The sequence below is a fragment of the Campylobacter sp. CFSAN093249 genome, from assembly GCF_011067895.1.
Classification (GTDB): Bacteria; Campylobacterota; Campylobacteria; order Campylobacterales; family Campylobacteraceae; genus Campylobacter_D; species Campylobacter_D jejuni.
Map to the genome: position 1 here is coordinate 115,343 of NZ_JAAMWM010000005.1, position 57,671 is coordinate 173,013.

Consider the following 57,671-nt stretch of genomic DNA (forward strand, 5'->3'; position numbering starts at 1 on the left):
CTAGTCTTTGCCATAAGGGTGAGTTTAAATTCCAGTTTAAAGCATCTCTTTCTGTGCCTATATCCAGTTGTTCTCTATAATCCTTAGTTCCTGCTGTGTATTCAAAACCTTCGCTAGTATAACCTCTAAATTGAGGAGAATGTACCATAGAAATAAGCTCTTTCGAACTTCTAGAAAGATTAAAAAATTCTTTGCCAAGTTTGAATAATTTCTCGTTTAAATTTTTATCTATACTGGTATTGATAAGATAAAAAAAACCTATTTTAGAAGCAATTTCTCTTAAATTTTTAAGAAAAGTGCTTTTATCTTTTTCATAAGCTTGTAAATCAAGTATAGGTAAATTCATTTTTGCTCCTTAAATTAAAATTAAGGATAAGAAGATATTTTGAATTAAATTTTATTAGAGAAATTTTTGTAAGTTAAGATTTTAAATGAGTATTTTGAAAAAATAAACTTTTTTGACTTTCTTACACATTATATCTCCTTATCCACTTTTTGGACCTTTGGAAACATAATGTTAAGCCAAAGGACGCACTAGATACTACACATCTCGCACATCAGTTTCATTTTTTCTCCTTTTAAAATAATAAAATTTCAAAATCATATATAAAAATATATTAATTAAAGCTTAATCGTTTAAAAAATAAAGATTCTTTTTAAGCATTCTCGAGTTTTAATTCTTTGTTATTCATTATGCTAATACCTAGATTTAAAACCTTTTGGGCAATTTGTTTGGCTTCATCTAAAGAATGCATTGCGCAAGTTCCGCATTGATAGATATTAAGTTCAGGAATTTTGCTTTGATCGCTTACGCTTAAAACATCTTTCATAGCTGCTTTCCAAGCTTTAGCAACACTTTTTTCATCTGGTGTTCCAATTAAACTCATATAAAAACCCGTGCGACAACCCATAGGTGAAATATCAATAATTTCAACTGAATTTGAATTTAAATGATCTCTCATAAATCCTGCAAATAAATGTTCTAAGGTATGAGTACCTTTTTCGCTCATAATGTCTTTATTTGGTATGCAAAAACGCAAATCAAACACGCTAATATCATCGCCCTTAGGTGTTTTCATAACTTTAGCTAAACGCACAGCAGGAGCTGGCATTTTAGTATGGTCAACTTTAAAGCTGTCTAATAATGGCATTTTAACTCCTTAAATATAAATTGTCTAAGAATTATAGCATTTAAAGTTAATATTTAAAGCCTTTCTAAAAGAAAAAAAGATAAAATAAAACATTTAAAAATTCAAGGAAATTTTATGTTTGAAGTAGTTATAGGTCTTGAAGTTCATACTCAGTTAAATACAAAAACAAAAATCTTTTGCTCATGTGCAACTTCTTTTGGAGAAGCTCCAAATACCAATGTTTGTCCCACTTGTTTGGCCTTACCAGGAGCTTTGCCTGTTTTAAATGAAGAGGCTGTAAAAAAAGCTATAGCTTTTGGAAAAGCTGTCAATGCAACAATTAATAAAAAAAGTGTTTTTAATCGTAAGAATTATTTTTATCCAGATTTACCTAAAGCCTATCAAATTTCACAATTTGATATCCCTATAGTAGAAAAGGGTGAGCTTTTTATCAATGTAAAGGGTGAAAATAAACGCATAGGTATTACAAGAGCACACTTAGAAGAAGATGCAGGTAAAAATATCCACGAAAATAATTTTTCTAAAGTGGACTTAAATCGTGCAGGAACTCCTTTGCTTGAGATTGTCAGCGAACCTGAGCTTAGAAGTAGCGATGAGGCAGTAGCTTATCTTAAAAAACTTCATTCTATTATACGCTTTTTAGACATTTCAGATGCAAATATGCAAGAAGGAAGTTTTAGATGCGATGCAAATGTTAGTATAAGACCTAAGGGCGATACAAAACTTTATACTAGAGTAGAGATTAAAAATCTTAATTCTTTTCGTTTTATCCAAAAAGCTATAGAATATGAGGTAAAAAGACAAAGTGAGGCTTGGGAAGATGGAACTTACGAACAAGAAGTAGTTCAAGAAACTAGACTTTTTGATACGACAAATTTAGTTACAAGAAGTATGCGTGGCAAAGAAGAAGCGGCAGAATATCGCTATTTTCCTGATCCTGATTTATTGCCTGTTTTATTAAAAGATGAGTTTTTGGATATTAAAATCCCTGAACTTCCTGATGAGAAGAAAGCACGCTTTATAGACGAGCTTGGTATAAAAGAAAGTGATGCTGAGGTTTTAATCAGTTCTTTAGAAATGAGTCGTTTTTTTGAAAGTCTTATTTCTCAAAATTTAAATCCTAAACTTTGTGTAAATTGGTTAAATACTGAACTTATGGGACTTTTAAAAGGAGAATTGACTATAGAAAATTCTCCCGTAGATGCTCAAAAGCTTGGAGTTTTAATTAAACGCATAGAAGATGGCACTATCAGTGCAAAAGCGGCTAAAGATGTTTTGGCTTTTGTATTTGAAAATACTAGCGTGGAAATTGATGAAGCTATAGAAAAGCTAGGACTTAAACAAGTAAGTGATGACTCAGCCATAGAAGCGGTGATTGAACAAATTTTAAATGCAAATGCCGATAAGGTTGCAGAGTATAAAAGTGGTAAAGAGAAGCTTTTTGGATTCTTTGTAGGTCAAACCATGAAAGAAGGCAAAGGAGCTTTTAATCCTGCAAAAGTAAATGAAATTTTAAAAACAAAGCTTGGTTGATGCGTATAGCGGTTATTGGTGCGGGAAAATGGGGCAGTGCTTTACATCTAGCCTTAAAAGAAAATCACAATTGTTTTATCAGTTCTTTGCATCAGCGTGATTTAGAAGATTTTGTTAGCATAAAAGAAGCTTTAGAATGTGAATATCTTGTTTTTGCTTTAAGTTCTCAAGGGATGCGTGCTTGGCTTAAAGAAAATTTCATCAACAAGGGACAAAAAATTTTAATTGCTTCAAAAGGCATAGAAGATCAAAGTTGTCAATTTTTAGATGAAATTTTTTTAGATTTTGTACCAAAAGAAAATTTTTGTGTTTTAAGCGGTCCTTCTTTTGCTGCTGAAGTGATGCAAAAACTTCCTACTGCTTTGATGATTAGTGGGATAAATCAAGAGCTTTGTAAAAAATTTGCAAGTTTTTTCCCTGATTTTATTAAAACTTATATTGATAATGATGTTCGTGGTGCTGAAATTTGTGGTGCTTATAAGAATGTTTTAGCAATTGCAAGTGGGATTAGTGATGGGTTAAAACTTGGTAATAATGCAAGAGCAGCACTGATTTCAAGAGGACTTATAGAAATGCATCGTTTTGGTAAATTTTTTGGCACTAAAGAAGAAACTTTTTTAGGATTGAGTGGGGCAGGGGATTTGTTTTTAACTGCAACGAGTGTTTTATCAAGAAATTATAGAGTGGGTTTAAAACTGGCGCAAAATCAAAAATTAGATAGTATTTTAGCCGAACTTAATGAAGTAGCAGAAGGTGTAAAAACTGCTTATGCTATAGAAAAACTAGCAAAAATGAAAGGAATTTATACACCTATTGTAAATGAAGTAGTGGCAATTTTTAAGGGTAAAAGCGTGCAAGAAGCAACGCAGAATTTATTAAAGCAAAATGATTAAGGAAAAATCATGATAATTAAAAATGCAAAAATTTATGGAGATTCTTTACAAGATATAGAGGTTAAAGAAGGAAAAATTACCAATATTGGTTCTAATTTACAAGGTGAAGAAATTTTAGATGCTAAAGGTATGACTTTACTTCCATCTTTTGTGGATTTGTGTGTGAGTTTAAAAAACGATAAATTTTCTTTAGCTAATTTAGAGCTTTTGGAAAATGAGTGTCTAAAAGGAGGAATTTCTAGTATAGTTTTGCGTGATTGCATGGATTTTGATGAAGAAAGTTTTGCTTTATTTTTACAAAATTTAGCTCAAAGAAAGATGCAATTTTTTTCAAGTGTGCGGGTTAAGGATACAAACGGTAAACTTAAAAATTTAGCTACTCTTTTAAATAAAGGTGCTTGTGCTTTAGAGCTTGATAGTTCTTTGGATGCAAATACTTTAAAAGTAAGCTCGCAATATGCTTTTATGAAAGACTCTCCAATTTTTGTGCGTTGTTATGATAAGGATTTTGATGATAATGGAGTGATGAATGATTGTGAAATGAGTTTTGAGCTAGGGCTTATAGGCATGAGTAAAATCGCTGAAACTAGCCAGATAGCTAAAATGAAAGAATTGGCTAAATTTTATAAAAATAAAGTTATTTTTGATCTTTTAAGTTTGAAAGATTCTTTAGTATTATTAGATGAAAAGGATTTAAAACTTGTAAGCATTCATCATCTTATCAAAGATGATAGTGCTTGTGAAGATTTTAATACGGCTGCGAAACTTATGCCGCCTTTAAGAAGCAAAGAAGATGTTTTGGCTTTAAGAGAGGCTTTAAAAGAAGGAAAGATTAGGTTTTTAACTTCCCTACATAGTGCAAAATCAATTTCTTTAAAAGATTTAGCTTTTGATGAAGCGGCTTTTGGAATTCATAGCGTATGCGAATTTATAAGTCTTTGTTATACTTTTTTAATCAAAGAAGGATTTTTAAATTGGCAAGAGCTTTGTCAATTTACAAGTAAAAATCCTAGTGAATTTTTAGGTTTAAATAGTGGAGTTATAGAAGTTGGCAAAGAAGCTAATCTAGTTCTTTTTGATGAGAATGAAGAAATTTTTGCTCCAAAAAGTTCTCTTTATTCTGAGGATAAACTTTTTGGAAAGATTAAAATGCATATAATTAAAGGAAAAAATATTTTAGAAAAATAAGCTTTACTTAAATTCCTAAAGATAGTTTAAATCCTAAAAATACAAGTGCTGCCATAATACCAGCGGCTGGTAAAGTGATAATCCAAGCCAATCCTATAGGCTTCATCATAATCCAATTTGCGTTTTTATTATACACTCCTATACCCAAGATAGCACCTATGAGTATATGGGTGGAGCTAACAGGAATTCCAAATTGTGTAGCTAAGAGTATAACTATGCTTGCACCAAGTTCTGCAGAAAATCCAGTAGTAGGCCGTATGGTTGCAAGTTTTGAACCCACTGTAGTAATCACTTCTTTACCTAAAAACCAAAGTCCTACAACTAGAGCAACTCCAAACATAGCTAAAGCAGCAAAAGGTACAGGAGAAGTCGCGTTAATTGTGCCGTTTTTTAAGACATCTAAAATCGCTGCAAAAGGACCTATAGCATTGGCTATATCATTGGCTCCGTGTGAAAATGCAAAACTAGAGGCTGTAAATATTTGAAACCATGAGAAAATTCTATCAGTAGTTTTATTAAGTTCTGTTTTTTTAACGATTTTGACTATAGCAAATGTTACAACATAACTTATAGTTCCTATAATTCCGATAATCCAAAAGTTTTGTAAAATATCCAAAGTGCTAACATTATTTAAACCTTTAAATAAAAACATTGCCGAAATGATAGCAGCAGCAATACAAGCAATGATTGGCATATGAGTTTTTAAAATAGAGTAAATATCTATATCTTTTTCTTGATCCTTAAATTCCTTCATTTTATTTCTATAGAAATTATTTTCTTGTTCTTCTTCATCCAAAGCTATAGCGGAAAGTTCTTTGATTTGTTCTTCTTGGGATTTTGTTTTTAAATTTAAAAAATATTCTTCTTTGAATTTTTTTCTTTCTTTTTTGATATTTTTCAAATCATCATTTAGTTTTTCTGATGGTTTTAAAATTTTCTTATCAATATATGAATAAATAATATAAGCTACAATACCCCCTAAAAGAGGCGAAGCTACCCAAGAAATAGCTATTCTTAAAATTTCACTCCATTTAACCATAGAGAGTGTTTGGATTCCATCAAATTTTAAAAGCCCCATCATAATGCTAGCACCTACAATCCCACCAACTATACTGTGTGTGGTTGATACAGGTAAGCCTTTCTTGGTTGCAATAAAAATCCAAACCCCAGAGCTTAAAAGTGCAGCAAGCATAATGATAACAAAAAGCATAGGATCTAAAGAATTTGGAAAAATAACAATACCGCTGCGTATGGTCTTAGTAACTTCTGCGCCTGCGAAGATTGCCCCGCTTAGCTCAAAAACAGCTGCTATAATTAAAGCTTGTTTAATGGTTACTGTTTTTGCGCCAACGCTTGTTCCAAAAGAATTGGCTACATCATTTCCACCTATATTAAATGCCATAAAAATGCCAAATATAGAAGCAAGAATAAAAAGAATCAATTGATGTTGCGAAATATAACCAAATCCCCAAATAACAAATGCGATAGTACTGATAATAAAAATAACAAAAGCTATGAGGTTGTCTTTTTGCATTAATAACCCTTTTTTATTTTAATTATACACTTATTTACTTTAAATTTGCTAATTTTATTTTTTAGTCTTTGTGGAATTTTTATTTATATTATTTTTTTATAATAAATACTCAAACAAGAAATAATAAGGAATATAAGAATAATGAGGGGTATTTTTTATATAATAGCATTGTTTTCTTTACTCAATGCCGATGAACTTACAGAGGCTTTAGCAAAAAATAATAATCAAAATTCTTGGGAGCACTTTGATTATAAAAATACCAAAGAAGCTCCAAAAATTCAAGAAGAGAATGTGGATTTTAAAAGCACTTTTGATAGCTTACTTTCAAAAACTTTAGAAAATAATAATGGTATAGATAAAACAGATGGGAATTTAGATTTTCAAAACGAAAACGCGCAGGTTAAAAATTTAAGTTCTCTTTATGAGGGGGAGAATAATTCTTTGCTTTTTCAAAAAGAACTTTTTGTGGCTCAAGATAATTATAATTACTCAGGGGGTTTAATCAATCGTTATGAAAAAGATGATTTTTTATTTGGAGTTAATGGTTTTATTGATAAACAAAAAGAACAAAAAGATACTAAAAGCTTTGGTACAGAGTTTGGTTATAGTAAATTTATAAAGGCTTATAGTAATTATTATATACCCAATGAAGCAGAAAAAAATTTACAGCTTGGAATGAGTTTTGTAATTCCAACTTATACCGCTTTTGCTTTTGATATAAGTAAGGATAATGATAAAACTAATTATCAAGTATCTTACTCTCCTTATAGTGTATTTAGTTTAAATTTATTGCGTCGTGATTATAGTGCAAGAGAGACTGTTGATGATACTGTTGTTCAAGTTGGATTTAGTTTTAATTTCAATGAAAGTTTTTTAAAACAATTTAGGAAAAAAGATAATACTTTAGAGGAGGTTAATCGATATGATTTCCTCCAAAGAACTCACTAGTTCATTCCAGCATTATGAAATTTTTCTGGATTATCCATAGCATAGCGGAATTTTTCCCAATCAATTTGTTTATCCCAGATGGCAACGATTAAGGCTGCTACTGAATTTCCACAAAGATTTCCAACCGCTCTCATTTCAGACATAAATTTGTCAACACCTAAAAGAACACCTATAGCAGCTACTGGTAGAACTTGTGCTAAGGTTGCATTTGCTTCAGAAATTTCCATATTTCCTAAAGCTGCAAGCGTACTTCCAAGCACTATAAAACCTGATCCAGTTACACCCACTGCACCTTTTGAAGCTATCATTAATACTATTAAAATGCTGATTTCGTGTGCTAAACTTAAATTTACATTGAAGGCTTGTGCTAGAAAGATTAAGCTCATAGCTAGATAAATATTTGTACAATCAAGATTAAAACTATATCCCGTTGGTAAAACAAGTCCGACTGTTGCTTTAGAAAGCCCTGCTTTTTCTAGTTTTCTCATTAAAGGAGCAAGTGCAGACTCGCTTGAACTGGTTGCAAAAACGATCAATACTTCTCTTGAGATAAATCTCATAAATTTGAAGATATTTACTTTTGCAAAATAACAAATCAGACCTAAGATTCCAAATATAAAAACAAGACATGAAATCAGCATTACTAAAAGTAAATATGCTAAGTTGATCAAAGAGCCAATTCCGTATTGAGCTATGAGTACAGCCATTGCTGAAAAGGCGGCAATAGGACTAAAATACATAATGATTTGTAGAATTTTAAAAACAAAATTTTGTACCACTTCAAAAACTCTTTGAATTGCCTGTTTGTCTTCTATTCTCATTAAAGAAATAATCAAAGCAGTAATTATAGCAATAACTAAAACTTGTATGGTTTTTCCTTCTGTAAAAGGTGTGATAATATCAGTAGGCATAGCATCTTTTAAAATATGCATAATCTCAGAGCTCGCACTTACTTCTGTGGTTTGAGAAATGTATTTTTGAACGCTTTTTGTATCAAGTTGACTTGGATCAAGATTCATTCCATGGCCTGGTTGCATAACATTTGCCATAAAAATACCTATAGCAAGTGCTAAAGTACTTACAACTTCAAAGTAAATAACCGCTTTAGCACCAATGCTACCTACTTTTTTTAAACTTTCAAGACTAATGATGCCCAAAACCAAAGTAACAAAAATAATAGGGCCTATAAGAACCTTTAAAGCACCTATAAAATAATCAACTCCTGGTTTGCTAGCAATGGCTAATTCTTTATCTGTATAGCCAAGTACAATACCTGTAATAATGCCTATAATCACCCAAAATCCAAGACTTTTGATAATACATTTATATAAAGGCGGTTTTCTTTCAGCTAAAGTTTGACTTAAAGTTTCCAAGTTTATTCACTCCTTTTGATCTTTGTAAAATATAATTTTAACAATGTGTATCGTAAATTTTAACAAAAAAACAAATCTAGAAATACTTTCTTTTATATGATATGATAATTTTTTATATAAACGTTACAAAATTTCTCATTATTTGCATTATAAAATTTAAAATATTTTTGAAAATTTTATAATTTTGTAATTCAGTTTGCTTTTTGTTATTTATTATTGGTAATAATTCTATTTTTGATTTATTTGTTTTATTGGGATGTTTTAAATTATGAAAGAAATAGTTTTGTCTGAAAATGCTTTAATTACTTCTAAAACAGATCTTAAGGGGAATATCATTTATGCCAATAATGACTTTTTAAAATACGCAGGTTATAAAGTCGATGAGCTTTTATATAAATCTCATAATATAGTAAGACATGAAGATATGCCACGCACTGTATTTAAATGTCTTTGGGATTATATTCAAAAAGGAGATGAAATTTTTGCATTTGTGAAAAATAAATCCAAAGATGGTAATTTTTACTGGGTTTTTGCAAATGTAAGTGCTTCATTTGATGCTAATGGAGATATCATCAATTATTATTCTGTTCGTCGTGCACCCAATAGAAAATCTCTTTCTATAATTGAAGAAGTTTATAAAATTTTACTTGAAAAAGAGCAAAAATCAGGCATTAATGCTGGAGTTTCAGCTTTAATGGATATTGTAAGTTCTTATAAAATGACTTATAATGAACTTATTTTTAACTTACAAGAAAATAACTAAATAAGATATATTTAATCTTTTTTATTGTATAATTTTCGCCTAAAAATTAAAGTAATATATTATTAAAGTATTGTTTTGATTTATGATTTCAAAAAATTTTCAATAAAAGGGGTAAATTTATGGTGAAAAATGGATTATTATCAACTATTTTTCTAAGTGTTATCGGTGTTTTAGGTGTCATTTTTATTCATATTTTTGTTGGAGCGATAATTTTTGTTTTAATCGCTGTTTTAATGATTTATTTGCTTAGACAACACAAAGATGAGCAAATAATGATAGATAAACTTTTGGTTCTTTGTAGAGAGTTAAAAGAAGGAAATTTTGACAATAGAATTATCTATGTAAAAACAAAAAGCAAAAAATTAGCCGAAATAGCAGATAATCTTAACAATACTATTGATGGGCTAGAAGCTTACTTAAGGGAAATTAATACTTCTATTTCTTGTTCTCAAAAAGGTGAATTTTATCGCAAGGCTTTGCCTGAAGGTTTAAAAGGAATTTTTGCTCATAATATCGAATTTATAAATAAAGCTTTAGCAAACATAGAAGTGACAGCAAGATCTACTTTTAAAAATGCTTTATCAAGAACTTTAATGGATTTAAGCCTTGGAAATCAAAATAAAGACATGTCTCAAATTTCTAGCTCATTAAATCAAGATATTAGCATGATGAAAAATGTATATGATACAGTGGATGCCATTTCTCATACAGCTACAGAAAATGGTTCAGAGGTGGATTCTCTTCAAAGTGCTATGGGTTCCTTAATGGATGTTGTAAATTCGAGCAAGGAGACAGTACAAACTTTTGTGGCTAATTCACAAAATATCACTTCAGTGGTTGAAGTAATACGCGATATAGCCGATCAAACCAATCTTCTAGCTTTAAATGCTGCTATTGAAGCTGCGCGTGCAGGAGAGCATGGTAGGGGCTTTGCGGTTGTGGCTGATGAAGTTAGAAAGTTAGCAGAAAGAACTCAAAGATCTACAAGCGAAATTTCTATTGCAATTCAGACTATGCAACAAGATTTTGTAAATATCCAAAGTGGCAGTGAGCAAGTTTTTAACATTGTTAGTGAATCTGAAGAAAGAATTAATAAATTTTCTCAAGCTTTTAAACGTCTAGAAGAAAATAGTAGTGCTCTTGGTGTTAATTTTGGATCCTTTGCAAAGAGATTGATTTTGTCTGTGGTTAAAATCGATCATATTCTTTATAAATCAAATATATATTTAAATTTAAATGGGGCTCAAAATTTCAATCTTGAAAGTGTAGATCCAATTTCTAATCTTTGTCAAGATGAGAGAGCTCAAGGTGTTATTAATGAGCTTAGTTCTGAAACTGAGTTAAAATTAGCTAAAGAATTTATAAAAGATAACGCTAAAAAAGCAATAGAAGAATCAAGTCAAGATTATATCGATCAAAAAGCTTATGATGCGATTGTAAATGATATTAAATCACTAGAGCAAAGAAGTGCTGAAATCTTAGCAAAATTAAAAATATAAATTAAGAGGGTGGGAAAATGTCAAGAGAAATTTTTTTACAAGAAGATAGTTTAATTACTTCTAAAACAGATTTAAAAGGTAAAATAGTTTATGCAAATGATGATTTTTTAAAGTATGCAGGTTATACCATGGGTGAAGTTTTAAATAAACCTCATAACATAGTAAGACATGAAGAGATGCCAAAAACTGTTTTTAAATATTTATGGGATTATATGAAAGAAGGCAAAGAAATTTTTGCTTACGTAAAAAATAAAACCAAAGATAACAATTACTATTGGGTTTTTGCAAATGTAACCCCATCAATAGATGTTAATAATAATATCATAGGCTATTATTCCGTTCGTCGTATGCCAAATAAAAGCGCTATTTCTACAATAGAAAGTCTTTATAGCGATCTTTTAAGAGCAGAACAGCAACAAGGCTTAAATAAGGGTGTTGAGATGCTTAAAAATTTCTGCAAAGATGCAGATAAAACTTATAATGAGCTAATCTTTTCTCTTCAAGAAGCTAAATAAATTTTTGTTAGACTTAAAACGAGTTTGTTTTAAGTCTAAATATTATATAATCTTTCTTTTAAAAATTCACATTTTTCAAGGCAAAATATGTTTGATGTCATTGTTATAGGTGGTGGACATGCAGGTGTTGAAGCAAGTGCTGCTGCTGCTAGAATGGGTAAAAAAACCTTACTTTTAACTACATTGATTGAGCAAATAGGAGCGGCAAGTTGTAATCCAGCCATAGGTGGACTTGCTAAAGGGCATTTGGTAAAAGAACTTGATGCCATGGGTGGTCTTATGGGTGAAATCACCGATGAAGCAGGGATACAATTTCGCATTTTAAATGAAAGTAAGGGTGTAGCCGTTCAAGGAAGTAGGGCGCAAATTGATATGGATAAATACCGTATCATTGCACGTAATAAACTTTTAAAACTTCCAAATTTAGAAATTTCTCAAGAACAAGCGAGTGTTTTAATCGTAGAAAATGATGAAGTTAAAGGCGTAAAAACAAATTTAGAAAATATATATTTTGCCAAAAAAGTCATCCTAACAACAGGAACTTTTTTAAATGGACTTATTCATGTAGGTGAAAATAAACTTCAAGCAGGAAGGGTAGGGGAGCTTGCTTCGGTAAATTTAGGAAATTATCTGCAAACTTTGGGTTTAAAAATGGGACGTTTAAAAACAGGAACTTGCCCAAGAGTGGATGCAAAAAGCATTGATTTTAGCGTGCTTGAAATTCAAGATGGTGATATAAATCCTAAAGCTTTTAGTTTTCGTTCAAGAAATTTCAATCCTACTCAACTTCCTTGTTATATCGCACGCACTAATACAACTACACATGAGATTATTAAGAATAATTTTTATCGTGCTCCGCTTTTTACAGGACAGATTGAAGGTGTGGGGCCAAGGTATTGTCCTTCTATAGAAGATAAGATCAATCGTTTTAGCGACAAAGAAAGCCATCATCTTTTTATAGAGCCTCAAACTATCGATGCGACGGAGTATTATATCAATGGTTTTTCTACTTCTTTACCTTATGAAGTACAAACTCAAATGTTGCGTTCTGTAAAGGGTTTTGAAAATGCTAAAATAACCCGTTTTGGTTATGCTATAGAATATGACTATATAGAGCCAACTGAACTTAAGCATACTTTAGAACTTAAAAAGATTAAAAATCTTTATTGTGCAGGACAGATTAATGGAACTACAGGTTATGAAGAGGCTGCAGCACAAGGCTTTATGGCGGGAATCAATGCAAGCTTAAGCATAGATATGAAAGAGCCTTTGATTTTAAGGCGTGATGAAGCTTATATAGGAGTTTTAATCGATGATTTGGTAGTAAAAGGCACAAAAGAACCTTATAGAATGTTTACTTCAAGAGCGGAATTTAGACTGCTTTTAAGGGAAGAAAATGCTATACTTAGACTTGGAAAATATGGCTATGATTTAGGGTTTTTAAGCGAGCAAGATTTTACTTATATACAAAATATCGCAAACAATCTTCAAAAAGGACTTGAATTTTTACTTTCTAAAGAATTTACGCCTAACAACCAAAATAATGCTTTTTTAGAGAGTTTAGGAGAAGATAAAATTTCTTCTATAGTCAATCTTCAAAAAATTGTTGCAAGAGCAAGTTTTGATATAGAAAAATTAAAAAAACTTGACCCTGTATTTGAAACCATGGATCATTACTCCTTAAGAGAGATTTTAAATGAGGCAAAGTATTATCATTACATTAGTATGCAAAAAGCTCAAGTAGAAAAAATGAAAAATCTTAGTGAGCTTAAAATTCCTGAAAATTTTGATTTTAAAAGTGTAAGTGGTTTGAGTAATGAGGTTGTAGAAAAGCTTAATCATCATAAACCTCCAACCATTTTTGCTGCAAGTCAAATCAGTGGAATCACTCCTGCAGCGTTGGATATTTTGCAAATTTATATCAAAATGCAAAAGAAAAAAGCTTAAATGCTTGCTTTTTTTATTTTTTTATCTACTTTAGTTTTACTTTTTTGGCGTCCATGGAATTTACCTATTTGGGTATTTTCTAGCTTGGGGGCTTTTTTTGTTTTTATTTTTCAATTGGTAGATTTTAAAGATGCTTGTTTTGTTTTTTCTTTGGTTTGGGATAGTTCTTTAACTTTGGTTGGGTTGATTATCCTTTCTTTTAGCTTGGAAGCTTTGGGATTTTTTGATTTTATTGCGAGTAAAATTTTGTATTTTTCTAGAGAGAAAAATCAAGAAAAAATTTATATCAGTACAAAAAAAATGATGTTATTTTTGTTGATTTTTGTATTTTTTCTTTCTGCATTTTTTGCTAACGATGGAGCGATTTTAATCATTACACCTATTATTATAGCTTTATTTTCAACTCTTAAAGATTGTAAAAATCATGCTTTTATTTTAAGTTCTTTTTTACTTAGCCTTTCTTTTTTATGTGATGCAAGTTCAAACGCTTTGGTTATTTCAAATTTAACCAATATCATCACAGCAAATTATTTTAAGATAGAATTTTTAGAATTTGCTAAAAATATGTTTTTGCCAAATTTTTTTGTTTTGCTTTCTACTATAGTTACGGTTTTTGTGCTTTATGTGAGAGTTTTACCTAAAAGGCTTGAATTTAAATTAATCAAAAAAGAGCAAATTTCATTGAAATTGTTTTTTCTTTGCATAGTATTTTTATTTCTTTTTGTTATCAGTTTTTTTATAGGTGAAATTTTTAATATTAAAATAAGTTTTTTTGCTTTGCTTTGGGCGGGAATTTTTTGGCTTATTATTTTAAAAATTCAAGGTAAAAAAAGTATTAAAATTCTTTTTGAAGCACCTTATGGAGTTTTGCTTTTTAGTTTTGGGCTTTATATGGTGGTTTTTGCTTTACATAAAATAGGTGTGAGTGAAATTTTGGTTAAAAGCTATGCTTTTTTGATGCAAGATAAGAGTGGAATTTTTGGTGTGGCTTTGATTTCAGCTTTTGGATCTTCTGTGTTTAATAATTTGCCTATGGTTTTAATCGGAGATTTGGCATTAAAAGAATATTTTGAGAATTTTTCTTTTGATTCTTTGATGATTTATGCACATCTTTTAGGTGTAAATATAGGTCCAAAACTTACGCCAATAGGTTCTTTAGCAACTTTGCTTTGGCTTGGAGTTTTGGCTAGAAAAGGCATTAATATTTCTTTTTGGCAATATTGTAAATTTGGCTTTTTGATAACTTTACCTGTGCTTGTTTTTTCTCTTTTTGCTCTTATTGTCTAAATATCAAAACTTGTTAAACAAAGAAAAAATTTATTTTAATTTCGATAAACTTTTAACTTGGTTAAAAAATAAAATCGAAAGGAGCAAGTTATGGCTACATCTGAGAGTAGACGAAGCTTTATGGGCTTTGCATTTGGAAGCGTAGCTGCTGTAGGCGGTGTTTTCTCACTTGTTGCGATGAAAAAAACTTGGGATCCGCTTCCAAGTGTTAAAGCTGCAGGTTTTACTACAGTAGATTTATCAGGAATGCAAGATGGAGAGCTTAGAACTATAGAATGGCGTAAAAAGCCTATTTTTATATTAAAAAAAGATGCGAGTATGCCAAAAGATGAAAAACGTGATGTTGTGGTAGATAACGCAGCTTATACTGTGGTTATAGGACTTTGTACACATTTGGGTTGTATACCTGCTTACCAACCAAGTGAGCAATTGTTTAAATGCGCCTGTCATGGTGGAGAATTTGACACAAGTGGAAAAAATGTCTTTGGACCTCCTCCAAAGCCTCTTGAAATTCCTCCTTTTAAAATTGATGGAACCAAGCTTGTTTTAGGTGAAGAGGGTTCTGAATATAAAAAAATGATAGCGGAGGCTTAAGATGGCACAAATTAGAAAAGCTAATGGTCTTGTAGATTGGCTTGATCAAAGACTTGCGGTACATAAACTGCTTGATGTTTTAATGGTAAAGTATTGGATACCAAAGCAAATTAACTTTCTTTGGGCAATGGGGGTTATTTTAACCACTCTTTTTGCAGTGCTTTTTGTTACAGGACTTTTACTTGTGATGTATTATAAACCAGATACTGCACTTGCTTTTGATAGTGTGAATAAGACTATTATGCAAGAGGTGGACTATGGATGGCTTTGGCGTCACATGCATGGTGTTGCCGCTTCTGTTGTATTTTTGATTATATACATACATATGCTAACAGGAATTTATTACGGTTCTTATAAAAAAGGTCGTGAGATGATTTGGGTTAGCGGTATGCTTTTGTTTGTTGTATTTTCTGCTGAAGCTTTTAGTGGGTATATGCTTCCTTGGGGACAAATGAGTTATTGGGCAGCTCAAGTAATCACTAATCTTTTTGGAGGGATACCATTTATTGGCCCTGAACTTGTGATTTGGATTCGTGGAGATTATGCGGTTTCTGATCCAACTTTAACAAGATTTTTTATGCTTCATGTGTGCTTGCTTCCTATAGTTATCATTGCTATTATAGCATTTCACTTCTATTCTTTAAGAATTCCTCATGTTAATAATGAAATTTCTGAAGAACTTGACTTTGATTTAGAGGCTGAAAAATACATGGCAGGTGACACAAAGGGTTCTAAAGTGATTCCTTTTTGGCCAGGATTTTTATCAAAAGATTTTATGTATATAAGCTTTTTTATGATTTTCTTCTTTTATTTGGTCTGTTTTAAATTTGAATTTGCAATGGATCCAATTAATTTTGATCCAGCTAATGCGCTTAAAACACCAGCTCATATTTATCCTGAGTGGTATTTCTTATGGAGTTATGAAGTTTTAAGAGGATTTTTCTTTGATATTGCAGGTATTAAAGCTTTTGATATAGGTTTGGCTGCATTTGGTATTGCTCAAGTGATTTTCTTCTTACTTCCTTGGCTTGATAGAAGTGATGTGGTAAAACCAGCTCATGAAAGACCTTTATTTTTCATTTGGTTTTGGATATTGCTTATTGATTTAATTGTTTTAACTGTTTATGGAAAATTACCTCCAACAGGTGTAAATGCTTGGGTAGGATTTTACGCTTCTATAGTATTTTTACTTTTACTTATTGTAGTTTTACCGGTTATTACTATTATGGAGAGAAAAGGAGCTAAACAATGAGAGAAATAAAAATATTTTTAGTTGTAGTAGTTTTTACTGCACTTGTATATTGGGGGGTAGAGCCTTATGCTCATTCAGTGATGAAGCCTCATGTTGCTCCTGCAAATTTTGATTTTGCTGTTGAAGATACTACTTTTGCAAAAGGTATAGTTGAAGCTAAAGAATTAGCTCTAAAAGATGCACAAGCTTCAGGAGATGCTAAAAGAATAGAGAGTGCAAACAAAGAACTTGAAAAAGCAAAAGAAGAATTAAGCAAGGTTGAAACACTTTGGGCAGATGTTGCAAAGATCGATTTTGCTAAGGGTGATGCAAAAAAAGGTAAAGAATTTTTTGAAAATAACTGTTTTGCATGTCATGGTGTAAAAGAAGATGGAATAGCAGCTAATATTACTGATTCTTCTATGGGAGTAATACCGCCTGATCTCAGTGCAGCTGGTGCTATTTTTGATGAAAAATTTTTAGCAGCTTTGATTATGCATCCTGCGCTTGCTTTAAAAGTAGATCATAAATTTGGTGATGCTTTTATTATGACAGCTTACAATAAAGATACTTCAGGAGAAAGTGAAGAAGCTACAAATGCAAATATAGCCAATGTAATTGCTTATCTTAAAGATGTGAGTGTTAAATTTGAAGCCAATGAAGATGCTACTATTAAGAAAGATGTTGAGGCAAAATATGCTAAAATGGAAAATAGTGCTCAAAAAGCAGCTTTAATGGAAAAAGATATAAAATTTGCTAAAGATAAAGCAACTTTTATTGAGGCTTGCGGACGTTGTCATGATATGAAATACGATAGCTTTTTTACTCCATCAAATCAAAATGATTTAAAAACTTATTTAGGTTCTGTTCCACCTGATCTTTCTATGATGATAAGATCTCGTGGTGAGCAATATTTACATGATTTTATTAATAATACTCAAAAACTTCTTCCAGGAACCGCTATGCCAAGAGTAGGTTTAACAGAAGCTGCACAGGCTAAGGTTGTATCTTATATTGATCAAGTGGGTGATAGCAAAAAAGAAGAAAGAAAAACTACAGGAATTTATGTAATGATATTCTTTGTAATTTTAAGTATTTTTGCTATAGGTTGGAAGCGTTCTGTTTGGTCTAAATTACATTAGTATTATAAAATTTTTGCCACTATTTTATATCTGTGGCAAAAATTCTATCTTTTCTTCAATTTTATCAAATTTTAAACATAATTAAGAGATACTATCAAATAATAATTTTTATTAGTTGGAGTATGTTATGCTTGAAAAACAAATGATTAAATTTATTCTTTCAAAATGGAATTATGGAAATTTTAGAATTGTATTTTGGGATCAAGAAGAATTTCATGTGGGTAATCAGCCTGCTAAATTTTCTTTAATTTTCAAAGAAAAAATACCTTTTTTAAAATTATTTAGTGATACGAGTTTAGTTTTTGCAAAACATTATATGGAGTCTAAACTAGAAATAGAAGGTGATTATGATGAAATAGCTAAAGTTTTGTATTATTTTTCAAATAAGCGTTTTTTAAAAAATACAGAGGATATCTTGAGTAAAATAGCCCAAAAACAGGAAAGTAAAAATATCAAAAGTCATTATGATATAGGTAATGATTTTTATAAGCTTTGGCTTGATGATACTATGAGCTATTCTTGCGCTTATTTTAAAGAGCCTAATAATACTCTTTATGAAGCTCAAATTAACAAAATAGAACATACTCTTAAAAAACTTGATTTAAAAGAAGGAGAAAAGCTTTTAGATATAGGTTGTGGCTGGGGTTGGCTTTCTATTATGGCGGCTCAAAAGTATGGAGTTAAGGTTGTTGGAATTACTATTTCAGAGGAGCAGTGTAAAAAAGCTAAGGAAAGAGTAAAAGAACTTGGTCTTGAAGATAAAATAGAAATAAGACTTCAAAATTATCAAGATTTAGAATTTGAAAATTATTTTGATAAAGTTGTTTCTGTGGGTATGTTTGAACATGTAGGCAAAGAGAATTTAGGACTTTATTTCATGAAAGTAAAACAAGTGTTAAAACCTGGAGGTTCTATGCTTTTACATTCTATTTTAGCCATGTTTGAAGGAAAAACAAATGCTTGGATAGATAAATATATTTTTCCAGGAGGATATTTACCTTCTTTAAGAGAGGTTGTAAGTGCTATGAGTGAGTGGGATTTTCATCTTCTTTTAGCAGAAAGTTTAAGAATGCACTATGCAAAAACTTTAGATTTATGGGATGAAAATTTTAACAAAGTATTGGACAAGGTAAGGGAAAAATATGATGAAGAATTTATAAGAATGTGGGATTTATACCTTCGTTCTTGTGCCTCTGCTTTTCGTGTTGGAAGCGTGGATTTGTTTCAATTTTTAATCACAAAAGAAATCAATAATAATCTAAGCCTTACCAAGGACTACATATATAAGTAAAAACTAAACTTAAATTTGATAAAATATTAGCTTCATTTCACACGCATCAATCCTTTTTAGCTTGTGTAAATTAAGGGATGTGGAGGAATAAAGCTAAATTTATAAGGAGAAACTCATGGTTAGTATGAGAGATTTATTAGAATGCGGTGTGCATTTTGGACACCAAACAAGACGCTGGAATCCAAAGATGAAAAAATTCATTTTTGGCGAGAGAAAAGGTATTTATGTAATTGATTTACAAAAAACTTTAAGATATTTTAGATATACCTATAATATCGTTCGTGACGCTGCTGCCGAAGGAAAAACTATACTTTTTGTCGGGACAAAAAAACAAGCAGGTGGAGCGATTAAAGAATACGCTGAAAAATGTGGTATGCCTTATGTAAATCATAGATGGCTTGGCGGTATGATGACAAATTTTGGTACCATTCGCCAATCAATTAGAAAATTAGAAGTAATTGAAAAAATGGAAGAAGATGGAAGTATTAAACTTTTAACTAAAAAAGAAGCTTTAATGCTTACAAGAAAAAAAGAAAAATTATTAGCTTATTTAGGTGGAATTCGTTATATGAAAACTCAACCTGATATGATTTTTGTTATTGACACAGTAAAAGAAAAAATTGCTGTTCAAGAAGCAAATAGATTAAGAATTCCTGTTGTAGCTCCACTAGATACAAACTGCGATCCTGACTTGGTAACTTATCCTATTCCAGGAAATGATGATGCAATTCGTTCAGTGCAACTTTTCTGCCAAGAAATGGCTGAAGCGATTAATGAAGGAAAAGCTTTAAGAGAACAAGATGGCGAAGCTTTAGCAAATGAAGAAAAAGAAATCACCGATGAAGAGAAAAAAGAAGTTTTAGATGAAGCGATGAGCGAAGAAGACTTCGGTGAGGAGCAAGAATAATGGCTGAAATTACTGCTGCAATGGTAAAAGAACTCCGCGAAAGTACAGGCGCGGGGATGATGGATTGTAAAAATGCTTTGAGTGAAACTAATGGAGATTTTGATAAAGCAGTACAACTTTTAAGAGAAAAAGGTTTAGGTAAGGCTGCTAAAAAAGCAGATAGACTTGCTGCAGAAGGTTTAGTAAGTGTAAAAGTAAGTGATGATTTTACAAGCGCAACTGTAAGTGAGATTAATTCCGAAACAGATTTTGTGGCAAAAAATGATCAGTTTATCGCTTTAACAAAAGATACTACAGCTCATATTCAAAGCAATAGCTTGCAAAGTGTGGAAGAGCTTCACTCAAGTACGATTAATGGTGTAAAATTTGAAGAATATTTAAAAAGTCAAATTGCAACTATAGGAGAAAACTTAGTTGTAAGAAGATTTGCAACTTTAAAAGCAGGTGCTAACGGCGTTGTAAATGGTTATATCCATACAAATGGCCGTGTGGGCGTTGTGATCGCTGCAGCTTGTGATAGCACTGAAGTGGCTTCAAAATCAAGAGATTTGTTAAGACAAATTTGTATGCATATTGCAGCAATGAGACCAAGTTATTTAAGTTATGAAGATTTGGATATGACTTTTGTTGAAAATGAATACAAAGCTTTGGTTGCTGAACTTGAAAAAGAAAATGAAGAAAGACGCAGACTGAAAGATCCAAATAAACCTGAACATAAAATTCCTCAATTTGCAAGTCGCAAACAATTAAGCGATGCAATTTTAAAAGAAGCTGAAGAAAAAATCAAAGAAGAACTTAAAGCTCAAGGTAAACCTGAAAAAATTTGGGATAATATCATTCCAGGTAAAATGAATAGCTTTATAGCCGATAATTCTCAACTCGATAGCAAACTTACTTTAATGGGTCAGTTTTATGTACTGGATGACAAAAAAACTGTAGAACAAGTAATTGCCGAAAAAGAAAAAGAATTTGGTGGAAAAATTAAAATTGTAGAATTTATTTGCTTTGAAGTTGGTGAAGGTTTAGAAAAGAAAACTGAAGATTTTGCGGCTGAAGTTGCTGCACAACTTTAAAAACGGTTAAAAATGGAACTCTTAAGAGCGGAAAATTTAAGCCATAGTTTTGATTATCCGCTTTTTGAGGGTTTAAATCTTACTTTAAATACTAAAGATTGCATTGCTATTCAAGGGAGTAGCGGTTGTGGTAAATCTACTCTTTTGCATATACTTTCTTCTTTATTAATTCCAAAAAAAGGTGAAGTTTTTTTTAAAGGTTCTAATCTTTATCAGATGGATGAAAACGAAAGATTAAAAATTCGCCGCTATGATTTTGGTATTATTTTTCAGACACATTATCTTTTTAAAGGTTTTTCAGCTTTAGAAAATATCGAACTTGCTAGTGTTTTATCGGGTCAAGATTTAGATGAGAAAATTTTAAAAAGGTTAGGTATTGATACACTTTTGCATCAAAAAATAGGAAAGCTTAGCGGCGGACAACAACAGCGTGTGAGTATCGCACGTGTGCTTTGTAAAAAACCAAAGATTATTTTTGCTGATGAAGCAACTGGAAATTTGGATTTTGATAATGCTAAAAATGTTATCGAACTTTTAATTTCTTATGTTAAAGAAAATGATGCGGCTTTATTTTTTGTAACTCACGATAGTAAGCTCGCAAGTTTTTGTGATAAAATTTATACTATAAACGTCAATGGAATTTGTTAATTATTTAGGCGATAAAAATGTTGTAACTTTTATGTTGCTTCTTGCTAGAATGAGTGGTCTTATAGTTTTTTTTCCTTTTTTTTCACATAATTCTATTCCTATGGTAATAAAAAGTACTATAGTTTTATTTTTGACTATGTATTTATATCCTTTGGCTAGATTAGAATCTTTGCATTTAGATAGTTTTTTTGTTTTACAGCTTATTAGTGAAGTGATTTTTGGAATGATAGCAGGATTAATGCTTCAAATTATTTTTGCTATTATTATGATGGCAGGTGAGCAGATTGCTTTTACTATGGGATTTACTATGGCAAGTATATTAGATCCAAGTTCTGGAACGAGTATGCCTATTACGGCACAAATTTTAAATTTACTTGCTTTGATGTTTTTTCTTGCTTTTGATGGCCATCATTTAATGCTTTTGTTTTTAAGTCATTCTTTGGGTTATATTAGTTTAGGTGGATTTTATCCGCATGAGAATTTAATGCATTATTTAAATATGGGTATGTTTAATATTTTCATCATAGGTTTTACCATGAGCTTTCCTATACTTGGAATTTCACTTTTAGCCGATGTTATTTTTGGACTTTTGATGAAAACAATGCCACAATTTAATCTTTTAGTTATTGGCTATCCTATAAAGATAGCTCTAGGTTTTGTAGTTTTGATTGCTATTTTACTAGTTATGATGCAATATTTTAAAAATTTAATTTTAGAACTTTTTACTCATATGCAAACTCTTTTTTTCTCCTAAGGAAAGGATAAATGAAATTATCGTAAAATAGCGATTATTTTTTAAGGATTAAAGTGATGAAAATTTTACTTTTAAATGAAAACCCTGTAGTTTCAAGACTTGTAAGCCTTAGTGCTAAAAAAATGTCTTATGATTTTGAAGAACTTAATGCTTATAGTGAAAATTTGGGTAATTATGATGTGATTGTTGTAGATAGTGATACTCCAGCACCTTTAAAAATTCTTAAAGAAAAATGCGATAGATTGATTTTTTTAGCCCCGCGAAATCAAAATGTAGAAGATATAGATGCGCAAATTTTACAAAAACCTTTTTTACCTACAGATTTTTTAAATTTGCTTAATAATAAAGATGCGAACAAGCATACATCTATTGATTTGCCAATGTTAAGCAATGATGAAAATCCTTATGCTGATATAAGCTTGGATTTAGATAATTTAAATTTAGATGATTTGCCTGATGAAAATTCTTTAGATATAAATTCAGAGGGAATGGAAGATTTGAGTTTTGATGATGATGCTCAAGATGATAATGCAAACAAAACTTTAGAAACTCAAAATTTAGAACAAGAAACAATTAAAGAACAGACTCAAGAAGACACTCAAACTGATTTAGATTTAACTTTAGAAGATGGTGAAAGCGAAAAAGAAGACTTAAGCCAAGAACATACAGCTTTGGATACTGAGCCTAGTTTAGATGAGCTAGATGATAAAAATGATGAAGATTTAGAAATCAAAGAAGATGATAAAAATGAAGAAATAGAAAAGCAAGAATTATTAGACGATTCTAAAACAAATACATTAGAAATGCAAGAAGAGCTTAGCGAATCTCAAGATGATAATGCAAACAAAACTTTAGAAACTCAAAATTTAGAACAAGAAACAATTAAAGAACAGACTCAAGAAGACACTCAAACTGATTTAGATTTAACTTTAGAAGATGGTGAAAGCGAAAAAGAAGACTTAAGCCAAGAACATACAGCTTTGGATACTGAGCCTAGTTTAGATGAGCTAGATGATAAAAATGATGAAGATTTAGAAGATAACAAAGAATTACAAGCTAATATAAGCGACTTTGATGATCTTCCTGTGGTTGAAGAGCAAGAAAAAGAAATGGATTTTGATGATCTTCCTGAGGATGCTGAATTTTTAGGTCAAGCAAAAGATAATGAAGAATCAGAGGAAGTTTTAGAGGAGTTTGCTCCTGTTGTGGAAGAAGATGTTCAAGATGAAATGGATGATTTTACTTCAAATTTGAGTACTCAAGATCAAATCAAAGAAGAACTAGCTCAACTTGATGAGCTTGATTATGGTATTGATAGTGACAATAGTAGCAAGGTCTTAGAAGATTTTAAAGATGAACCAATTTTAGACGATAAAGAATTAGGAACAAATGAAGAGGAAGTGGTTGTGCCAAATTTAAATATAAGTGATTTTGATACATTGAAAGAAAGTGATATACAAGAAGCTCTTGGAGAGGAAATCTTAGAAAAAAATGAAGAGCCTATAGTAAGTGATGTAACTAAAGATGATAATAGCGAAGAGATAGTTAATGAGCTTAGCCAAAGCATAGCAGGAGCGATCACTTCAAGTATTAAAGATGATACCTTAAAAGCTGCTCTTAAGGGTATGAATATGAATATAAATATAAACATTAGTTTTAAAGAGGATTGAAATTGCAAGGTTTTGTTTTGTTGATTTCAGGTCCTAGTGGTGCTGGAAAATCAACTCTTTTAAAAAAACTTTTTGATGAATTTAAAGATGAGCTTTATTTTTCTATTTCTTCAACAACTCGCAAGCCAAGAGAGGGTGAAAAAAATGGAGTGCATTATCATTTTATATCTCATGAAGAATTTCAAAAGGGTATAGATAGTGATCATTTTCTAGAATGGGCTAGAGTGCATGAAAATTTTTATGGTACTTCTTTAAAGCACACCCAAGATGCTTTAGATAATGGAAAAATAGTTGTTTTTGATATTGATGTGCAAGGATTTAAAATAGCCAGAAAAAAAATGACTGATAAGATTGTTTCTGTTTTTATTACTACAAAAAATAAAGATGAGCTAAAAAAAAGACTTATTAAGCGAAATACTGATACAATAATACAACTAGAAAAAAGATTACAAAACGCTAGCGATGAAATGAAAGAGCTTAGCGAGTATGATTATCTTATCATTAACGATGAGTTAAAGCAAAGTTATGAAGCATTGCGAGCGATTTTAATCGCCCATAAATTTAGAACCAAAGGGCAGAATCTAGGGCAAATTCAAAATATTTGGAATGAAGGAGAATAAAATGGGTGGTTGGTCAAGTCCAAGTCATTGGTTGATTATTTTATTGATTGTTGTATTGCTTTTTGGAGCAAAAAAAATTCCAGAACTTGCAAAGGGTTTAGGTAAAGGTATTAAAACTTTTAAAGATGAAATGAATAATGATGATGAAGTAGCAAAAAATACTCAAAAAATAGAAGAAAATAAAAACACAACTAATAATACAAATGCTGATGCAAGTATAGACGAAACAAAAAAAGCTTAAGGTTTAGTCTTTTGAAAAGTATTATTTTTAATGAAATTAAAAAGATTTTAGAGTGTGATTTTGCGCTTGAAAATCCAAAGGATAAAAATTTAGCACATTTTGCTACCCCTTTGGCTTTTTCACTGGCTAAGGAATTAAAAAAATCCCCTATGTTGATCGCTAGCGACTTAGCGAGCAAATTTCAAAATCATGATTGTTTTGAATCAGTTGAAGCTGTAAATGGGTATTTAAATTTTAGAATTTCCAAAACTTTTTTAAATGAACTTGCAAATCAGGCTTTAACAAATCCAAATGATTTTACTAAAGGAGAAAAAAAACAAGAAAGTTTTTTGCTTGAATATGTGAGTGCAAATCCTACTGGGCCTTTACACATAGGACATGCAAGAGGCGCTGTTTTTGGAGACACCTTAACAAGACTTGCAAGACATTTGGGCTATAAATTTAATACAGAATACTATGTCAATGATGCGGGTAATCAAATTTATTTACTAGGGCTTTCTATTTTACTAAGTGTGAAAGAAAGTATACTTCATGAAAATGTTGAATATCCAGAGCAATATTACAAAGGCGAGTATATAGCGGATTTAGCAAAAGAAGCTTTTGAAAAATTTGGTAAAGAATTTTTTAGCGAAGAAAATATCCCTAGTTTGGCTGATTGGGCAAAAGATAAAATGCTTGTTTTGATTAAACAAAATTTAGAACAAGCAAAGATTAAAATTGACAGCTATGTAAGCGAAAGATCGTATTATGATGCTTTAAATGCAACTTTAGAATCTTTAAAAGAGCATAAAGGAATTTACGAGCAAGAAGGTAAAATTTGGCTTGCTTCTTCGCAAAAAGGCGATGAAAAAGATAGGGTAATTATCCGTGAAGATGGACGCGGGACTTATTTGGCAGCAGATATTGTTTATCATAAAGATAAAATGAGTCGTGGTTATGGAAAGTGTATTAATATTTGGGGAGCAGATCATCATGGTTATATCCCTAGAATGAAAGCTGCGATGGAATTTTTGGGATTTGACTCTAATAATCTTGAGATTATTTTAGCACAAATGGTTTCCCTACTTAAAGATGGAGAACCTTATAAAATGAGTAAAAGAGCAGGAAATTTTATCTTGATGAGCGATGTGGTTGATGAGATAGGAAGTGATGCTTTGCGTTATATCTTTTTGAGCAAAAAATGCGATACGCATTTGGAATTTGATATCAGTGATTTGCAAAAAGAAGATAGTTCTAATCCTGTGTATTATATCAACTATGCACACGCTAGAATTCATCAAGTGTTTGCTAAAGCTGGTAAAAAAATCGATGATGTAATGAAAGCTGATTTACAAAGTTTAAATCAAGATGGCGTAAATTTGCTTTTTGAAGCTTTGAATTTAAAGGCTGTTTTAAACGATGCTTTTGAAGCTAGAGCTTTGCAAAAAATTCCTGATTATCTTAAAAATTTAGCTGCAAATTTTCATAAATTCTACAATGAAAATAAAGTTGTAGGCTCTGCAAATGAAAATGATTTGCTTAAATTATTTTCTTTGGTTGCTCTTAGTATTAAAACCGCATTTTCTTTAATGGGTATTGAAGCAAAAAACAAAATGGAACATTAAAACAGCATTTTGCTGTTTTAATAGTTTAGTAAAAATACTGCTATTATCACGATAATGATACCTAAAATTCCTATTTTGTTTAATTTTTCTTTATATAAAATCCATCCACCAAGACAAGTTCCTATGATGCCTATAGCACCCCAAGTTGAGTAAGCTATGCTTAAAGGAACATATTTTAAAGAAAAAGAAAGTAGAAAAAAAGCAAGTATAGCATTGACAATCGCAGCTAAGCCCCAAATTTTATTCTTAAAACCATCTGATTTTTTTAGCAATAAATTTGCTACGATATCTAACAATGCCGATAGAACAATAATAAAAATATACATTATTCTTTAACCTCGCCTATATTAATCATGATAATTCCAACGATAGAAAGAACAATGCCTAGAATTTGAGTTAAGGTTAAACTCTCTTTAAAAACTATAAAAGAAACTAAAAGTATAAGAATAATCCCTAAAAGTTCCCATACAGCATAGGCTATGCCTACTTGAATTTTTTTAATCGCCTTGCCCATAAAAAAATAAGAAAAAGCTATAAATAAAGCCATAAATATATAGCCTAAAATTTGATTTTCCATTTTTAAAAAACTAGTACCTAAAACTTCAAATACAATAGCAGCAATCAAGAAAAACCAAGCAACAAAAAGTTCTTTTTTTGCGATATTCAAAAAGCTTCTCCCCAAAAATAAATGGTAAAATCATACCATTTAAAGCTTTAATTAGCCTTTTTAGTTTATACTTTTAAGTTTAAAAATCTTTAAAGAAAGTGAGAATTTATGGGACGAGCGTTTGAATACCGAAGAGCTTCTAAGGAGGCTAGATGGGATAAAATGAGTAAGCTTTTTCCTAAGCTTGCTAAAGCCATACAAGTAGCTGCTAAAGAAGGTGGCACTGATCCTGATATGAATCCAAAATTAAGAAGTGCTATAGCTACAGCAAAAGCAAATAATATGCCAAAAGATAATATAGATGCGGCTATTAAGCGTGCGAGTGGAAAGGATAGCGCAGATATTAAAAACATTCATTATGAAGGAAAAGCTGCACATGGAGCTTTGGTTATAGTTGAATGTATGAGCGATAACCCTACACGCACCGTGGCTAATGTAAAAGCTATTTTTAGTAAAAATGGTGGAGAAGTTTTGCAAAATGGATCTTTAGGCTTTATGTTTACTAGAAAAGCGGTTTTTCATCTTGAAAAATTTGCAGGAGATTTAGAAGAATTAGAACTTGATTTGATCGATGCAGGGCTTGAAGAATTAGAACAAAATGAAGAAGAGTTAGTAATTAGCGGTGATTATACTGCCTTTGGTGAGCTAAGTTCTGCTATAGAAGCTAAGGGTTTAGTTCTTAAAAAAGCAGGGCTTGAGTATATACCAAACAATCCTGTAAGCTTTAGCGAAGAACAGCTTAGCGATATAGAAAAACTTTTAGATAAGTTAGAAGACGATGATGATGTTCAAGCTGTTTATACAAATATAGATTAAGGAGAAATAATGATAAAAACAATTGACACAAGCAAAGTAAACGAATATAAATTTGCTCTTATAGAAACTGAAAAAGGCACAATGAAACTAAAACTTTTTGGCGATGAGGCTCCACAAACGGTTTGTAATTTTGCTACTTTGGCTAATGAAGGATTTTATAAAGATTTAAATTTCCATCGTGTGATCCCAAATTTTGTCATACAAGGGGGTTGTCCACACGGCAATGGTATAGGTGGGCCTGGATATGAAATCATTTGCGAATGTGATGATCAAGAACATAAACATGAGCGTGGAACCTTATCTATGGCACACGCAGGACGCGATACGGGTGGCTCTCAATTTTTTATTTGTCACAGCCCTCAAGCTCATTTAGATGGAGTTCATACTGTTTTTGGGCAAATTGATCCAAAAGATGAAGAAAGTTTAGAAGTTTTAGACTCTATACGCCAAGGAGATAAAATTTTAGACATAAAAATTTGTGATAAAATTTAAAAATTTAAAATTTTAAAACTTTTTTAAAACTGCAATATTTACAAAGCTAGTCATAAGTTTGACTAGCTAAAAATGATTAATGTATAATTTTTTTTTAAACTTTTTTTTCTATAATCACAATTTTAATTTGCTAAATGTAACAAAATTACAAGGAGTTATGATTATGAAAACTAAGTTTTCACTTATTTTAAGTGCTTGTCTTCTTTCATCTTCACTTTTTGCTAAAAATACAGATGATGAGATAACCAAGCTTCAAAAACAGCTTGCACAAATTCAAGCTGAACTTGCACAAATCAGAAAAGAAAGGGAAGCTCAAGCTAAGCAAAATGAAGCTGTAAAAGCTGAACTTGCTGATCTTAATGATAGAGCCGATGAAACAGAATTCCAAGCTGCTTTGAGCAAGGTTAAATTTGGACTTGAGTTTTCAACAGCAGTTTCAAATACAAACTATAAAGTTAGCGGACAAGATTATAGTGCTAATAACAAATGGATGAATGAGCTTCATTTAAATATGAATGCTGATATTAATGATAAAACCAAATTCTATGGTCGTTTATCTATGGCTAAAAATTGGTCTCAAATGGGTTGGAGTGGAAGCCCTTATGACTTAGATGCAGGAAGAAACACAAGATCAAGCGGGCCTGTACTTTATGTAGATAGAGCTTATCTTGACTACTACATCACACCTGAATGGATTGCGACTGTAGGAAGACAACCAGGAACCGATGGCCCAGGAAGTAATCTTAGAAACAATGCTTTAAGACAATCAACTTATCCAGCCTTAGCGATTAATGCTCTAGGTGATGCAGCAGTGATCACTTATAAACCTGAAAGTTTGCAAGATCATAAAGTAGCTATCCGTGCAGCTTATGGTAAAACTTATCAATGGGATGAAGAAGGCAAGGTAAGAGACTGGATGAGCGATCAAAAAGATGCTGATGCAAATCTTTACTATGCTGCAGTAGAAGGAGAGCTTCCTATAGAAGGTATGGGAAATAATCTTATTATCTTCAATGTGGCTCATATGACTGATTTTGCATTGCCATTGCCTAGTATTCCTTCTATTCTAAATCAAGGTGTTTATAATCTTGGGGATTTAACTTTAGCAAATATTCATTTTGAAAACTATAATGCTTTTGGAACAAATTTTAATTATTTTGTATCTTTAGGGTATTCTAACGGAGCAAATGCACATACTCTAAGTGTAATTCCTACCATACAATCTCAATTGGAATTTAATGAAAAAGATGGTTATGCTGTGCATGTAGGCGGACGCTATGATTTTACCAAGGCTTTAAAAGTAGGGTATGAGTTTTTCTGGGGAAGTAGATACTGGTATACTATGAGCCGTCCAAGTATCAACGATCCGCTTAATATAAGAATGACAAGAGGAACAGCACATGATTTTTATGTGATTTATCAACTTGATAGATATCAATTCTTACGCTTAAGTTATACTAATATCCAAAATATTTGGGGTAATCGTGGCTTACCATTTGGTGGAGCGAAAAAAGATAAAGCAAGAGCTGATAATATCATGTTAATGTATAATGTAAAATTCTAAGGAGCAAAAGATGAGAAAAATACTTTTTGCAAGTTTATTACCTATCATTGCTTTGGCTGATTGTGCAAGTTTGATGGCAAAATACGAAGCTCCAGAGCCAGAGTCAAAAACAATGAAACAAGTTGAACGCTGGATTAATAAAAAAGTTAGCGATCCAGCTGATGCTGCTGTTTTAAAAGAGTGTATGATCGCTCGTGCAGCGGACAATCCAAATCAAGTTTCAGTTGCAGGTAAATAAAAAAAGCGGTGTAAAACCGCTTTTTACTGTTTAATTTTTTAAGCTACAATTTTTTAAAATTTTCTTCAAATAAGGCTAACATGCAAGAAATCATTTCTTTTATTGTTGAGACGGCTAGTGCTTGGGGGTATTTGGGTATTATTATCTTAATGACCTTAGAGAGTTGTTTTATACCTTTTCCAAGTGAAGTTGTTATGATACCTGCTGGATATTTGGCACATAAAGGCGAACTTGATATCACTCTTTGTATACTTAGTGGGACTTTAGGTTCTGTTTTAGGGGCTTTGATTAATTATTATATTTGCTTTTTTTGGGGTAAAAATTTTGTATTAAAATGGGGTAAGTATTTTGGTATAAACGAAGCCAAATTTGCTAAATTTGAAGAATTTTTCAACAAACACGGGGAATTTTCAACCTTTACTTGTCGTCTTTTACCAGGGATTCGTCAGTACATCTCTATGCCTGCAGGTTTGGTAAAAATGAAACTTGTAAATTTTATACTTTTTACTGCACTTGGTAGTGCTATTTGGGTGGCTATACTTGTATTTTTGGGTTATTATATAGGACAAAATGAAGAGTTGATTAAAACTTATTTAACTCAAATTTTAATCATTATAATTGTTTTTGTGATTTTAGCAAGTTTAATTTATATCAAAATCAAAAAGCCTTTTAAAAAGGCTTAAATTTTATCTTTTACGCTTTGTATGGCGTTTTTGATTTGTTGTTTTGAATTTTCTAATTTTATTTTTTCTTTTTCATTGAATTTTAATTCAAAAACCTTTTCTATACCATCTTTTCCTATGATAGCGGGCATTGAAAAAGCTATATCATCAAAAACCACACTTACAGGATGTAAACTTTTTCTATCTTCTAGGATGGCTTTGGCCAAATTTACACAAGAAGTTCCTATGCCAAATTCTGTTCTTCCTTTGCGTTCATAGATGAAATATCCCTCGCTAATCACGGCTTTTTCGAGTTCTTGTATGTCTAAATCTTTGCCTAATTTTTGCTTATAAAAATCTAATAAATTTTGTCCTAAAACGCTTGCATTAGAAAGTGCTGCAAACTGAGAATCTCCATGTTCACCAATCATACAAGCAAAAATATCTTTTGAATTTATGTTTAAATCTTTGGCTAAAAATTTCTTAAGTCTTGAACTATCTAAATTTGTTCCACTACCAAAAACATGATTTTTAGGTAATTGGCTTAATACTTGAGTGTAGTAAGTTATGGTGTCATTTGGATTTGTTGCGACAATGTATTTGCCTTTAAAATTAGCATTTTTTAAGGTTAAGACAATGTCTTTAAGTTCGAGGATATTGTTTTGAAGTTCTACTAAGCGACTAGGTAGTTCTTTTAAGCTTTCTTTTCTAAAAGCTAAAATGATAATATCGCAAGAAGCTAAATTTTCTAAATTTGGCACATGAAAAATTTTTGTATAAGAAAAATGAATGGCTGACATATCTTCCAAATCTCTTGCATGAGCTAGAGCTAAATCTTGTTTTATATCATATAAGTAAAGTTCTGAACAAATTCCTTGAGTAACTATGCTATAAGCACTAGCAGCTCCTACATAACCTAAACCAACTATACCGATTTTTGCCATTTTTTCTCCTTATTTATTTTAAAATTTGCTATAATTATAACAAATTCAATCAAAGATTATTAAAATATGGAAAAACCTGATATACAAAGATTAACTAATTTTTTAATCGTATATACTAAAACTTTGCTAGGTGCTGGAACTTATACAGCTAGGGTGGCAAAATGCGTAGGAAGAATAGCTGAGGTTTATGGCTATGAGATAAATATCAATTTCTTTTTTCATCATATTACTTTAAATGTTGTAGATATGGATGATAACTCCATTCAAAGAACTTATGTTATACCCAATCATCATGCCCATGTTAATTTTAAGCTTATTTTTGATTTAAGTGCTTTAAGCTGGGCTATATATGATCACAAATACGATCTTGAAAAAGCAAAAGTCGTTTTTGAGCAAATTTCTCAACAAAAAAAGCATTCTTATTTGCTTAATCTTTTATTTGTTTCTATGGCAAATTCGGCTTTTTGCAGGCTTTTTGGTGGTGATTTTGGTGCTGGAAATTTAGTATTTTTTGCAACTTTTGTGGGATTGTTATTAAGATATATTTTAACTAAAGCAAAGATTGATTTAAGAATTCAATACATCCTTTGTTCTTTTATCTCATCATGGTTTGTATTTTTTGGACTGGATATGGGATATACCAATACTTCTGATGTGGCTTTGGGTTCTAGTATCTTGTATCTTATACCAGGAGTATTTTTTATAAATTCTGTGATTGATATATTAAAAGATCATATTTTAATGGGGCTTAGCCGTATTATCAGCGTGGCTATTTTGATTTGTTGTATAGCACTTGGAATTTACATGACGCTTAGTATTTCGGATTTTGGGATTTTAAGATGATTGAATTTATTTTAAGAGATATGTTTTTTGCTGCTGTGGCGGGATTTGGCTTTGCTTATGCTTGTAATCCACCTTTAAAAACCCTTATTTTATCTGCTCTTTTAGCGGCAATTGCACATGGGCTTCGTTTTACCTTGGTGGAATATTTTCATTTTCAAACTTTAGCAATTGCAACTTTTGTTGCTTCATTTTGCATAGGATGTTTAGGAATTGTTTTAGCAAAAATCATCAAAACTCCTGCTGAAATTATCGCTTTCCCTGCTCTTATTCCTATGATACCTGGAATTTATGCTTATAAAGCGATTTTGTATCTTATTTCTTTTATACGCAGTGATGATTTGAAGGCTAAGTCTGAATTTTTAGTTCAATTTTTTGATTATTTTTTTACAACTGTTTCTGTGACTTTGGCTCTAGCTATAGGAGTGAGTGTTACCTTGCTTATATTTTTTGAACAAAGTTTTATGATGACTAGACATGCAAAAAAACATTAAAACTTGTTGTAAATTTGTTTAATATTTCTTTTTATAATTTTAAATCAAAAATTTAAAAAAAAAGGTATTGTATGTTATGTCCAGTTTGTAATGTAGATTTGGTTATGAGTGATAGGAGTGGAGTTGAGATTGATTATTGTCCAAAGTGTCGTGGCGTTTGGCTTGATCGTGGAGAACTTGACAAAATCATAGAACGCAGTGTCCCTAATACAGCAAATTTTAACCAAGCTCCAAGACAAGAGTCAAGATATAATGACTCAGCTTATCATCAGCACAATGATTACTATAAAAAGAAAAAGAAAGAAAGTTGGCTAGGCGAGCTTTTTGACTTTTAATTTTTATAAAAATAACAAATATTTATATCCTTTTTAGCTTAATATCTTAAAATGTCAAGCAAAAAGGATATAAGATGTATAAATTTTTATCACACGAGCCTTTAGCTAACAAGTCTTGTCATCATAATCACGAAGAACATTCTCATGAACATCATCATTCCCATGCTGATGCAAGGAGTATGGATAAAAAGATTTTAAAAATTTCTCTTTTAATGACTTTTTCTATGATGCTTGTGCAATTTATTTATTCAATCCTTTCAAATTCTTTGGCACTTTTAAGCGATACTTTGCATATGTTTTCTGATGTTTTTGCCTTAGCTCTTAGTTTTTTAGCCATTATAGCCGTAGAAAAATGGCAAGATCATCAAAAGACCTTTGGGTATTTTCGTCTTGAAGTTTTAGTGGCTTTTATCAATGCTTTAACCATTATTTTATCGGCTTTATTTATCATTTATGAGGCTATAGAAAAATTTATCAATCCAAAAGAAATTGACGCTAAAACCATGATAATTGTAGCTATTTTGGGCTTTTTGGTAAATGGGATTAATGCTTTGATGATGTTTAAGGGTGCAAATTTAGAAAATGTCAATATGAAGTCCGCTTTTTTGCATATGATGAGCGATTTATTGGGTTCTTTAGCGGTTATTATAGGTGGGATCGTGGTGTATTTTAGCGGTATTGTTTATATAGATACGATTTTAGCTATTGTATTATCAATCTTGCTTTTAAGATGGGCGATTATCTTGCTTAAACAAAGCGCTAATGTCTTGCTTGAAAGTTCTCCTGTGGATATAGAAAAAGTAAGACAAGTTTTGCTTTTAAATCCTAGTGTGGATGAGGTAGTGGATTTGCATATTACTCAAATCACTAATAAAATGCTAGTAGCCTCTATGCATTTAAAAGTAAGAGTTTGCAATCTAAAGGAATTTGAAAAACTATCTCAGGATTTATCCCATAAGTTATTGCATGAATTTGAAATCGGGCACATTACTATACAACCTATAAGGAGTGAAAATGAAATTTAAAGTAAAAAATGTTAATTGCATGAATTGCGTAAATTTGATCAAAAATTCTCTTGAATATGAATTTGGAAATATAGAAGTGGATTTGGAGCAAAAAATTTTAAGTTTAAATTTAGAAGAAAATCAAGTATCAAATTTTACAAAAGAATTTCAAGATTTAGGTTTTGAGATCGTAGAGCGTTTATAATGGAAGAATTGCGTATAAAAATAGGCAAAATGACTTGCGTTAATTGTTCTAATGCTATAGAAAAAGCTTGTAAAAAAATTGATGGTGTTAAAGATGCTAGCGTTTCTTATGTGAATTCTAGCGGGGTTTTTTTACTTGAAGATCAAGAAAAACATAAAGATATCATCGCAAAAATTAAAAATTTAGGCTTTGAAATTTTAGAAGATGAACAAAGCTTGAACGCATACAAGGCAAAAAAACACTTAGAATTAAGAAAAAATTTGCTCTTAAGTATAGTTTTGAGTGTGATTATTATGTATTTTGAAATGTTTGTTAGAAGTTCTTTTTCGCAAAATATTCAAATGGCTTTGAGTTTTTTTGGGATATTTTATTGTGGGAGAGACTTTTTTTCTCATGCTTTTTTGGGACTTAAAAGCAAAAATTTAGATATGAATACCCTTGTAGCTTTAGGGACTTTGAGTGCTTTTGTGTATTCTTTTTTTGTGTATTTGCAAATTTTTAAAGAAGAAGATTTGTATTTTAGCGGTGCAATGATGATTATTTCTTTTGTGCTTTTAGGAAAATATCTTGAAAGTAAGGCCAAATTTAAAGCACAAGATTATCAAAGAATTTTAGAAAATATAGACACAAAAAAGACAAAAATTTTGCTTGAAGATGAAAGTATCAAAGAAATTCCAAGTTCTTTTGTCAAAAGTGGTGATGTGCTTTTGGTAAAAGAAGGAGAAAGCATTGTCGCAGATGGAGTGGTGCTTTTAGGAAGTGCAGAGCTTGATATGAGTTTTTTAAATGGGGAGTTTTTACCTGTTTTAAAAAAAGAAGGCGATGAAGTTCAAGCAGGAGGAGTGGTTTTAAATGGTGCTTTAAGGATCAAAGCAAACAAAAAGGCTATGGATAGTACTTTAGAACAAATCAAAAATCTAGTTTTTGAAGCAGGAAATATCAAAAGTCCTTTGGCAAATTTAGCAGATCAAATTTCTAAATACTTTGTAGGGGGTATAATATTTTTTGCTTTTTTAGTTTTTGTTTTTTGGGCGGCAAAAACAGATTTAAATACGGCTTTTTTACACGCTTGTGCTGTGCTTTTGATCTCTTGTCCTTGTGCTTTAGGGCTTGCAACACCTATAGCTTTGGTTGTGGCAAGCACAAATGCGGCAAAAAATTTCATTCTTATTAAAAATCCTGCTGCTTTAGAAAAATTAGCCTTAGTTAAGTATGCTTTTTTTGATAAAACGGGTACATTAACAAAGGAAAAATTGAGTGTTTTTAAACACAATCTTTCTAAAGATGATTTTGATAAATTATGTCAAATTGAAAGTTTAAGCTCTCATCCTATAGCTAAGGCTTTACATAAAGATCAAATTTGTGATTTAAAGGGTGAGGGAAGAGTGATTGTGGGTTCTGGCATAAAATACAAAGAAGATAATGATAATTATCTTGCAGGCAGTGCGCAGTTTTTGTACGAAAATGAAATTGATACAAAAGAAAGTGATATCTTTTTTGACTCTTTTAAAGAATATGTTAGGGTGTATTTTGCTAAGAATAAAAAGTGTTTAGGCGGTGTTTTGTTAAGCAATGCTTTAAAAGATGGAACCAAAGAGCTTGTGTTAAATTTAAAAAAGCAAAATCTTAAAACTTTTATTTTAAGCGGCGATCATGTAAAAAATGTAGAAAAAATAGCCAAAGAATTACAAATAGACGAATTTTATGCTCAACTTAAGAGTGAAGAAAAACTACAAATCATTCAAAAATTTAAAAAAACTCTTTTTGTAGGAGATGGGATCAATGATGCGGCGGCTTTATCTGCTGCAAGTGTGAGTATGAGTTTTTCAAAGGCAAATGAGCTTGCTAAAAAAACAGGAGATTTTATCTTGATAAAAGATGATTTATCAGCGATTTTTAAATGTTTTAAACTTGCTAAAAAAACACGCAGTATTATTAAGCTAAATCTTTTTTGGGCTTTTATTTATAATGTGCTTTGCATTCCTATCGCGGCAGGATTTGTACCTTTTATCACTTTAAGTCCTCATATAGCAGCACTTGCAATGTGTTTTAGTTCTATTACTGTAGTGCTTAATTCTTTAAGACTTAAAAGAATTTAAAAATTTAATTTTTATTAATAATATATTATATATAATTAATATTACTAAAATATATTATTAAAAGAGTATAAATGCAACAAAAATGTTTTTGCATAAGCAAAATGATTAGATTTTCAAAAATTATTATTTTGCTTACCGTTGCATCGTTAGCAGGTATAGTGGTTTTTGGAAATGTGACAGATTACAATTCTAATTTCCAATTTGTTTCGCATGTGATGAGTATGGATACAAAGCCTGATTATTTGGGTAATGCTATAGTTTATAGGGCTATTACTTCTCCTGTGATTCATCATATAGGCTATATAGCAATTATTCTTTTTGAAACTTTTATTACCTTAACAGCTCTAAAAGGTGCTTATGATATGTTTAAAGCTAGAAATTTAGATGCCCAAAGCTTTCATAATGCTAAGATTTTTGGGATTATTTCTTTAACTTGTTGTTGTATTTTATGGTTTTTTGCCTTCCAAGTAGTTGCTGCAGAATGGTTTGGAATGTGGATGAGCAAGGTTTGGAACGGTTTACCTGATGCTACAAGATTGGTAACTTATATGTTTTTAGCTTTGATTTTCATCTCTCTTAAAAATGATGATTAATTTTCTATACTAGGCTCTCCAAAACAATCTTTAAGAGCCTCTTTAAGATCTTCTTGTAGGTCAAATTTTTTGGCCCCTTCTTTAAGCATATTAATAGAACTTTGAATATCTATGTTTTTATTTTCATTGTTTGGTAATTCTTGAGTTAAGGATTGAAGCTTATTTTCATCAATTGTTAGTGCTTTTTGCACATTAATTTTAGCATTTTCTCCAAATTTAGCTTTAAAAAGTTCTTGTATGAGTTTAAAACCTTTATTGAGCGTATCGCGATTTTGTCCTTGTGCATTTGAGCTTATATTTAAAGTATTGTTTTCAAAACTAATAAATTTCGTGCTTTGTTTAAAGCATTCTGCAAGATCAAAATCCCTATCATAAATACTATCAAGCAAGATTTCATAAGCATTTTTTTCTATTTTTTTCTCAAGATGAGGTATGATAGGAGAAGGTGTGATCCTAGGTGTAATATTTGTTATATTTTCTTGTTTGATTTCTTGGATTTGTGCATCAATTTCTTTTAAATGGCTTGCTTCCATCATCATAAAAGCCATAACACAAAGCGTAAAGCCATCATCATCGCAAAGCATATTTTTAGCTTTTGATAAAATGCGGAAAAATCTTTCATAAATTAAAATAGAAAATTCCGTACTTTTTGCAAAAAAGCTTTCTTTTAAATAAAAAAGCATTTCATCAATCACGCTTGAGGCTTCATAGTCTTGTAATTCTTCTAAGTATGCAAAAACTTTTTCCTTGTCTTTTGTTAAGATAGCCTGATAAAAGGCTTTGATTTTTTGAGGATCTAAAAATCCTAGCATATCTGTAATTTTACTAATGCTGATTTCATTTTGACAAAAAATAATAGCTTGGTCAAGCAAGGTTAAAGTATCTCTTAAAGATCCATTGCCGCTTCTTGCTATAAATTTTAAAGCTTCTTCTTCAAATTTAACATTTTCTTTAAGTAAAATTTCTTTAAGATGATTTAAAATTTCACTCTGTGGAATTTGTTTAAAGCGAAAATGTTGTGTTCTTGAAAGCACAGTAGCTGGAAGTTTTAAAGGATCTGTGGTTGCAAGTATAAATTTAACATAACTTGGGGGTTCTTCTAAGGTTTTTAAAAGCGCATTTGCAGCCTGTGGGGTAAGCATATGTACTTCATCAATGATGAAAATTTTAAATCTTGCCATAGAAGGGGTGTATTTGGTTTGTTCGATTAAGGCTTGTATATCTTCAAGCCCACGGTTGCTTGCAGCATCCATTTCTATAATGTCTATATGTTTGCCTTCAAGTGCTGCAAGACAATGTTTGCAAGTGCCACATGGAGTATCACTTGGTCCTTGTTCGCAAACTAAAGCACGAGAAAAAATTCTAGCACTTGAAGTTTTTCCACTTCCTCTAAGTCCTGAAAAAAGATAAGCATGAGCTAAGCGATTATGATTTAGGGCGTATTTTAAACTTACGCTAACTGTCTTTTGTCCTATGAGTTCATCAAAGGTTTTTGGTCTGTATTTAATCGCTAAAGCTTGAAGCATTTTCTACTCGTTCATTATAGATAAAAGTTCTACATTGTCTTTGGTTTTAAGCATTTTAGAATATAAAAATTTCAACGCTTCAACATCATCCATTTGAGAAATCGCTGAACGGATCGCCCAAATTTTTTGAAGATTTGCTACGCCTTGGAGTAATTCTTCTTTTCTTGTTCCTGATTTGATGATATTAATCGCAGGATAAATTCTTCTATCGGCGATATTTCTATCAAGAACTATTTCGCTATTTCCTGTGCCTTTAAATTCTTCAAAAATCACATCATCCATTCTTGAACCTGTATCAATTAAAGCTGTAGCAACTATAGTTAAAGAGCCTCCATTTTCTATATTTCTAGCTGCACCAAAGAAGCGTTTTGGTTTGTGTAGGGCATTAGCATCCACCCCGCCGCTTAGGACTTTTCCGCTGCTTGGAGTTGCGGTGTTATAAGCACGTGCCAGTCTTGTGATACTATCAAGCAAGATGATAACATCTTTGCCTGTTTCCACCATTCTTTTGGCTTTTTCTATCACGAGTTCAGCTACACGCACATGATTATAAGCAGGTAAATCAAAAGTAGAACTAAAAACTTCGCCTTTTACACATCTTTGCATATCGGTAACTTCTTCAGGCCTTTCATCGACTAAAAGTACGATTAAATGCATTTCTGGGTGGTTTTTTGCAATAGCAGTAGCAAGTTCTTTCATAAGCTCTGTTTTACCTGTGCGTGGTGGAGCAACGATAAGCCCGCGTTGTCCTTTTCCTATAGGAGTAAAAAGATCCAAAACACGACCTGTAAGCTTCATTGCATCGTATTCGAGTTTGATTTTTTCTGTTGGAAAAATAGGGGTTAAGTTATCAAACAAAGGTCTTTCTTTGGCTTCTTGTAAAGGCAGATAATTGATCGCTTCGATTTTTAAAAGAGCGTAGTATTTTTCTTGATCTTTTGGTTCTCTAACTTGTCCTGTAACGATATCGCCTACACGCAGAGCAAATTTTTTAATTTGTGAATTTGAAACATAAGCGTCATTAACACTATCGCTAAGATTAGAGTCCATACCTCTTAAAAAGCCATAACCTTCGGAAGAAATTTCTAAAATCCCTGTAAAAAGTATAAAACCGCCTTTTTTTGTTTGTGCTTTTAAAATTTCAAAAATAAGTTCTTGGCGGCGAAATTCTCTTGGGTTTTCGATTTCACATTCATTGGCGATTTTAACTAGATTTTCTAAATCTAATAATTTTAATTCTTCGATTTTATAACCTTCCACTGGAACGTGGGTTCTTTGATGTTGTTTTTTTTCTTTTTCCATAAGTCCTCGTAAGATTTAGCAGAATAATTTTTGTAAAATGTGATTTTAATAAAAAAATGCACTTTTTGTCAAATTTGTTTATAATTATAAAAAATATTTTTTTAAAGAATGATTATGAAATGTGAACATTGCAAACTTGATTATAAACAAGCCCAAATGATAGAGTATAAGGGTAAATTTTTTTGTTGTAAAGGTTGTAAGAGCGTTTGGGAAATTTTGCATGAAAGTGGATTAGATGAGTTTTATGAAAAGCTTGGAAATCAAACTTTAAGCCCTGTAAATTTTCAAAATGAAATGAAAAATTATGATGAGTTTATCACTAAAACCAAAGAAGGATTTAGTGAAATTTATCTCATGATACACGGTATAGAATGTGCAGCTTGTGTGTGGCTTAATGAGAAAATTTTAACCAAACAAGAAGGAATTTTAGAACTTGATATTAATCATTTAAACCATAAAGCACGCATTGTTTTTGATGAGCAAAGCATTTCTTTGGTGCAAATTTTAAGACTTATTGAAAGCATAGGCTATAAAGCGAGTGCTTATGATGTGAGCAAGGCTTCAAAAAAAGCGGATTTACTAAAAAGGGAATTTTATTCTAAGCTTGTTGTGGCTATAGCTTGTGTGATGAATATCATGTGGATAGCAGTGGCAAAATACGCAGGATTTTTTAGCGGTATGGATAAGGACACTAAGGATATTTTAAATTTTGCTGAATTTATCCTTTGTTCTCCTGTGCTTTTTTATACGGGATCTCATTTTTATAAAAGTGCTTTTAAAACTTTAAAAATGCATAGTTTAAATATGGATGTATTGGTGATTAGCGGAGCGAGTTTGGCTTATGTTTATTCTTTATGGGCCATGTTTTTTAGGGTAGGGGAAGTGTATTTTGACTCTGTGGCGATGATAATTTGCTTTGTTTTTATAGGTAAATATCTTGAGATGTTTAGCAAAAAGCGTGCTTTAGATACTATAGATGGGCTTAATGATTTTTTGCAAAATGAAGTTTTGGTTTTCAATGGTAAAGAATTTGTCTCTAAAGAAGTGCAAAAGGTTTGTTTGGGGGATAGAATTTTGCTTAAAACTGGAGATAAAATTTTAATCGATGGGATTTGTAAAAGTGGTGAAATGAGCGTAGATACTTCTTCTTTAAATGGAGAAAATACCCCAAAACTCATACAAAAAGAAGATGAAATTTTTTCAGCTTGTATAGTGCTTGATGGAAGTGTGGAGTATGAAGCAACAAAGCTTTACAAAGATTCAAAACTCAGTCAAATTATCCAGCTTTTAGAACTTGCAAGCTCTAAAAAAGCAAAACTTGAAAGTTTGGTTAATAGTCTTTTGGCTTATTTTTCTAGAACGGTTTTATTGATTGCTTTTATTTGTTTTGCTTTTTGGTTTTTTTATAAGGAAGAGAGTTTTGAAATTTCTTTAGTTAATGCGATTGCAGTTTTGATTATCGCTTGTCCTTGTGCTTTGGCTTTAGCAACGCCCGTGAGTAATCTTGTAGCTTTAGGTAGAGCTTTGAAAAAACATATTTTGTTTAAAAGTTCTAGCGTGATAGAAGATTTAAGCAAATGTGATTGTGTAGTGTTTGATAAAACGGGTATTTTAACCAAAATAGAGCTTGAACTTAAAGAGGTTTTTTTAGATAAAGCGCTTGATTTAAATGAGCTTTATAATTTTGTAAAACTTTCTAAACATCCTATATCTCAAAATATTGCGTCGTATTTAAAGCAAAAAGGAGCTAAGGATTTAAATTTGGATTTTAAAAAGCATTCGAGTATTCAAGCTAAAGGTTTAAGTGCTGAGTTAAATGAAGGGTTGCTTTTAGGCGGAAGTTCTAAATTTTTGCAAGAAAAGGGTGTTGTGGCTAAAGAATTTGATAATACGCATTTTATTTTTACCAAGGAAGGTAAAATTTTAGCTTTTTTTGAGTTTGATAGTGTTTTAAGAGAAGGTGCAAAAGAGCTTATCGCTTATCTTAAAAAAGAAAAGAAAGAATTAATGATACTCAGTGGCGATCATCAAAAAGCAGTGGAAAAAATCGCTAAAAAGTTAGAAATTCAAAATTATCAAGCTTCTTGTTTGCCTGAAGATAAGATGAAAACTATAGAAAATTTAAGTAAAAATTACAAAGTTTTATTTGTAGGTGATGGGGTAAATGATGCACTAGCTTTAAAATACGCAAGTGTTTCAATGACTTTAAGAGAAGGAAGTGATCTAGCTATAGAAAGTAGTGATGTTTTGCTTTTGAAAAATGACTTGCTTTCTTTAAAAAAAGCCATCAAATTATCTAAAAACACCTTTAAAATTATCAAGCAAAATCTTGCTTTTTCTTTGTTTTATAATGCTTGCACCATACCTTTGGCTTTTTTGGGTATGATAAATCCTTTATTTGCTGCTATTTCTATGTCTTTTAGTAGTATAATAGTTGTTTTAAATGCTTTAAGGATTAAAGAATGAATAGTATAATCATGATGATGATAGGAGTTTCTATCTTAGCGTTTTTTATCATTTTGGCAACTTTGCTTTGGGGGATTAAAAATAAGCAATTTGATGATGATTATAAATTTACTACTTTAAATGATGATGAGGATTCTTTGCGTGATGCTATAGAATTAGAAAGGCGTAAAAAAGAAGCTTTGGATAAAAAAAGGCTTTCTTAAAAAGGAAAGCCTTTTTTAGAAATTATTTTAAAGTTTCAATATGAGCTTCAATAGCTTTAAAATCTTCTTCAGTTAAACCTTTAAGGTTAAGTTTCATGATCGCACCTTGACCATAAGCATTTCTTTTGCCTTCTGAATATTCTTTCATGTATTGAAGTCTTTCAGCAGAAGAAAGAGTTTTTAAAGCTGGAACTTTGTTTAAGTAAACTTTGTCAGCATTTGCACCATGGCATACTGCACATTTTTTAAAAAGTGTAGCACCATCTGCAGCAAAAGCAGAAACACCAAGACATGCCAAAGCAGAAACTACTAATAATTTTTTCATTTGATTTCTCCTCAGTAAAAATTAGATTGCCAGATATTATATATCTTTATTTTTATAAAAATCTTAAGAAAATAAAGATAATGTTTATTTTCTTTTCAAAAAAGCTATATTATAATGTTTTTTATGAAAACAAAAGCATTATTTTTAGATAGAGACGGTGTGATTAATATAGATAAAAAATATGTCTATAAAATAGAAGATTTTGAATTTTGTGATGGAATTTTTGAACTTTGTAGATATTTTTTAGCTAAAAAATATTTGCTTTTTATAGCGACAAATCAATCAGGCATTGCAAGAGGATATTATAAGGAAAGTGATTTTTTTAAGCTTTGTGATTATATGCTTAAAGAATTTACTAAACAAGGTATAAAAATTGATAAAATTTATCATTGTCCGCATTTAGAAGGTTGTGAATGTCGCAAACCTAAAGCAGGAATGCTTTTAAAAGCAAAAGATGAGTTTAATTTAGATATGAAAAATTCTATTTTTATCGGAGATAATCTAAGCGATATGCAAGCAGGGTTAAATGCTAATATTGGCACTTTGGTTTTAGTAAATGAAGAAAAAAAAGAAGGCGATTTTTTTGGACAATTTAAAAATTTAAAAGAAATTTTGAGTTTTTTTAAAGAAAAGGACATTTAAATGAGAGTAGCAATCACAGGTGGTGCAGGATTTATAGGTTCGCAACTGGCTTTAAATTTGCAAGAAAAACATGAAATTTTAATCATTGATAAAATGCGTAGCAGTGCGACTTTTGAAAATGGAAATTTACAAAGTTTTGGACATTTTAAAAATTTACTTGAATTTGATGGAGAACTTTTTGCAGGTGATATTAACGATGAAAAAGTTTTAAAAAAGATTGAAGATTTTAAGCCAGAGATTATTTTTCATCAAGCAGCAATTTCAGACACTACAGTTTTTGATCAAACTAAGGTTTTACAAACCAATTTAAATACTTTTAAAGATTTTATAGAACTTAGCATAGATCTTAATGCAAAGCTTATTTATGCAAGTTCAGCTTCGGTTTATGGTGATGCAAAAAGTCCACAAACTGTAGGTAAAGATGAAGAGCCAAAAAATCCTTATGCTTTTTCAAAATTGATGATGGATAAGTTAGCGAAAAAATATTACGATAAAGCTCATTTGGTAGGACTTAGATATTTTAATGTTTATGGAAAAGGCGAATTTTATAAAAACAAAACCGCTTCTATGGTTTTGCAATTTGGCCATCAAATTTTAGCAGGAAAAAATCCACGATTGTTTGAAGGAAGTGATCAAATTTATAGAGATTTTACTTATATTAAAGATGTTATTAATGCCAATTTAATCGCCCTTGATTCAAAATGCGGGGTTTATAATGTAGGCAGTGGTAAAGCAAGAACCTTTCAAGATATAGTTGATATTTTGCAAAAAGAGTTAAAGACTGATTTGCCTTGTGAATATATCCCAAATCCTTATGTAAAATCTTATCAATTCCATACTGAAGCAAAACTAGATCAAACTTGGGATTATCAGCCAAAATTTAGTCTTGAAGAGGGGATTAAAGATTATTTAGATGAGATAAAAAGACTTTTTGAAAAGGAAGTAAATGCTTGAGTTTTTAAGCCAGCAAAAACCTAAAATTTTAATTATAGGGGATTTTATGGTGGATAATTACACTTGGTGTGATTGTTCGCGTATCAGTCCTGAAGCCCCTGTTTTGGTAGCTAAAACTCTTAAGGAAGATAAAAGATTAGGCGGGGCTGCGAATGTTTATGCAAATTTAAAAAGTTTAGGGGCTGATGTTTTTGCGCTTGGTGTTGTGGGTGATGATAAGAGTGGGAAATTTTTACAAGAAAATTTAAAAGGAGAATTTTTGATCCAAAAAGGACGCAAAACCCCTTTTAAAAATCGCATTATGGCACACAATCAGCAGGTTTTAAGACTAGATGAAGAAGACATAAGTGAGATTTTGCTTGAAAATGAGCTTATTGCTTTGTTTGATGAAAAGATTAAAGATTTTAAAGCTGTGGTTTTAAGCGATTATGCTAAGGGTATTTTAACGCCTAAGGTTTGTAAGGCTGTGATAAAAAAGGCTAAGGCTTTAAATATCCCTGTTTTAGTTGATCCTAAAGGGAGTGATTTTAGTAAATATAGCGGTGCAACCTTGCTCACGCCTAATAAAAAAGAAGCTTTAGAAGCTTTGAAATTTGAAAATTTAGAGGGTGAAAATTTAGAAAAAGGGATTAAAAAATTAAAAGAAGATTTTTCTTTGCGTTATTCTATCATCACTCTTTCAGAAGCGGGGATTGCGCTTTTTAATGAGGGTTTAAAAATCGCACCTGCTAAAGCCTTAGAAGTTTATGATGTAACAGGAGCGGGCGATAGTGTGATTGCCGTTTTGGCTTTTTGTTTGGCAAATGAAATTGAAATTTTTAAAGCTTGTGAACTTGCCAATGAAGCTGCAGCCGTTGTAGTAAGTAAAATAGGTAGTGTGAGTGTGAGTTTTGATGAGATTAGAAGTTTTAAAAGTATGAGTTTTGAGAAAAAGATCAAAAATAAAGAAGAGCTTTTAACGCTTTTAAAACAAAATGATAAAAAGATTGTTTTTACAAATGGTTGTTTTGATATCGTGCATTTTGGACATATAAAATATCTTGAGAAAGCTAAAAGATTGGGCGATGTTTTGATTGTAGGTTTGAACTCAGATGCGAGTGTGAAAAGACTCAAAGGTGAGAGTCGTCCTGTAAATTCAGAGTTTCAAAGAGCTTGTATGTTGGCAGCTTTTTATTTTGTAGATTTTGTAGTGATTTTTGATGAAGACACACCTTTAGAACTTATAAGCTTTTTAAAGCCTGATATTTTGGTTAAAGGAGCTGATTATAAAGATAAGCTTGTTGTAGGTTCAAATTTGATTTCAAGAGTTGAATTAATCGATTTTGAAGAAGGATTTAGTACGAGTAAGATTATAGAAAAGATTAAGGATAAAAAATGATAAATTTAGTAGAAAAAGAATGGCAAGAACATCAAAAAATCGTTCAAGAAAGTGAAATTTTAAAAGGACAAATCGCTAAAATAGGCGAGCTTTTATGTGAATGTCTTAAAAAAGGTGGTAAAATTTTAATTTGCGGAAATGGTGGAAGTGCAGCTGATGCACAGCATTTTGCAGCTGAACTTAGTGGGCGTTATAAAAAAGAACGCAAGGCTTTAGCAGGTATAGCGCTTACAACCGATACTTCAGCGCTTAGTGCTATAGGAAATGACTATGGTTTTGAGTTTGTTTTTTCAAGACAAGTGGAGGCTTTAGGAAATGAAAATGATGTTTTAATCGGCATTTCAACCAGTGGAAAAAGTCTCAATGTTTTAGAAGCTTTTAAAAAAGCAAAAGAACTTAATATGCTTTGTTTAGGGCTTAGTGGAAAGGGCGGTGGAATGATGAATAAGCTTTGTGATCATAATCTTGTTGTGCCAAGCGATGATACGGCTAGAATTCAAGAAATGCACATTTTAATCATACACACACTTTGTCAGATTATAGATGAGGGTTTTTAAGTAAATTTTTAGCTTCTTCTATAACCCTTTGAGGCTTTAAATCTTTCATGCATTTGTGGTGTTTTAAAGGGCAGATTTTTTGCATACAAGGCATACAAGCTAGATCTAAGTGTACTAATTTTGCGTTTTGATTTTGCCAAGGTGAAGTTTGAGTAAATTTCGTAGGGCCAAAAATAGCCACGGTTTTTACCTTATAAACCGCACTTAGGTGCATAGGACCACTGTCATTTGTTATGAAAAGATCACAAAAAGCAATATTTTGACAAAGGGTTTTGATGGTGGTTTTATTGCAAAGATTTTTTACTTTTATGTTTTGTTCTTTTAAAATTTGATAAATTTCATTACAAAGTTCTTGTTCGACTTTTCCTGCACCAAAGATTAAAATCTCATGACTTTGGTTGAAATTTAAAGCTACTTTAGCAAAATAACTCGCATCCCATCTTTTTGCACTTCCAAAGCTTGCGCCAGGGTTGAGTCCTAGAATTTTTTTGCGATTTTTTAAGACAAGAGGGTTTTGAAATTTTAGCTTAAAGGGAAGCTTTAAGTCTTTAAAATGAGCTTTTATACTAAGTGAGTTTTCTATAAAATAAAGGTATTTTAAAACTTGATGTTCTTCTTTGTGCTTGTTTTTGTCAAAAAAATATCTTTGTTTTGTTTTAAGAATATGTAAGATAATCTTAGAAGAAAACGCAGATCTAAAAGCAAAGCTAAAATCGATCTTACCAAGTTCTTTGCGTAAAGATAGAGCTTGTTTATAACGGGATAGTTTATTTTCTATGATGATTTTAGAATTAGGAAATTCTTTAAAAAGTGCTGTGGAAACCAAAGATCCATAAAGGATAAATTGAGCATTTTTAAAATGTTCTTTTATAACGTATAAAGCAGGTGAAGCCATCACCGCATCGCCTAGCCAAGTGGGAAGGTGTATAAAAATTTTCATAAATTTCCTAAACTTTGATAGAATTGTTTTTATTATTTTAACAAAATTTAGGAAAAATATGCCACAACTTTCTATCATAATCCCGCTTTTTAATTCTTGCGATTTTATCTCAAGAGCTTTACAAAGTTGTATAAATCAGACTTTAAAAGATATTGAAATTTTGATTATCGATAATAAAAGTAAAGATAATAGTTTAAATATGGTTTTAGAATTTGCCAAAAAAGATCCAAGGATAAAAATCTTTCAAAATGAAGAAAATTTAGGCACTTTTGCAAGTAGAAATTTGGGGGTTTTGCATTCTAGTTCTGATTTTATAATGTTTTTAGATAGTGATGATTTTTTAACACTCGATGCTTGTGAAATAACATTTAAAGAGATGAAAAAAGGTTTTGATTTGCTTTGTTTTGATGCCTTTGTGCATAGAGTAAAAACCAAACAATTTTATCGTTTTAAACAAGATGAAGTTTTTAATCAAAAGGAATTTTTAGATTTTTTAAGTAAACAAAGGCATTTTTGCTGGTCGGTTTGGGCGAAGTGCTTTAGAAAAGATATCATCTTAAAAAGTTTTGAGAAAATTAAAATAGATGAGCGTTTAAGTTATGGCGAAGATGTGCTTTTTTGTTATGTTTATTTTATGTTTTGTGAGAAAATAGCTGTTTTTAAAACTTGCATTTATCATTATGAATTTAATCCAAATGGAAGATATGAGAATAAAAATAAAGAAATTTTAAATCAAAATTATAAAGATAAAAAGAAAAGTAATGAAATCATAAAAAGACTATCCAAAGAGTTTTTACTTGATGAATTTCATCAGAAATTATTTGAAGTTTTGGAGAGAGAGGAAAAGAGTTTATGTATGAGAGCAAATAAGATTTAGCTTTATAATACTTTATGATTTTTATTTATAAATTTAAAATAGCAATATTTAATTAAATTTATAAATGTATTTTTTATATTTTTATTATTAAAATCTTCTTTTAATTTTTCTTTGATTATTTTATAATACTTAATTTGATTTGTATTTATTTTTAATTTTTTTGCTATATTTTGCGGTATAAAATAATATAAACAATCAAACCAAAAATAAACTCTTATAGCATTATAATTTTGTGGATAATTTCTAAAACACCATAAAAGCATTATTTGATCATCATCAATCATTCCAAGTGAGCTAAAACAATCTAAAGATTTTTTCAAATCGTCTTTAAAAATTTGCCATTTTTTATAATTTGCAAATATTAAACCACCCATTATAAAAGTTTCCATAGAAAAATAAATACTCGCTAAAGTTTGCCTGTCATCATCTTTTATAGAAAAAAAATTAATCTTATCATTATCTATACCATTTTGTTTTTCTAATAAAAAATTAAATTGTTCTTTATCTATAAAAAATTCTCCACCATGATTAAAACCAAAATCAAGCCACATTATATTCTCATTAGTCAAACCTTCTTCTATAGCATCACATACAAAAAAAGGTTTTAAATACATAAGGTAGCAATACATAGGAGAAATACATTCTATATTATTTGGATTTTTTCTATTTATACCTTGATTATAATCTTTAAAAGTATCTATTATTTTTTTATAACCTTGCTCATCAAATTCTTGTAATTCTTTGGTTATTATTATGGTTTTGTCTTCTAAATTATGTTTTTTTCTTGTATCTAAAATTTTTTCCTTTATATTTTCTTGGGTGTATATAATCATTTTATTTTTGATACCTGCTAAAAATTCAAAATAAGATAAATATTTATCATTATCTCTTTCAAAATTTTTAATATCTTTTCTACCTATATCATAAAAAGCTGTTACTATCGTAATTTCATTATCGATCATATTGTATCCTTAAATAATATTTTATCTATCATGGAATGTTTTCTAATTTTTTTAAAAATTTTTAATGAATGTATGCTTGTTTTATTTTTTATATCATTCCATAATTTATCACTATATTTATCTTTTGCATGATATTGCAAGAGATGAATATCTGTATCATTTGTTATGTATAAATTTAAATTTAAATACTTTTTCTTTAAGGTGTCAAACAATATTTGAAACATAAAATAATATACTAATTTATTCTCATATTTCCAATAATTAATCAATATATCTTGCATTATCTTCATAATCTCATTATTTTTATTTGATAATATAAAACCATTTACAATATTAACTTTAAATTTCTCATCCCAAGAAAAAAAATTATAATTAAAATTTATCCAATTTTTGTAATCTTGCGGTTTTTTTGTAGATCTATGAAAAATAAAAAAATCTTGATCTAAAATTTCTTTTTGAATTTCTCCGCTTAAAAACATACCAGCGTCTAGCCAAATTCCACCATAATTATTGAGCAAAGAAACTCTTAATAAATCAGAAAAAATAGTTATCGTTTTTTCTCCAAATTTTTTATCATCAATTTTTTGATAAATAAAATCAGGAAATATTAAATAATCTTTTATATTATCTTTATCAAGTAAAACAACTTCATAATTACCTTTATATTTTTGAACAGATTTAAAACACTTTTTTATAATGCAAGGTGCATTATCAATACCTTGATACCAAAATTGCCATATTATTTTTTTACCATTTATATTCCGTGTTTTTTTTATCTGTATGTCATCTAATTTATTTTCAAAGTATTTTTTTATATAAGCATTTTCCAAATAATTAGCTATATTCTCATGTTCTTTTTGATGTAAGATCTTACCTTTTATAATTCTTCTATGTTTATTTAAGAAAAATGCAGAATAAATAAAATACAAGCTATATAATACAAAATTATTCATATTTTCTCAATTTTTTTAAACTAGGTATAAAAAATATGATTTTATTTTTTATCTTTTTTATATATTTTGAAATTTTACTTCTTTTTCTATATCTTCTTTTATTATCATCTTGCACATAAGTTTGGGCTCCAAATATCTCATCAGTAGTTATAACAATAGGATATAAAGCATATACATTTATTATATTATCATTACTAGTACAATGATCATATGGAAATATTATTTTTTCTAAGTATTTATACATTTTTAAGGCGCCATTTTTATTGATATAATATCCATGGGTTCCATTGCCACCACCAACTAATCTTTTTGCATGATAAAAATCATCTATTTTATAATCATATCTTAAAGAAAATGGGCTTTCTATACGAAATCCATCGTCTAAATAAACTTGTCTATAATGACCAAGTAGGAATAATTCTAAATCTTTTGGAAATTTATCTTTTAAACTTAAAATATAATTTAATTTTTCATCAAAATAAGCATCATCTTCCAATATCAAACACTCATTTAAATTTAACTCAAACATTCTTTCAAAACATTTTTTATGGGATAAAGCACACCCTATCTCACCAAGACTTAAAGTTCTACCTAAATATTTTTCCGATAAAGAAAAATCACTAATATTTTTTACAAAATCACTATCCAACTCTTTTCCATCAACAGCTTGTATGATTTCATAATCTAAGTTATGCTTTAAACATAAATTCTGCATATATTCTTTTCTATCTTTGGCTATTTTTAAATTGATTATAAAAAATTTCATAAATAAAAACCTATCATAATAATTTATAAGATAAAATTATACTATAATATAAATAAAAAAGGTTATGACAATGATATATTATCCGTATTATTTAAAAAAATATTTAGCGAAGATCGCATGCTTGTTTATACCAAATAAAAATATAAGGGCAATAATTAGAGAAAAATTACTCAATCAATTTATGCAAATAAAACTTGATAATTTAAATTCGTATATTCCAAAAGATATAGTAGATAATATAGAAAAATATGATAATGAACATTTTTATAAAATAAATCACATTTAAAATCTAAACACAAAGGATTTTTTGATTTTGACGAAAAATCTAAAAATCCAACATCACCTTTAAATCCATGGGCTTATGTAAGAGTAAAAAATGAAGCATTAACTTTGAAAGCTTCGTTAAAAAGTATACTTCCGGCTATACAAAGTGGGATTATAGGATATAATGATTGCAATGATGGAAGCGAAGAGATAATCTTAGAATTTTGCAAACAGTATCCTTCTTTTATACCAGTAAAATATCCTTATGAAGTACAAATTGAAAATCCACAAAGTGAAGAAAATAAACTTTATAGTTATTATAATTATGTTGCAAGCTTTATTCCACAAGGAGAATGGCTTATAAAAATAGATGTTGATCATATGTATGATGCTAAAAGATTATACAAAAGTTTTTATATACCTAAAAAAAAGACTATGATATACTTTGTTATTCTCGAATAGATTTTTATTATAAAGATGATGATAGAGCTGAGGTATTTATAGTAAAGTATAAGAGTATCAATAATATCTTGAATAACAAGAGTAATGATCAATGGTTGATAAAAAATAATCATCTTAAATGGGCAGAAAGTATGCATGAAGATAGGTATTGTATAGAGTATTTGGATATAAAAAAGTTAAAAATTTATCAAACAGAATTTTTAAACTATCATTTTCCATATTTTAAGAGAAGCTTAGATAAAAATAAGATAGAATTAATTCCCATAGATGATTTTAGTATCAAAGAATATAAAGATATAATATCACCTGATATGGTAACTAAAGAAAAATTGCTATATTTAAAAAAATATATAAAGGAAAATCAATGAAAAAATCGAAATCCATACAAATAATCAAACAGCAAGGAATAGCTGAATTTATAAAATATAAAAAAAATAAAATATACACTAAATATGAGAAAAAATTTAATATCAATATTTTTACTCCTTATTTATTAAAATTTTGTAAACCTTTAAAAGATGATTATAAATTTATATTATTTAGCTATGGTGTAAGTGGGCATTGGGCTTTTAAAAGTTTTTTAAAATATTGCGAATTAGATGATTTTGTCTTATATCAGAATAATTATAGTTATTATAAAGAATATAAGAATTTTAATAAAAAAAATTATTATGTAGAAATAGCTTGGTATCAAAGTATGCAGCCAAAATATAAGCATATAAGTAAAATTTTAAATAAAAATAAGCCTGTTGTAATTTTGACAAGAGATCCTATATCTAGATTAAAAACAATGGTTAATCATGGTTCTTATAAGATTGAAGAACTTGGTAAAAATGAATTAAAAAATTTTTATATAAATGAAGATATATTTGAAAATTTAGATAGAATAAGATATACAGATAAAAATGGATATAATGCTAATCTTAAAAAACCTGATTTATCATCTATCTATTTTATCGTAAACGAAGAGCTAAGTTTTAGCTATTTTTCAAATATAAACTTGATTAAAAACAAAAATATATTATATGTAGACACGAAATCAATTTCAAAAGATAATGCATTTGCCACTATAAAAACTCTTGCTAAAGAGCTTAATTTTAAAGAACCAAATGATAATGATGAATATAAATTTAAGCAGAAATTTTGGAACGAATTGTATTATTTACTACCTTATAGATTTATTGTCAATAATGATATTTTGATAATAGTATCTGATGAAAATAAAGTATTTTTAGACAATGATAAGTATTATAAAGAGATAAAAGATGATTTAATTGATATAAAAAAAGAACTTGTAAATACAAAAAGCAAGTTATTTGATAAAATTTCGATTAATATAGAAAATAAAAATTGGACCATTATTAAAGATGATAAAGCTTTAATCAATGATCTTAGAGAATATTTTGAAAAATTTATGATTATTTTAGAGAAAAAAGCGAATGAAAGACTTGAAAATATGGTAAAAGAAGAAGATGTTTTAAATTATTTAAAGGAGCATCAAGATTTAGGAAAAAAAATTAAAAATATTTTGGATTATGAATTGCAACATATAAAAGAGCATAGACCAGATATTATTAATAGTTGGGAATACTATAAAAAATTTCTTGAATTTTTTAAAGAATAAGCGAATAAAATGGAGAGGGCAATCTATCAGACTTTCCATTTATTTAATATATCAGCCACTTTTTTAAAATCATTTTCTTTCATGGTTGGCGATATAGGTAATGACAAAACTTCTTGATGGATGTTTTCTGTTATGGGTAGTTGTAAATGATTTAAATCTTTATAGCATTTTTGCTTATGGGGAGGGATAGGATAGTGTATAATAGTTTGAATATCATGATTATTTAGATAGTGTTGTAATTCATCTCTAAGCTTTGTTTTGACTACAAATAGATGCCAAACATGATCAAATTTATTACTAGGTAATATAATATTTTCATTTTTTATATTTTGTAGATAAAAATTTGCTATATTTTTTCTTTTATTATTGTCTTCATCTAAATATTTTAATTTTATATCCAAAAAAGCAGCTTGTATCTCATCTAATCTAGAATTTAATCCTATATATAAATTTTCATATTTTTTATGAGAGCCATAGTTTGCTAAAGCTCTAATTTTGGATGCAAAATTATCATCATTGGTGCAAATACACCCAGCATCCCCTAAAGCACCTAAATTTTTACCAGGGTAAAAAGAAAAACCGGCAGCATCTCCCAAATTTCCAACTCGTTTATCTTTATAAATAGCGCCATGTGCTTGAGCACAATCTTCTATAATTTTTAAATTGTATTTATTAGCTAACAACTGAATTTTTTCCATATCACAAACTTGACCATAAAGATGAACAACCATGATAGCTTTAGTTTTTTTTGTGATCTTTTCTTCTATTAAATCAGGATTTATGTTGTAAGTATTGATATCAGGCTCTATTAGTATAGGTTTGCATTTATTATCAGTTATAGCTAAAATTGATGCTATGTATGTATTTGCAGGAGCTATGATTTCGTCATTTTCTTTAAAGTCATAAGCTTTTATGATCAATCTTAAAGCATCAAGCCCATTTGCAACGCCTATGCAATGTTTAACCCCACAATATTTTGCAAAATTATTTTCAAATTTTTCACATTGCTTTCCAAGTATATACCAACCACTTTCTAGAATTTCTTTAAATTTTGTTATAAATTCAGTGTTAAACCTATCATTTATTTGTTTTAAATTCAAAAAAAACATTATTTCCCTTTATTTTTTTATAGTAAAAAGTATATTTGTTTATGAATTTTATATATTTACCTTTTTCGTCTTTGCATTTATAAAATAAAAAATCAAATATACTATTGATTCTGGATAAGTGATTTTTATTTTCTAATATTTTGTTTAAGATTATGTTTTTTTCATTTTGTGAAAACAAATATTCAGTTTTATTAAATTTAATACATAATTCATAATATATACTATATCTTATTTTATTAATTTTTTTTATTAATTTTTTTTCATAATTATGCTTTTGTGCTAATTTTTCAAGATTAAACCAAGTTTTCCAAGTATCCCAATGATGAACACCTATTTTTTTTGTAATGCTTTCTTGATTAAAATTATAAACATAGAACTCAGTATCAATAAAAGCTATTTTTTTTGCTTGCAATAGGTGCTCTCGGAAACTATATTCATCCCCATTAAAGCTTTCTTCATTAAAATTTATTATTTTATCAATCGTTTTTTTATAAAACGGGAACCCTATTAATTTATTATAAATACTAAATCTAAATGCATCTCTACCTGATATTATTTTATTTGTAGCTCCTAAATAGTTTACATCGGATATATTTAGACTATTATTATATATGCCTCCTATGATTTTATAGTTATTGTTTGAAAACATAAATTTAACTGGATATAATATTATATCAACCAGATTATCTTGAAAATATTTTATACCTTTTTCTAGAAAATATTCAGTTATCATATCATCACTATCTAATATAAGCAAAAATTCTCCTTTTGCTAATTTTAAACCGTAATTTTTAACTACCGATGGAATGCCAGTGTGATTAATAGAATAAGCTTTGAGCCTAGAATTATTTATTGATAAATTTTTTAATATTTTTAATGTATTATCTGTTGATCCATCATCAACACATATAATCTCATAATTTATATATGTTTGATTAATTATAGAATTTATACAATTTTCTATAAAATTTTCAGCATTATAGCAAGGTATTATTATTGAAACTAGAGGATTTTTTTCCATTTTAACTCCATATTAGCAAATCGTTATAATTATAATATATAATATTAGAAAGAAACATACTATTATTAAAAAATTGGAAATTTTTTTATATTTTCTATATTTTTTTATAAAAATATCCCCTGTATCGCATTTTTTTGCTAATTGTAGATAGTCTTTAAATGTAAAATTATATTTTTCATATAAAATTTTAGCATTGGCATCATTTTTATAAAATTCCATTATTTTATGATAACCCCAATATTTTTTATATATGTTGTCAGATTCTAAAGCCATTATTCCTAAAAAAAAAGGCAATGTCTCTTGATAAGGTTTTATATTTGTTTTATTTACTTCTTTATGAAAAATTTGCTCTAATAAAAATATATTATCAAATTTTAAGTAAGTATCTAAGAGCATTTCTGTTTCTAGGTTTTCTCGAGTTGTTGTGATGCTATTATGAGCACTTATATTTGTTTTGTCTCTAGTTCTTCTGTATCTTATAAGTTGTGTTTCAAGTATTTTAATTTCGCCAATATTTAATATATCAATATGCATCTTCATATCTTGATAGTTGCACATTGAATTTGGTAAAGGATATAATTTTTCAAAAACATCTCTTTTTAAAGATAATCCAACTGATGTTAAGCAGTTGTATCGCATAAATAAATAATATAATAATTCTACCTTATTTCTTTGTTTTAATGGATATAAGTTCCCTAAAATTTCATTATTTTCATCTATACAAATCAAATTTGGATATACAGCTATAATATCATTATCTTTAAATGTTTTATAGATAATTTCTAAAGCATTTTTTTCTAATATATCATCACTTGCGCAAAATACTATGTATTCTCCATTTGAGTTTTCAAAAGCTGTATTTAATGTCGCATTTATACCTTTGTTAAATTCATGTTTTATAAGTTTTATTTTTGGATCTTTAAATTTTTGAATTTCTTTTGTGCTATTATCACTTGAACAATCATCTACTATAATGAGCTCAAAATCACTAAAACTTTGCTCTAAAACACTTTGTAAAAAATAACTCACATATTTTTCATGATTAAAACATGGGGTTAGAATGGAAATTTTTGCCATTACTTTATCCTTGTAATATTATAACTTATTTAATTTTTGAGCGATAATTTTAAATCCATCAATACCTGAAATTATAAAATAGTTTTCAAATTCTTGAAAGACATTATATCCTATAAATTCGTTTACTAAAATAGATTTAATAATTTTACTATTATTGATAATGGGAAGTTGATATTCTTGAAAAATAAATGCTCGAATTTAATTATGTGTTTCAAAACTTGTTTTTTAAAATTAATTTCTATGATCAAGGTTTATATCTTTTTTTGAAAAATGATTTTAATAATATTTTAGACTATTTATAGATATTTCTTATATTTTTCTTTTGCAATTTCATATTCTTGTTTTGAAATGTTAAAATAAAAATTATCAATATCTTCTTTAATAATTTTAGCACCAAATTTTTTATGAAAGGCTATAACTCTATCGTTATCTTTTCTTACATCAAAATGACTAGCATTAAAACCTAAATTATAAAATGCGAATTCATACACATTCATAACAACCTCTATGGATATATAAAAGGCAACCCCATGTTTTATTATAAAACTTCCCCAGCAAAAAGAATCGTCAATAAAGTCATACAATCTAACTAGGCCTAACTTTTCATTATTTTTATTTCTGATTGTAAAATAAAATTCTTTTTTATTTTTTTCTCTCTTCTTATATAATCTAATCCATTCTCTTTGCTTTTTTATATCATTATCTATTTTGTTTAAAAATTTATTTTTTACAACATCACTTCTGAGTTCAAAAATAAATCCAGCATCTTCGTCATCAACTAAATACATATTAATATTTTTTCCAATTATGCAAAAATCACTCATTTGCATAATCCTTGTAAAAAATTATTGTTTTGAAATAATTTTGCAATAATAAGTTGTATTGGCTGCAATATCTTTTGTAA

The 57,671-nt window shown here is 29.6% G+C and carries 59 protein-coding genes and 2 pseudogenes (2 of these 61 running past the window's edge); 42 read left to right on the plus strand and 19 right to left on the minus strand.

Annotation, left to right across the window (positions count from 1 at the left end; translation table 11 throughout):
• Nucleotides 1-346 carry the 5' end (the start) of an isopenicillin N synthase family oxygenase gene (locus FBF10_RS04405; protein WP_002867376.1) on the minus strand. 647 nt of this gene lie to the left of the window's left edge, so 346 of the gene's 993 nt are visible here — the first part of the coding sequence; its start codon is at nt 344-346; its stop codon lies beyond the left edge, outside the window.
• A gap of 310 nt (nt 347-656) precedes the next feature.
• Complete coding sequence (gene luxS, locus FBF10_RS04410) at nt 657-1,151, minus strand: S-ribosylhomocysteine lyase (RefSeq protein WP_002859279.1); 495 nt, start codon at nt 1,149-1,151, stop codon at nt 657-659.
• A 114-nt stretch (nt 1,152-1,265) separates the two neighbouring features.
• Here luxS and gatB point away from each other — a divergent pair, with 114 nt between their 5' ends.
• From gatB to FBF10_RS04425, 3 genes are read left to right on the plus strand one after another with little or no spacing between them, the layout of a single operon-like run.
• A complete protein-coding gene (gene gatB / locus FBF10_RS04415; protein WP_002867377.1) occupies nt 1,266-2,684 on the plus strand; it encodes an Asp-tRNA(Asn)/Glu-tRNA(Gln) amidotransferase subunit GatB in 1,419 nt (472 codons plus the stop codon).
• Nucleotides 2,681-3,577 carry an NAD(P)H-dependent glycerol-3-phosphate dehydrogenase gene (locus FBF10_RS04420; RefSeq protein ID WP_002859277.1) on the plus strand — a complete coding sequence of 299 codons (897 nt, stop codon included), beginning with the start codon at nt 2,681-2,683 and terminating at the stop codon, nt 3,575-3,577. Before gatB ends, FBF10_RS04420 begins: the two co-directional genes overlap by 4 nt.
• 9 nt (nt 3,578-3,586) lie before the next feature.
• Nucleotides 3,587-4,765: a metal-dependent hydrolase gene (locus FBF10_RS04425; RefSeq protein WP_002887818.1), complete on the plus strand. Its 1,179-nt coding sequence runs from the start codon at nt 3,587-3,589 to the stop codon at nt 4,763-4,765.
• Between the two features lie 7 nt (nt 4,766-4,772).
• Here FBF10_RS04425 and FBF10_RS04430 read toward each other — a convergent pair whose 3' ends face one another.
• A complete protein-coding gene (locus FBF10_RS04430; RefSeq protein ID WP_002852729.1) occupies nt 4,773-6,299 on the minus strand; it encodes an inorganic phosphate transporter in 1,527 nt (508 codons plus the stop codon).
• 141 nt (nt 6,300-6,440) lie between these two features.
• Here FBF10_RS04430 and FBF10_RS04435 point away from each other — a divergent pair, with 141 nt between their 5' ends.
• Nucleotides 6,441-7,247 (plus strand): inverse autotransporter beta-barrel domain-containing protein, encoded by an 807-nt coding sequence (locus FBF10_RS04435; protein WP_002887816.1) that lies wholly within the window; start codon nt 6,441-6,443, stop codon nt 7,245-7,247.
• On the opposite strand, the gene FBF10_RS04440 is transcribed toward FBF10_RS04435, so the two are convergent.
• Nucleotides 7,244-8,620, minus strand: a complete 1,377-nt coding sequence (locus FBF10_RS04440; RefSeq protein WP_052806300.1) for a cation:dicarboxylase symporter family transporter — start codon at nt 8,618-8,620, stop codon at nt 7,244-7,246. The genes FBF10_RS04435 and FBF10_RS04440 overlap by 4 nt on opposite strands.
• Before the next feature lie 268 nt (nt 8,621-8,888).
• Between FBF10_RS04440 and cetC the strand changes: the two genes are divergently transcribed.
• The 17 genes from cetC (at nt 8,889) to argS (ending at nt 26,406) form a co-directional block, all read left to right on the plus strand.
• On the plus strand, nt 8,889-9,383 hold the full coding sequence (gene cetC, locus FBF10_RS04445) for an energy taxis response protein CetC (RefSeq protein WP_002852821.1): 495 nt from the start codon (nt 8,889-8,891) through the stop codon (nt 9,381-9,383).
• Between the two features lie 119 nt (nt 9,384-9,502).
• The gene (cetA, locus tag FBF10_RS04450) at nt 9,503-10,882 is read left to right on the plus strand and encodes a bipartate energy taxis response protein CetA (protein ID WP_002859272.1); all 1,380 of its coding nucleotides are present in this window, start codon (nt 9,503-9,505) and stop codon (nt 10,880-10,882) included.
• Nucleotides 10,883-10,899: 17 nt separating this feature from the next.
• Nucleotides 10,900-11,397 (plus strand): bipartate energy taxis response protein CetB, encoded by a 498-nt coding sequence (gene cetB, locus FBF10_RS04455; protein WP_002777340.1) that lies wholly within the window; start codon nt 10,900-10,902, stop codon nt 11,395-11,397.
• An 87-nt stretch (nt 11,398-11,484) separates the two neighbouring features.
• Nucleotides 11,485-13,344, plus strand: a complete 1,860-nt coding sequence (gene mnmG / locus FBF10_RS04460) for a tRNA uridine-5-carboxymethylaminomethyl(34) synthesis enzyme MnmG (protein ID WP_002887815.1) — start codon at nt 11,485-11,487, stop codon at nt 13,342-13,344.
• Nucleotides 13,345-14,631: an arsenic transporter gene (locus FBF10_RS04465; RefSeq protein ID WP_002856353.1), complete on the plus strand. Its 1,287-nt coding sequence runs from the start codon at nt 13,345-13,347 to the stop codon at nt 14,629-14,631.
• Nucleotides 14,632-14,721: 90 nt separating this feature from the next.
• Complete coding sequence (gene petA / locus FBF10_RS04470; protein WP_002887813.1) at nt 14,722-15,225, plus strand: ubiquinol-cytochrome c reductase iron-sulfur subunit; 504 nt, start codon at nt 14,722-14,724, stop codon at nt 15,223-15,225.
• A 1-nt stretch (nt 15,226) separates the two neighbouring features.
• Entirely contained in the window at nt 15,227-16,477 is a 1,251-nt protein-coding gene (locus FBF10_RS04475) for a cytochrome bc complex cytochrome b subunit (RefSeq protein ID WP_002852758.1), read from the plus strand.
• On the plus strand, nt 16,474-17,598 hold the full coding sequence (locus FBF10_RS04480; protein ID WP_002852693.1) for a cytochrome c1: 1,125 nt from the start codon (nt 16,474-16,476) through the stop codon (nt 17,596-17,598). Before FBF10_RS04475 ends, FBF10_RS04480 begins: the two co-directional genes overlap by 4 nt.
• A gap of 127 nt (nt 17,599-17,725) precedes the next feature.
• Entirely contained in the window at nt 17,726-18,889 is a 1,164-nt protein-coding gene (locus FBF10_RS04485; protein WP_002852655.1) for a cyclopropane-fatty-acyl-phospholipid synthase family protein, read from the plus strand.
• A gap of 115 nt (nt 18,890-19,004) precedes the next feature.
• Nucleotides 19,005-19,796: a 30S ribosomal protein S2 gene (rpsB, locus tag FBF10_RS04490; protein ID WP_002853455.1), complete on the plus strand. Its 792-nt coding sequence runs from the start codon at nt 19,005-19,007 to the stop codon at nt 19,794-19,796.
• Nucleotides 19,796-20,869 (plus strand): translation elongation factor Ts, encoded by a 1,074-nt coding sequence (gene tsf / locus FBF10_RS04495; protein WP_002859268.1) that lies wholly within the window; start codon nt 19,796-19,798, stop codon nt 20,867-20,869. The genes rpsB and tsf overlap by 1 nt, the downstream gene beginning before the upstream one ends.
• Nucleotides 20,870-20,881: 12 nt before the next feature.
• Entirely contained in the window at nt 20,882-21,517 is a 636-nt protein-coding gene (locus FBF10_RS04500; RefSeq protein WP_002867385.1) for an ABC transporter ATP-binding protein, read from the plus strand.
• Nucleotides 21,504-22,271, plus strand: coding sequence for a flagellar biosynthetic protein FliR (fliR, locus tag FBF10_RS04505; protein WP_002859266.1), 768 nt, complete (start codon nt 21,504-21,506; stop codon nt 22,269-22,271). The genes FBF10_RS04500 and fliR overlap by 14 nt, the downstream gene beginning before the upstream one ends.
• 56 nt (nt 22,272-22,327) lie before the next feature.
• A complete protein-coding gene (locus FBF10_RS04510; protein ID WP_032587248.1) occupies nt 22,328-23,941 on the plus strand; it encodes a hypothetical protein in 1,614 nt (537 codons plus the stop codon).
• A complete protein-coding gene (gene gmk, locus FBF10_RS04515) occupies nt 23,938-24,561 on the plus strand; it encodes a guanylate kinase (protein WP_079261545.1) in 624 nt (207 codons plus the stop codon). The genes FBF10_RS04510 and gmk overlap by 4 nt, the downstream gene beginning before the upstream one ends.
• 1 nt (nt 24,562) lies before the next feature.
• The gene (locus FBF10_RS04520; RefSeq protein ID WP_002852866.1) at nt 24,563-24,802 is read left to right on the plus strand and encodes a twin-arginine translocase TatA/TatE family subunit; all 240 of its coding nucleotides are present in this window, start codon (nt 24,563-24,565) and stop codon (nt 24,800-24,802) included.
• An 11-nt stretch (nt 24,803-24,813) separates the two neighbouring features.
• Complete coding sequence (argS, locus tag FBF10_RS04525; protein ID WP_002868584.1) at nt 24,814-26,406, plus strand: arginine--tRNA ligase; 1,593 nt, start codon at nt 24,814-24,816, stop codon at nt 26,404-26,406.
• A gap of 17 nt (nt 26,407-26,423) precedes the next feature.
• Here argS and FBF10_RS04530 read toward each other — a convergent pair whose 3' ends face one another.
• Together FBF10_RS04530 and FBF10_RS04535 are read right to left on the minus strand one after the other, a co-directional pair.
• On the minus strand, nt 26,424-26,732 hold the full coding sequence (locus tag FBF10_RS04530; RefSeq protein WP_002777309.1) for a multidrug efflux SMR transporter: 309 nt from the start codon (nt 26,730-26,732) through the stop codon (nt 26,424-26,426).
• Nucleotides 26,732-27,073 (minus strand): multidrug efflux SMR transporter, encoded by a 342-nt coding sequence (locus FBF10_RS04535; RefSeq protein ID WP_002777281.1) that lies wholly within the window; start codon nt 27,071-27,073, stop codon nt 26,732-26,734. Before FBF10_RS04535 ends, FBF10_RS04530 begins: the two co-directional genes overlap by 1 nt.
• A 108-nt stretch (nt 27,074-27,181) precedes the next feature.
• Between FBF10_RS04535 and FBF10_RS04540 the strand changes: the two genes are divergently transcribed.
• The 5 genes from FBF10_RS04540 to FBF10_RS04560 all read left to right on the plus strand — a co-directional run bounded on the left by FBF10_RS04540 (nt 27,182) and on the right by FBF10_RS04560 (nt 30,866).
• Nucleotides 27,182-27,889, plus strand: a complete 708-nt coding sequence (locus FBF10_RS04540) for a YebC/PmpR family DNA-binding transcriptional regulator (RefSeq protein WP_002780603.1) — start codon at nt 27,182-27,184, stop codon at nt 27,887-27,889.
• A gap of 9 nt (nt 27,890-27,898) precedes the next feature.
• Nucleotides 27,899-28,381, plus strand: coding sequence for a peptidylprolyl isomerase (locus FBF10_RS04545; RefSeq protein WP_002869004.1), 483 nt, complete (start codon nt 27,899-27,901; stop codon nt 28,379-28,381).
• A gap of 163 nt (nt 28,382-28,544) precedes the next feature.
• Nucleotides 28,545-29,945 carry a DUF3373 family protein gene (locus tag FBF10_RS04550; RefSeq protein WP_044278382.1) on the plus strand — a complete coding sequence of 467 codons (1,401 nt, stop codon included), beginning with the start codon at nt 28,545-28,547 and terminating at the stop codon, nt 29,943-29,945.
• 10 nt (nt 29,946-29,955) lie between these two features.
• The gene (locus FBF10_RS04555) at nt 29,956-30,183 is read left to right on the plus strand and encodes a hypothetical protein (protein ID WP_002822505.1); all 228 of its coding nucleotides are present in this window, start codon (nt 29,956-29,958) and stop codon (nt 30,181-30,183) included.
• Nucleotides 30,184-30,263: 80 nt separating this feature from the next.
• Nucleotides 30,264-30,866, plus strand: coding sequence for a DedA family protein (locus tag FBF10_RS04560; protein ID WP_002842592.1), 603 nt, complete (start codon nt 30,264-30,266; stop codon nt 30,864-30,866).
• Here the strand turns inward: FBF10_RS04560 and FBF10_RS04565 are convergent.
• Complete coding sequence (locus FBF10_RS04565; RefSeq protein ID WP_002859260.1) at nt 30,863-31,789, minus strand: L-lactate dehydrogenase; 927 nt, start codon at nt 31,787-31,789, stop codon at nt 30,863-30,865. The two genes, FBF10_RS04560 and FBF10_RS04565, sit on opposite strands and share 4 nt — an antisense overlap.
• 66 nt (nt 31,790-31,855) lie before the next feature.
• On the opposite strand from FBF10_RS04565, the gene FBF10_RS04570 reads away from it, so the two are divergent.
• The 7 genes from FBF10_RS04570 to FBF10_RS04600 all read left to right on the plus strand — a co-directional run bounded on the left by FBF10_RS04570 (nt 31,856) and on the right by FBF10_RS04600 (nt 37,359).
• A complete protein-coding gene (locus tag FBF10_RS04570; protein ID WP_002853925.1) occupies nt 31,856-32,632 on the plus strand; it encodes a threonine/serine exporter ThrE family protein in 777 nt (258 codons plus the stop codon).
• Nucleotides 32,629-33,123 carry a threonine/serine exporter family protein gene (locus tag FBF10_RS04575; protein WP_002831613.1) on the plus strand — a complete coding sequence of 165 codons (495 nt, stop codon included), beginning with the start codon at nt 32,629-32,631 and terminating at the stop codon, nt 33,121-33,123. The genes FBF10_RS04570 and FBF10_RS04575 overlap by 4 nt, the downstream gene beginning before the upstream one ends.
• A 71-nt stretch (nt 33,124-33,194) precedes the next feature.
• Nucleotides 33,195-33,458 (plus strand): zf-TFIIB domain-containing protein, encoded by a 264-nt coding sequence (locus FBF10_RS04580; RefSeq protein ID WP_002831611.1) that lies wholly within the window; start codon nt 33,195-33,197, stop codon nt 33,456-33,458.
• A gap of 74 nt (nt 33,459-33,532) precedes the next feature.
• Complete coding sequence (czcD, locus tag FBF10_RS04585) at nt 33,533-34,483, plus strand: CDF family cation-efflux transporter CzcD (RefSeq protein ID WP_002873526.1); 951 nt, start codon at nt 33,533-33,535, stop codon at nt 34,481-34,483.
• Nucleotides 34,473-34,667 (plus strand): hypothetical protein, encoded by a 195-nt coding sequence (locus tag FBF10_RS04590; RefSeq protein ID WP_002859258.1) that lies wholly within the window; start codon nt 34,473-34,475, stop codon nt 34,665-34,667. The genes czcD and FBF10_RS04590 overlap by 11 nt, the downstream gene beginning before the upstream one ends.
• Nucleotides 34,667-36,766, plus strand: coding sequence for a copper-translocating P-type ATPase CopA (copA, locus tag FBF10_RS04595; protein ID WP_057035035.1), 2,100 nt, complete (start codon nt 34,667-34,669; stop codon nt 36,764-36,766). Before FBF10_RS04590 ends, copA begins: the two co-directional genes overlap by 1 nt.
• Before the next feature lie 71 nt (nt 36,767-36,837).
• Nucleotides 36,838-37,359, plus strand: a complete 522-nt coding sequence (locus FBF10_RS04600) for a DUF2165 family protein (protein ID WP_002853472.1) — start codon at nt 36,838-36,840, stop codon at nt 37,357-37,359.
• Here FBF10_RS04600 and FBF10_RS04605 read toward each other — a convergent pair.
• Together FBF10_RS04605 and rho are read right to left on the minus strand one after the other, a co-directional pair.
• Nucleotides 37,356-38,885 (minus strand): DNA polymerase III subunit gamma/tau, encoded by a 1,530-nt coding sequence (locus tag FBF10_RS04605; RefSeq protein WP_044258566.1) that lies wholly within the window; start codon nt 38,883-38,885, stop codon nt 37,356-37,358. The two genes, FBF10_RS04600 and FBF10_RS04605, sit on opposite strands and share 4 nt — an antisense overlap.
• 3 nt (nt 38,886-38,888) lie before the next feature.
• Nucleotides 38,889-40,187, minus strand: coding sequence for a transcription termination factor Rho (rho, locus tag FBF10_RS04610; RefSeq protein ID WP_002852852.1), 1,299 nt, complete (start codon nt 40,185-40,187; stop codon nt 38,889-38,891).
• A 108-nt stretch (nt 40,188-40,295) separates the two neighbouring features.
• On the opposite strand from rho, the gene FBF10_RS04615 reads away from it, so the two are divergent.
• Together FBF10_RS04615 and ccoS are read left to right on the plus strand one after the other, a co-directional pair.
• Complete coding sequence (locus FBF10_RS04615) at nt 40,296-42,653, plus strand: heavy metal translocating P-type ATPase (RefSeq protein WP_079268904.1); 2,358 nt, start codon at nt 40,296-40,298, stop codon at nt 42,651-42,653.
• Nucleotides 42,650-42,856 carry a cbb3-type cytochrome oxidase assembly protein CcoS gene (gene ccoS, locus FBF10_RS04620; protein ID WP_002852798.1) on the plus strand — a complete coding sequence of 69 codons (207 nt, stop codon included), beginning with the start codon at nt 42,650-42,652 and terminating at the stop codon, nt 42,854-42,856. Before FBF10_RS04615 ends, ccoS begins: the two co-directional genes overlap by 4 nt.
• Nucleotides 42,857-42,878: 22 nt before the next feature.
• Here ccoS and FBF10_RS04625 read toward each other — a convergent pair whose 3' ends face one another.
• On the minus strand, nt 42,879-43,181 hold the full coding sequence (locus FBF10_RS04625; protein WP_002852762.1) for a cytochrome c: 303 nt from the start codon (nt 43,179-43,181) through the stop codon (nt 42,879-42,881).
• An 80-nt stretch (nt 43,182-43,261) separates the two neighbouring features.
• Between FBF10_RS04625 and gmhB the strand changes: the two are divergent.
• From gmhB to gmhA, 4 genes and pseudogenes are all read left to right on the plus strand, one after another.
• Nucleotides 43,262-43,823, plus strand: a pseudogene (gmhB, locus tag FBF10_RS04630) (D-glycero-alpha-D-manno-heptose-1,7-bisphosphate 7-phosphatase).
• Nucleotides 43,824-44,777, plus strand: a complete 954-nt coding sequence (gene rfaD / locus FBF10_RS04635; protein ID WP_002867398.1) for an ADP-glyceromanno-heptose 6-epimerase — start codon at nt 43,824-43,826, stop codon at nt 44,775-44,777.
• Complete coding sequence (gene rfaE1, locus FBF10_RS04640; protein ID WP_002867399.1) at nt 44,770-46,155, plus strand: D-glycero-beta-D-manno-heptose-7-phosphate kinase; 1,386 nt, start codon at nt 44,770-44,772, stop codon at nt 46,153-46,155. The genes rfaD and rfaE1 overlap by 8 nt, the downstream gene beginning before the upstream one ends.
• Nucleotides 46,152-46,712 carry a D-sedoheptulose 7-phosphate isomerase gene (gmhA, locus tag FBF10_RS04645; RefSeq protein WP_002869619.1) on the plus strand — a complete coding sequence of 187 codons (561 nt, stop codon included), beginning with the start codon at nt 46,152-46,154 and terminating at the stop codon, nt 46,710-46,712. Before rfaE1 ends, gmhA begins: the two co-directional genes overlap by 4 nt.
• On the opposite strand, the gene waaF is transcribed toward gmhA, so the two are convergent.
• Nucleotides 46,693-47,652, minus strand: coding sequence for a lipopolysaccharide heptosyltransferase II (gene waaF, locus FBF10_RS04650; protein WP_002869618.1), 960 nt, complete (start codon nt 47,650-47,652; stop codon nt 46,693-46,695). The two genes, gmhA and waaF, sit on opposite strands and share 20 nt — an antisense overlap.
• Nucleotides 47,653-47,710: 58 nt before the next feature.
• On the opposite strand from waaF, the gene FBF10_RS04655 reads away from it, so the two are divergent.
• Nucleotides 47,711-48,529 carry a glycosyltransferase family 2 protein gene (locus tag FBF10_RS04655; RefSeq protein ID WP_002869617.1) on the plus strand — a complete coding sequence of 273 codons (819 nt, stop codon included), beginning with the start codon at nt 47,711-47,713 and terminating at the stop codon, nt 48,527-48,529.
• Nucleotides 48,530-48,531: 2 nt separating this feature from the next.
• Here FBF10_RS04655 and yibB read toward each other — a convergent pair whose 3' ends face one another.
• Genes yibB through FBF10_RS04670 form a run of 3 tightly spaced genes read right to left on the minus strand, consistent with a single transcriptional unit; the run spans nt 48,532 to nt 51,210 of the window.
• A complete protein-coding gene (gene yibB, locus FBF10_RS04660; protein ID WP_002869615.1) occupies nt 48,532-49,491 on the minus strand; it encodes a protein YibB in 960 nt (319 codons plus the stop codon).
• Nucleotides 49,488-50,444: a class E lipooligosaccharide biosynthesis protein WlaTB gene (wlaTB, locus tag FBF10_RS04665; protein WP_002869613.1), complete on the minus strand. Its 957-nt coding sequence runs from the start codon at nt 50,442-50,444 to the stop codon at nt 49,488-49,490. The genes yibB and wlaTB overlap by 4 nt, the downstream gene beginning before the upstream one ends.
• Nucleotides 50,437-51,210, minus strand: a complete 774-nt coding sequence (locus tag FBF10_RS04670; protein WP_002869611.1) for a glycosyltransferase family 25 protein — start codon at nt 51,208-51,210, stop codon at nt 50,437-50,439. Before FBF10_RS04670 ends, wlaTB begins: the two co-directional genes overlap by 8 nt.
• A 70-nt stretch (nt 51,211-51,280) precedes the next feature.
• Between FBF10_RS04670 and FBF10_RS08950 the strand changes: the two are divergent.
• Both FBF10_RS08950 and FBF10_RS04680 read left to right on the plus strand, forming a co-directional pair.
• Nucleotides 51,281-52,304, plus strand: a pseudogene (locus FBF10_RS08950) (hypothetical protein).
• A complete protein-coding gene (locus FBF10_RS04680) occupies nt 52,301-53,560 on the plus strand; it encodes a DUF2972 domain-containing protein (protein ID WP_002869603.1) in 1,260 nt (419 codons plus the stop codon). Before FBF10_RS08950 ends, FBF10_RS04680 begins: the two are co-directional and overlap by 4 nt.
• Nucleotides 53,561-53,586: 26 nt before the next feature.
• Here FBF10_RS04680 and wlaRG read toward each other — a convergent pair whose 3' ends face one another.
• From wlaRG to FBF10_RS04710, 5 genes are all read right to left on the minus strand, one after another.
• Entirely contained in the window at nt 53,587-54,672 is a 1,086-nt protein-coding gene (gene wlaRG / locus FBF10_RS04685; protein WP_025998025.1) for a class E lipooligosaccharide biosynthesis aminotransferase WlaRG, read from the minus strand.
• Complete coding sequence (locus FBF10_RS04690) at nt 54,638-55,690, minus strand: glycosyltransferase family 2 protein (RefSeq protein ID WP_002869601.1); 1,053 nt, start codon at nt 55,688-55,690, stop codon at nt 54,638-54,640. Before FBF10_RS04690 ends, wlaRG begins: the two co-directional genes overlap by 35 nt.
• Nucleotides 55,691-55,702: 12 nt before the next feature.
• On the minus strand, nt 55,703-56,767 hold the full coding sequence (locus FBF10_RS04695) for a glycosyltransferase family A protein (RefSeq protein WP_002869599.1): 1,065 nt from the start codon (nt 56,765-56,767) through the stop codon (nt 55,703-55,705).
• 296 nt (nt 56,768-57,063) lie between these two features.
• Nucleotides 57,064-57,591, minus strand: a complete 528-nt coding sequence (locus FBF10_RS04705; RefSeq protein WP_002869598.1) for a GNAT family N-acetyltransferase — start codon at nt 57,589-57,591, stop codon at nt 57,064-57,066.
• Nucleotides 57,592-57,612: 21 nt separating this feature from the next.
• Nucleotides 57,613-57,671: the final stretch of an acyltransferase gene (locus FBF10_RS04710; protein WP_020247173.1), read on the minus strand. 385 nt of this gene lie beyond the right edge of the window; the window shows 59 of its 444 coding nt (coding positions 386-444); its start codon lies beyond the right edge, outside the window — the gene reads right to left on this strand; its stop codon occupies nt 57,613-57,615.

Coding starts and splice junctions, on each gene's coding strand:
- FBF10_RS04615 (WP_079268904.1), top strand. CDS start 40,296: ATGATTATGAAATGTGAACATTGCAAACTTGATTATAAACAAGCCCAA.
- FBF10_RS04670 (WP_002869611.1), bottom strand. CDS start 51,210: ATGAAATTTTTTATAATCAATTTAAAAATAGCCAAAGATAGAAAAGAA.
- rpsB (WP_002853455.1), top strand. CDS start 19,005: ATGGTTAGTATGAGAGATTTATTAGAATGCGGTGTGCATTTTGGACAC.
- wlaTB (WP_002869613.1), bottom strand. CDS start 50,444: ATGAATAATTTTGTATTATATAGCTTGTATTTTATTTATTCTGCATTT.
- FBF10_RS04430 (WP_002852729.1), bottom strand. CDS start 6,299: ATGCAAAAAGACAACCTCATAGCTTTTGTTATTTTTATTATCAGTACT.
- FBF10_RS04540 (WP_002780603.1), top strand. CDS start 27,182: ATGGGACGAGCGTTTGAATACCGAAGAGCTTCTAAGGAGGCTAGATGG.
- rho (WP_002852852.1), bottom strand. CDS start 40,187: ATGGAAAAAGAAAAAAAACAACATCAAAGAACCCACGTTCCAGTGGAA.
- FBF10_RS04655 (WP_002869617.1), top strand. CDS start 47,711: ATGCCACAACTTTCTATCATAATCCCGCTTTTTAATTCTTGCGATTTT.
- FBF10_RS04465 (WP_002856353.1), top strand. CDS start 13,345: ATGCTTGCTTTTTTTATTTTTTTATCTACTTTAGTTTTACTTTTTTGG.
- FBF10_RS04530 (WP_002777309.1), bottom strand. CDS start 26,732: ATGTATATTTTTATTATTGTTCTATCGGCATTGTTAGATATCGTAGCA.
- FBF10_RS04565 (WP_002859260.1), bottom strand. CDS start 31,789: ATGGCAAAAATCGGTATAGTTGGTTTAGGTTATGTAGGAGCTGCTAGT.
- cetA (WP_002859272.1), top strand. CDS start 9,503: ATGGTGAAAAATGGATTATTATCAACTATTTTTCTAAGTGTTATCGGT.
- FBF10_RS04560 (WP_002842592.1), top strand. CDS start 30,264: ATGCAAGAAATCATTTCTTTTATTGTTGAGACGGCTAGTGCTTGGGGG.
- cetB (WP_002777340.1), top strand. CDS start 10,900: ATGTCAAGAGAAATTTTTTTACAAGAAGATAGTTTAATTACTTCTAAA.
- FBF10_RS04480 (WP_002852693.1), top strand. CDS start 16,474: ATGAGAGAAATAAAAATATTTTTAGTTGTAGTAGTTTTTACTGCACTT.
- FBF10_RS04690 (WP_002869601.1), bottom strand. CDS start 55,690: ATGGAAAAAAATCCTCTAGTTTCAATAATAATACCTTGCTATAATGCT.
- ccoS (WP_002852798.1), top strand. CDS start 42,650: ATGAATAGTATAATCATGATGATGATAGGAGTTTCTATCTTAGCGTTT.
- tsf (WP_002859268.1), top strand. CDS start 19,796: ATGGCTGAAATTACTGCTGCAATGGTAAAAGAACTCCGCGAAAGTACA.
- FBF10_RS04605 (WP_044258566.1), bottom strand. CDS start 38,885: ATGCTTCAAGCTTTAGCGATTAAATACAGACCAAAAACCTTTGATGAA.
- copA (WP_057035035.1), top strand. CDS start 34,667: ATGGAAGAATTGCGTATAAAAATAGGCAAAATGACTTGCGTTAATTGT.
- FBF10_RS04555 (WP_002822505.1), top strand. CDS start 29,956: ATGAGAAAAATACTTTTTGCAAGTTTATTACCTATCATTGCTTTGGCT.
- FBF10_RS04550 (WP_044278382.1), top strand. CDS start 28,545: ATGAAAACTAAGTTTTCACTTATTTTAAGTGCTTGTCTTCTTTCATCT.
- FBF10_RS04500 (WP_002867385.1), top strand. CDS start 20,882: ATGGAACTCTTAAGAGCGGAAAATTTAAGCCATAGTTTTGATTATCCG.
- luxS (WP_002859279.1), bottom strand. CDS start 1,151: ATGCCATTATTAGACAGCTTTAAAGTTGACCATACTAAAATGCCAGCT.
- FBF10_RS04600 (WP_002853472.1), top strand. CDS start 36,838: ATGCAACAAAAATGTTTTTGCATAAGCAAAATGATTAGATTTTCAAAA.
- FBF10_RS04625 (WP_002852762.1), bottom strand. CDS start 43,181: ATGAAAAAATTATTAGTAGTTTCTGCTTTGGCATGTCTTGGTGTTTCT.
- FBF10_RS04705 (WP_002869598.1), bottom strand. CDS start 57,591: ATGAGTGATTTTTGCATAATTGGAAAAAATATTAATATGTATTTAGTT.
- gatB (WP_002867377.1), top strand. CDS start 1,266: ATGTTTGAAGTAGTTATAGGTCTTGAAGTTCATACTCAGTTAAATACA.
- yibB (WP_002869615.1), bottom strand. CDS start 49,491: ATGATCGATAATGAAATTACGATAGTAACAGCTTTTTATGATATAGGT.
- cetC (WP_002852821.1), top strand. CDS start 8,889: ATGAAAGAAATAGTTTTGTCTGAAAATGCTTTAATTACTTCTAAAACA.
- czcD (WP_002873526.1), top strand. CDS start 33,533: ATGTATAAATTTTTATCACACGAGCCTTTAGCTAACAAGTCTTGTCAT.
- FBF10_RS04545 (WP_002869004.1), top strand. CDS start 27,899: ATGATAAAAACAATTGACACAAGCAAAGTAAACGAATATAAATTTGCT.
- petA (WP_002887813.1), top strand. CDS start 14,722: ATGGCTACATCTGAGAGTAGACGAAGCTTTATGGGCTTTGCATTTGGA.
- fliR (WP_002859266.1), top strand. CDS start 21,504: ATGGAATTTGTTAATTATTTAGGCGATAAAAATGTTGTAACTTTTATG.
- FBF10_RS04590 (WP_002859258.1), top strand. CDS start 34,473: ATGAAATTTAAAGTAAAAAATGTTAATTGCATGAATTGCGTAAATTTG.
- FBF10_RS04435 (WP_002887816.1), top strand. CDS start 6,441: ATGAGGGGTATTTTTTATATAATAGCATTGTTTTCTTTACTCAATGCC.
- FBF10_RS04580 (WP_002831611.1), top strand. CDS start 33,195: ATGTTATGTCCAGTTTGTAATGTAGATTTGGTTATGAGTGATAGGAGT.
- FBF10_RS04425 (WP_002887818.1), top strand. CDS start 3,587: ATGATAATTAAAAATGCAAAAATTTATGGAGATTCTTTACAAGATATA.
- rfaE1 (WP_002867399.1), top strand. CDS start 44,770: ATGCTTGAGTTTTTAAGCCAGCAAAAACCTAAAATTTTAATTATAGGG.
- FBF10_RS04510 (WP_032587248.1), top strand. CDS start 22,328: ATGAAAATTTTACTTTTAAATGAAAACCCTGTAGTTTCAAGACTTGTA.
- gmhA (WP_002869619.1), top strand. CDS start 46,152: ATGATAAATTTAGTAGAAAAAGAATGGCAAGAACATCAAAAAATCGTT.
- FBF10_RS04680 (WP_002869603.1), top strand. CDS start 52,301: ATGAAAAAATCGAAATCCATACAAATAATCAAACAGCAAGGAATAGCT.
- mnmG (WP_002887815.1), top strand. CDS start 11,485: ATGTTTGATGTCATTGTTATAGGTGGTGGACATGCAGGTGTTGAAGCA.
- rfaD (WP_002867398.1), top strand. CDS start 43,824: ATGAGAGTAGCAATCACAGGTGGTGCAGGATTTATAGGTTCGCAACTG.
- FBF10_RS04485 (WP_002852655.1), top strand. CDS start 17,726: ATGCTTGAAAAACAAATGATTAAATTTATTCTTTCAAAATGGAATTAT.
- FBF10_RS04570 (WP_002853925.1), top strand. CDS start 31,856: ATGGAAAAACCTGATATACAAAGATTAACTAATTTTTTAATCGTATAT.
- FBF10_RS04475 (WP_002852758.1), top strand. CDS start 15,227: ATGGCACAAATTAGAAAAGCTAATGGTCTTGTAGATTGGCTTGATCAA.
- FBF10_RS04520 (WP_002852866.1), top strand. CDS start 24,563: ATGGGTGGTTGGTCAAGTCCAAGTCATTGGTTGATTATTTTATTGATT.
- waaF (WP_002869618.1), bottom strand. CDS start 47,652: ATGAAAATTTTTATACACCTTCCCACTTGGCTAGGCGATGCGGTGATG.
- FBF10_RS04575 (WP_002831613.1), top strand. CDS start 32,629: ATGATTGAATTTATTTTAAGAGATATGTTTTTTGCTGCTGTGGCGGGA.
- FBF10_RS04695 (WP_002869599.1), bottom strand. CDS start 56,767: ATGGCAAAAATTTCCATTCTAACCCCATGTTTTAATCATGAAAAATAT.